Genomic DNA, 45,554 nt, shown 5'->3' with positions numbered 1-45,554 from the left:
GTCACCGACAGAATCAGGAGAACACAGTGACCCGAAGCGCCGCGCTTCCTCCCCGACCTGAAGGATGGGGCATCCACGCTGCAGGTGCTCGGTGACGCCCTTCGAGGCGAGCCGCTGCTCACCACCAAGCTCCAAGCAGTGGCGGGCCGTCGCCACCCGCTTCGACAAGCTCGCCAGCCGCTATCTCGCGGGCGTCACCCCTTGGCTGTCTGATGCTGTGGCTCCGCCACATGGAACTGTCAGACAGGCCCAAACCCACGGAACCTCGAACGCCCGGTCAACGGCGAGATCCTCTGATCAGCTGCCTGTTGCTCTGTTGGTGGGTTTCCTATCCGTTCCGTAAGTAAATTTTGTCATTCGGCACCCCGCAAATATCCATCGGCGGATACTTAGTGTGTGCGGCCCCTGGCAAGGCGTTAGGTAGGGAGTGGGAAGTGGGTCCTAGGACGACGCGGGCTTGGGCGGCGGCGGGCACGGTCGCCGTCGCCGCCCTCGTGAACATCACGACGGGAGTGCTCACCGATAAGTGGACGTCGGCTTGGTGGGCGTTCCTCGCCGTCCTGGTGGTCGTCGGCGGCGCTCTCCACGCCTGGCTCTCGGTCGGCGAGAGAGCGGCGGCGTCCCAGCGAGCTCAGGACGTGAAGGTCGGCGGCCGGGTTCGCCAGCGGATGGGCGGCTCCGGCGAGCAGAGCGTCATCGGCTCCGAAATCGAGGCCGACCTGATCCAAGAGCAGGGCTGAGCGTTGGCGCGCAAACCGCGGCCACGGGAACCCCAGCAGGTGGCGGACGGCAACAAGGTCGGCGGCGGGATCTACCAGAATCGCGGCGCTCCCATGTTCGTCGGCGACGGCATGCAGGTGCACCTCACGGATCAACGCTCCGGCCACGTCTCGCGTCGTGCGGTCTTGACCGGGCTGGGTTCGGTGGCGCTGGCCTCCGTCGGCGGCTGGGCCGGTTACCTGATCTTCGGCTCCGAAGAGGCCGAGAAGCCCGCGAAGGGCACGGCCGCCAAGGCGCCCTCCGATCGTGATGTGCTGACCGGCCACGCGGGGGCGGTGAACGCCGTCGCCTTCAGCCCCAACGGCAGGACGCTCGCCAGCGCCAGTGCCGACGGCACGATCCGATTCTGGGATCTATCGAGCAGGGTGACCACCGCGACCCTCACCGGCCACGGCGCGGATGTCACGTCCGTGGCGTTCAGCCCGGACTGGAAGACGCTAGCCAGTGCCAGCACAGACAGCACGATCCGGCTGTGGGACCTCGCGCGCGGCGTCACTAGGACGGTGCTCACCGACCACACCGGCCCGGTGAACTCCGTAGCCTTCTCGCCCGACAGCGGCTCCCTCGCCAGCGGCAGCACGGATCGGACCACCCGGTTGTGGCGCACGGCGAGCGGGAAATGCACGGCGGTGCTCCGGAAGAGCCCGGCGACGGTGAACTTCGTGACGTTCGGTCCTGACGGGTCCATGCTCCTGGCCGCGTATGCCGACAATACCGTGGGCTTCTGGGACACCGCGAACACCGGGGAGGGCCCCAGTGTGCTGAGGGTCAACGACATCAGTTCGGTCAACAGCCTGGCGATCTCGGCGCGGGTCGTCGCGGTCGGCGCGACGCCCGGCATCGTGCGGCTTTGGGGCGGCGACAAGAACGTCGGGCCGCCGCTGGAGACCGACAGCCCGGTGAACGCCCTGGCGTACCACCGCGACGGCAGGAGGCTGGCCGTCGGCACGAGCAGCGGAACCGTGCTGCTGTGGGACACGAAAACGTACAAGATCCTGGGCTCCCCCTTCACCGGGCACACCGGCGCCGTCACCTCCGTGGCATTCAGCCCCGACAGTAAGGTGCTCGCGAGCGCGAGCGAGGACCACTCTGTGCGTCTCTGGACGGTCTGACGCCCCTCCCCCATGAGCTGAGAGACGGGACGCGGGCCGCCTTACACCTAGTGCCGGTCCACTGGGGACTGTCGTGGGCAGATGACATGATCACCGTCATGACAGATACGGATGATCTTCTTCGGCGAGTGTCCGCGAAGGCGGACGCGGAACTGTTACCCGCCCCCGTGACGGCGCAGGAGCTGGCGCAGGCGGAGAAGCTGCTGGGATTCGCGCTGCCTCCGATGCTCGCCAGGCTCTACCGCGAGGTCGCCAACGGCTGCTTCGGTCCCGAATACCAGCTCTTCCCTCTCGTGGGCGATGGACGTACAGCCGTGGACGTCTACCACGAGGAACGCGCGGAGTCCGAGCCCGGGGACGCCCCGCAGTGGCCGGAAGGCGTCCTGCCGATCCTGGACTGGGGATGCGGCATGTACGCCGCCGTCGACTGCCGCAGCCCCGAGGGCACCGTGCTGGTCTTCGAGCCGAACGGGATCGAAGACGACTGGCCCCTCGCGTGGTACGTCGACTCGGCGAGCCTGGCCGACTGGCTGGAGACATGGCTCACCGGGACGGGCTGGTACGAGGAGGACGCCGAGCCGGCGGACCTGCGGCACTGGGAGCCGGCCCGGCAACGCCTGTCAGAGACGAGGTGACCGTCCCGCGCCTCGCCTCCGCCGAGACCGTGCGCCAGACGGCGGCCCGAGCCGCTCCCTGGGTTCTTCTGCGGAACGGCAACGATCGGTCGCGGCCGGGGGGTGGATGTCTGGCCGACGCTATGGGCTGAACCGGATTTCACCGGGATGAGCGGTGAGAGACTCGCCCGCCCGGTGCTCGGGCTCAGGATCATCCGGGAACGGGAGTCGAGAGAGCGGGAACCTGGATGAGCGAGTGGGTCGGTTCTGTCGTGGTGGCCTGCGCCGTACTGGCGGCTGGATGTGGTGAAGGCGCCGGGGTGGTCATGCGAGCGGATCAGGTCGGTACAGCGGAGGCCGCCGGTGTGTCCGAGGCGTGGACGCGGGAGAAGGTCGTGGGGCTGTTCCTGGATGCGGCGGGGGCGGGGTTGCGCGGCGGTGAGGTTCACGTGGAGCCGCAGGGCGCGACGGCGGCGATCGAGGTGTGCGTGCCGCTCAACCCGTTCGACACTCCCCGGGTGGCGGTCGATCGGCGCTTCTCCACCTTGACGAGGGAGGTCGGTCTGCCCGGTAAGGGGCGGATCGTGCAGCGCGGATGGGTGCTGCCGAGCGCGGGACGAGCCGGGAAGGTGATGAAGAAGGTCGGCGAGAGGCTGTCGGCGTGCCGGTACGACGGCACGGCCGCCACATCCCTGGAGCCGGGAAAGCGGGTGAAAGGGAGCTCCTTCGTCGCCGCCTATCCGCGCGATGACGACGGCTGGCGCGGCTACCGCGTCGAGCAGACGACGTCCGTTGATCGCGAGCGCGTCTCGGTCGGTACGGAGGTGCTGGTCCGGCGCGGGCCGGTCGTGCTGCGGCTGGACTACGTGAACTACGAGCCGAACACGGCGGAGCGGACCCTGCGCGCGTACAACATGGGCATCCTGCGCAAAGTCCTCGCCCATTGATCGGTGGCGCGGTCACTCGCGCGTGGTCGCCGCCGGCGGTCGTCCCCGAGGCTCGGTGAAGTATTTCGGCTTGGCGCGGTAAGTACAGGTGACCGCATACGCCAAGAAAGGCCGACATGCATGACAATCCTCCGCGAAGCAGTCGAGGCCGATGACGCGACCCTCATCGAGAGGTCGCTGAACGAGCCGGAGATCTTCGCCGTCCTGTTCGACCGGCATGCGCCGCTCCTGCACCGCTACGTGACCAGACGCCTGGGCCCGAGCGAGGCGGAAGACGTCGTGGCCGACACCTTTCTGGCCGCCTTCCAACGCCGGGACGATTATGACCGGGGCCGTCCCGACGCCCGCCCCTGGCTGTACGGCATCGCCTCCAACGTGATCGGCAAACGGCGGCGTACCGAGACGAGCCTCTACCGCGCCTACCTCCGCAGCGGCGTGCACCCGGCGGAGATAGCCGGTCCGCAGGTCGAGGACGGGATCAACACCCTGGCCGTCAACCGGCCGCTCGCGCGGGCCCTGCTCAGGCTCAACCGGGCCGATCGAGATGTGCTGCTGCTCGTCGCCTGGGCCGAACTGAGCTACCAGGAGGTCGCCGACGCGCTCGCCATCCCGCTGGGCACCGTCGGTTCACGACTCAATCGGGCCCGTACCCAGATCCGTCAAGCACTGGAAAAAGGAGAATGACGATGGACACGCTGAAGGCCATGTGGGAGACCGTTCCACCGGCCACCCCAGAGGATCTCGCCGGAGCGAGGTGGCGACTCCTGAACGGGATGCACACCCGGCGACGCTTCGTCACCGCACCCCGGTTGCTGATCGCGGCCGGTGTCGCGGTGGCCGCCGCCCTCACACCGCTGATCATCGGAACCGGGACCCCCGCGTACGCGGTGACCAAGAGCCCCGACGGCACGATCACGGTGACCGTCAACGAACTGCGCGACCCCGCCGGGCTGCAGGCCGAGCTGGGCGCGGCCGGGATCAAGGCCGACGTGTCGTTCATGGCCCCGGGTATGCGGTGCGAGACCGGTCGATTCGCCAGCGTGGACCCGGCCTACGGCGGTTCGGGCGCCACCGGGCCGGACGAGGGGCGATGGCGTTCGCTCAAGGCCACCCGGCCGATCTCCATGCGCGAGATCCGGATCGCCCCCGAGCACATCAACCCGGACGAGACGCTCGTGCTGGAGTACCGCGACAACGAGGACACACACCAGCCCTGGCGGCTCGGCGCCTGGCTGGCCCAGGCGGGCACCCCCGTGAAGCCGTGCACACCTGTCGCGGACCCCAGCTGAGGGGCCACCTGCCGAATACAGCGGGCGCCTGATGACCCTGATCTTGCTCCCGGCAGCGGTAAAGATCTGGATCTTGTAGGCTGCGGCACCGGTGCTCTATAAAGAGTAGTACTACTGCTCGTAGAGCCGATAGAGGCCCCGGTGCGCGCATGAACGGCGCCACGCCGCCGCGTCTTGCCACTCGGGGGTCGGTGGCCTGCTGCGCACCCTCAGCAGCCGGATCTGAAACCGAACAGTGTCTATCATCCACAACGCGGCCGGATGGAAGCAGCGAGTACGTCAGGATCGAAGATCACAGCACCCAAGGCGCACAAGCAGGAGGCGCGACAGCGGCGCCCCATCGGCTGGGCCCGTATCTCGCGCCTGTTCGCGGCACTGTCCGTGGCGTTCTACCTGCTTCCTCACGGTATCGACAGCGGCCGCCATGGTCAGGCGCCTCAGAACAGGTTGACGGCGCGGTTTCCCTGAGGCGAGCGTGGATCACCCCCGTGCTCACCCCTCGGGCGAGCTGTCTGCCTTCGGGCTGGTGAGGAGGTCGAGGGCGGTCGGGAAGAGCTCCGGGGGACAATGCTCGGGGGCGAGCAGGGTGAGCAGGCGCATGCCGATGTCCAGAGATTTCAGGATGGCGTCGGCCTGTTCCGGGGGAAGGTCGGCCAGCGCGCTGCCGGGTGGCGCCAGGGGGTGGCGCCGCATCTCCGTCGGGGGGAACAGCAGGGTCAGGAGCTCTTCGCGTATGCCCGGGTGGCGGGTGGCGTAGACCATGAATTCGACGGCCACTCGGGCGTACAGGTCCTGATCGCCGCCGCGGGCCGTCGCCGCCCAGTGCTCGCCGTACATCTTCACCAGGTCGTCGGCGGGGCGGTCGGCGCACATCAGGAGGTCCGCCTGGGCCTGCTCCTCCTCGCCCAGGCGGTGCCACATGACCGCCAGCACCAGCTCCTCCTTGCCGGCGAAGTTCGAGTAGACGGCCCCCTTGGTGAGGCCGGCCTCGGCGGCGACCTCGTCCAGTGAGGCGCCCTGAATGCCGCGCTCCGCGAACACCTTCTCCGCGGCCTCCAGCAGCCGGAGGCGATTGCGTGTCCGCTGCTCCTGCCTGGTGAGCCGTTCAACCACCGCTGCCGTGTCTCCTTCACGCCGTTGACATCCCCACCAGTATATGGATACTAATCGGTATTCGGATTCCATCCGGTATCTGAAAAAGAGGGAATGAGAATGCGTTGATGAACTCCGACAACGTCTACACACGGCGGAGCACTGTGAAAGGGGCGGCTGTCGTGGCCGGGCTGGCGCTCGGTAGCTCGCTGTCCGGCGCCTCCGCCGCGGCGTTACCGGGCAAGCCCTCCATCGACAAGGCCGACCAGCTGTTCGAGGCGGGTGGCTTCCGCGCCGCCGACGCCATGTACTGGGTCCTCGCCGGTGACCCGGACAACGTGCACGCACTGGCCCAGCACGCCTACGTCACGGTGCTGGCCAACCGGCTGCCGGCCGCGAAGAGCCTGCTGAAGCGGGTGCTCCGGCTCGATCCCCGGCACTCTCGCTCGCTGAGCAACCTGGCCGACGTGCTGTGGCGCCAGGACGCGTTCGACGAACTGGCCTCGATCCTCCCCTTGGTGGACAAGGGCGGTCCCTCGGCGACCGTGGGCCAGCTGAAGAGCTTCGCCCGGCGCCGGCCGTACCAGATCTCCGGTCCGCGATCCGTGAGGATCCCGTTCCTGGCCGTCGATCCGCTGCCCATGATCGAGGTGTCGTTGAACGGGGCGCCCCCTGAGGTGTTCTTCCTCGACACAGGCGGGAAGTTCGCTCTCAACCAGAAGTACGCGGAAGAACTCGACATCCCGATGTACGGCTACACCGCGGACCGGACCATGTACGGCGAGCACAAGGCCTACCAGGGACGCGTCGACCTCCTCACGCTCGGCGATGTCCGCATCAGGCACCTGCCCGTCCACACCATCCCGGAGGAGATCCGGCTCACCGCCCCTGACGGAAGGGTCACCAAGGGCGCGATCGGGACAAGCGTCCTGTCGCACTTCCTTTCCACGATCGACTATCCGGGCAAGGCGCTGGTCCTTCGCCGCAAACAGCACTTCTCCTCCGCGGACCTCCCCCGGGCGATGAGCACGCCCATGTGGTTCCTGGGCAGCCACTTCCTGCTGTCCCACGGCACCGTGAACGACCTGGACCCCATGGTCTTCTTCGTCGACACCGGAGGCGGCGACATCGGCTTCACCGCACCACGATCCACCTTCAAGGCGGCCAAGATGCCGATTCCTCCGGGAGACGGCCTCCATCCGGTGACCATGGACAAGGTGACGCTCGGCCCCGCCGTCCGCCGCGACCTTCCGGGCCTGATCGGAGCGTTCCCGCAGTGGTTCGAAGACGGTTTCGGATTCCACATCGGCGGCCTTCCCACCCATCAGTTCTTCAAGCCGTACGGCCTGACACTGGACTTCGACCGCATGCGCATCTTGATGAGCACCTGAGGCCGGACTGAAAGACCTGCACCTTGCCACCTATGACGCCCCCGACCTGTTCGTCGACGACATCCGGGCTTTCTTCGCCACCTGGACCCGATGGCCGGTCGTGATCATCTCGCGCGGCTCAAGCCCCTTCGCGGACCGTGTCCCTGGGGGCCTTGGCCGCCGGCGGCATGATGCTGGCCGCCGGCACCGTCGCGGGGGTTCCCTCGGAGAGCAGCTTCGTCAAGACCTACCTGCTCTCCGCGGTGCTCGGCCTGCTCGCCGTCGCCGCCGCCCTGGTGATCCCCGCCGCTGTCCGGGACGCCCAAATGGGGCACGCAGCTTCGGCCCCGACGACATAGCCCGCCGTCCCCCAAGGTGACACCCTGTGACGGCGGCCAAGGAAAGGAATATCCAGTGCGGGTCTACATCTCCATTGACATGGAAGGCGTGACGGGCATCGCCACCATGGACCAGGTCGTCCGCGGCGGTCATGGGTACGCGCGATCGCAACGGTTGATGACCGCCGAGGCCAACGCCGCCATCGAGGGCGCGTTCGAGGCCGGAGCCGACAGCGTCCTGATCAACGACAGCCACGGCACCATGGACAACCTGCTGCACGAGGAGCTCGATCCGCGCGCCCGGCTGATCTTCGGCACGCCCAAGCTGGACTGCATGGCCGAGGGCATCTCGGCCGAGCACGACGTGGCCATGTTCCTCGGCTACCACGCCGCCGCCGGCTCGCCCGGCGTGCTCGCCCACACCTACTCCTCACACTTCTACGAGGTACGGCTCAACGGCCGGCCGGTGTCGGAGGCCGAGGTCAACGCGTTGCAGGCCGCCGCGGTCGGCGTCCCGGTGGGGTTGCTCACCGGCGACGACGTCATCTGCGGCGTCGCGGAGAAGGTCTTCCCCGGCGTGCGTACGGTCGCCGTCAAGGTCGCGCACGGGCACACCGCCGCGGACAGCCTCTCGCCGTCCGAGGCCAGGCGGCTGATCCGGGAGGCCGCGGCGGAGACCGTACGGGGGGCCGGGGAACTGGCGCCGCTCCAGTTGCCCGAGGTGCTCGAGCTTGAGATCGACATGCCGAGCACGCCCGCGGCCGAGCTGGGGGCGCAGATCCCGGGCGTGCGCAGGATCGCCGACAAGACGCTCGCCGCCACCTTCCGCACGCCCGCGGAGCTGCTGGGCTGCGTGACGGTCTGCTACCACCTCGCCGCCGACGCCATGATCAGCCGCATGGCCCTGTACGGCCGCGTCTAGCCTCCACCCCGCACGGCGCCTACCACGGGGCGATCGTCAGCGGATGATCCCGAGGGCGCGCCGGGAATCGTGACACTCCGGATAGGTCGAATTCACCGCTGTCGGCCTATCCGGCGTTCATGGGCGTCCGCCGCGCCAGGACCTTGCGGTGGCTGATCCGCCAGCCCAGGTCGCCGCGCGTGATCACGTCCTCGTAGGTCACGCTTCCACAGGTGCCGTCGGCCATGATTCCGATGCCCTTGGAGATCGCGCACGCGTGGTCGTCGGCCGTCTCGGTGAGGACGATGTTGGTCACGTGATGCCCGACCGGATTACCCTCGCCCAGCGCGAGCGCCGCCGCGCGGATCGGGGCGAGCCCCTGGACCTCCCCGAAGCCGAAGTCGCTGATGTCATAGACGACGTCGGTGGTGAACAGCTCCTCCAGCCGTTCGAGTTCGCCGCCGTCGATGAGGTGACCGTGCATCGAGATCAGTTCGGTGACGGCGATGCGGTCGTCTGCGGTGAATGCCATGAGAATCCTCCAGAGGATGAAACGGGGACCTCCCCGGTTGCGTCCGCTACAGTAAGTGGGGATGTCCCCATTTACAACCCTGGAGCGGGTTCATGGCGCGTAGAGCGGATGCGGCGAGGAACGCCGAGTCGCTGATCTCGGCGGCGAGGGAGCTCTTCGACGAGCGGGGCACCGACGTGCCGCTGGACGACGTCGCGCGGCGGGCGGGGGTGGGCAATGCCACCCTCTACCGCAATTTCCCCACCCGCGGCGACCTGCTAGTCGCCGTCTACGCCGAAGAGGTGGCCGAGCTGTGCGAGCGGGGACAGGCGCTGCTGCACGAGCCCTCGGCGGCCGACGCGCTCTTCGACTGGCTGGATAGCTTCGTCGTCCATGTCGCGACCAAGCGCGCCCTCGCCATGGCCGCCACCGAAGGCGGACGGGCGGACCTGTTCGGTCGCTGGCACGCGTCGATGAACGCGGCCGCGTCGGGGCTGCTGCTTCGCGCCCGGCAGGAGGGCGCCGTCCGCGCCGATCTCGACGCGGCCGACCTGCTGGCCCTCGCCGGCGCGGCGGCCATGGCCGCCGCCGACCCCGGCCACGCGCAGCGCCTCCTGCGAGTCCTGAGGCACGGCCTCCAGCTCTAGTCGTGCGGTTCCCCGAGTTGTCGGCATATAGGTAGGGCCATACTCAGGTATTCCGGTCGCGGTGGGCGCAGACTCGACTCATGGGCGCAGGATTCTTCGCGGGCAGGCGGGTACAGGCGGCGCAGAGTCGGTTCGACGGCCTCATCGAGGAGTTCGACCGGAGCGGTGACGTACGGCTGCTGGCGCGTGCGGTGGAGGAGGCCCGGGAGATCGTCCGCCTGACTCCCGGCGAGGCGGTCGAGTATCCCGAACGCCTGACGCTCCTGGGGAGCGTGCTCAGCATGAGCTTCGACTACACCCAGCGGCGGGAACTGCTGGCGGAGGCCCTCATCGTGCTGCGTGAAGCGGCAGAGCGCGCCCGGCCGGGACACCCGGCGGCCGGAACGGCGAGAATGAGCCTGGCCGGCCTGCTGGCCGGCGAGTTCCGCGGTGGCGGGGCGTCGAAAAGCCTCGACGAGGCCATCACCCTGTACGAAGCGGCGCTCGCCGAGCAGTTGGACGCCGACGAACTCCCCATGGCGCTCGCCAATCAGTCCCAGGCTCTCCTGCTGCGCTTCCTGCGCGATGGAGATCTGGACGACCAGCGGGCGGGCGCCGCGAAGATTCGGCAGGCGGTGAGCCTGACCCCGCCCGACCACATGGTCTACGTCCTGCGCAACGCCCATCTCGTTTCAGCCCTCGTATTGCTCATCGACGAACCCGGCGCCCGCCAGGAGATCGAGCGGGCCCTCTCGGTGGTGCGCCGATATCTGCACGTACTGCCTACCCCGATGCGGAACGAGGTGCTGCTGTCCGTGGGCACGCTGCTCACGGAGGACATCGCGACACTCGGCACGGAGGGAGTGCCCATCGCGGAGCAGCTCGCCGCCGGCCGCGAGTTCGCCAATGCCCTGCGCGAAGGGAACGTGTACGGCCCGGAGCTGCGCGCCATGTTCCTCAACCTGGCCGGCGCCGCGCAGTACCTCGCCACCATCGAGACCGGCGACATCGGGAAACTGGACCAGGCGATCCTCGCCTTCCACGCCACGCTCGCCGAAATGCCACCCACCAGCCCTGCCAGACCGGCGCTGCTGGCCACGCTGGGCAGCGCGCTGGGGCAACGGATCGAATGGACCGGTGAGAGCGACCGCATCCCGGAGATGCTCGCCGTCCTGCGGGCCGCGGTCGACGCCTCGCCGGTCGAGTCGGATGACCACGGCCCCCTGCTGGCCAATCTCGGGAACGGCCTCAAGCTGAAGTACTCCTTCTTCGGGGGAGACGATCTCCTCGACGAGATCCTGGAAGTACTCGGCACGGCGGTCGCCCACACCAGGGAGGATCACCCCGGGCGACCCATGGTCCTCACCAATCTCGGCGTGGGCTTCTGCGAGCGGTACGAGAGGTGGGGGCGACTCTCCGACCTGGACAGTTCGGTGGACAGCCACCGCGCCGCCTGCGCCGCCGCCGACGAAGGCAGCGTCTACCGGCCGATCTGCCTCCTCAACCTCGGCTCGGTACTGGCGCAGAGGTTCATGGTGACCCGCGACCTGGCCGATCTGGACGAGGCGATCCGGCGGATGCGCGAGTCCGTGCGATCGACGCCGCCGGGGAATCCCGACCGGGGCGGCCGGCTGGCGAGCCTGGCCGCGGCGCTCAGGATGCGCTACCAGCACACCGACCAGGTGGCCTCGCTGGAGGAGTCAATATCCCTGCTCCGCGAAGCGCTGCGCGTCGTTCCGCCGGGCGCCACCCAGCGGACGCTGATCCTCGACAACCTCGGCGTGACACTCCTGCTGCAGGACACCGGCGAAGCGTTACAAGAAGCGGTGGAGGTCCTGCGCGGAACCCGCGACGTTGATCACGGGACCAGCAGTGAACGGCTGCGAACCGGCACGAACCTCGCCACCGCGATGTACGCCCGGATTCTCCACCAGCAGAACGACCGGCGGGAACTGCAGATCCAAAAGCTGACCCTGATCGGCATGACCGGACTCCTGGATCTGGACTCGCTGACCGAGCTGGCCCGGAGTTCGGTGGAAACCCTCGACCAGGAGAGTCTCGCGGAGCTCGACCAGGTGGTCGAGCTGCTGGTGCGGACCTTGCGCGCGACTCCGGAGGAGGTGGCGGAGCGCTCGGGCACGGTCGGGTTCCTGGGGCTGGTGCTCCGGACTCGCTCCCGGCTGGCCGAGAGTGACCAGCAGTTCGACCAGGCGGTCGAACTGCTGCGGATGGCGGTGGAAGGCTCGGCCGCCGACAGCCCTTCGCAGGCCGCGGCGCGCGAGATGCTGGCGGAGGCGCTGGCCGACCACTGGAAGCGGAGCGGCGAGGCGGCGAGCCGTGACGAGGCCGCCGAGCAGTTCCGTCAGGCCGTCGCGGTGGAGGCCGTCGCACCGGCGTGGCGAGTGGGCGCCGCCATCAGGTGGGCCGAGTTCGTCGCGGGGGCCTTCGGCCCCGCCGAGGCCGTGGAGGCGTACGCGATCGCGGTGGGGCTGCTCGACGTCACCGCCTGGCGCGGTCTGGGACGAGATGACCAAGAACGCGTCCTGGCCGAGTACCAGGGGCTGGCGAGCGACGCGGCGGCCTGCGCGATCGCCGCGGGCACCCCCGAACTCGCCGTGGAACTGCTGGAGCAGGGCAGGGGAGTGCTGCTCGCCCAGGTCATCGACGCCCGGCCCGACTGGGATCTGCTCGAACACGCGGCGCCAGAGCTCGCCGCCAGGCTCTCCGAGATCCAGGACGCCCTCGACCTGCCCGAGCCGGCCAAGGACGACACCGACTTCCTCGACCGGCGGCACGTCCTGGCTCGCCGGCGGGCCGAGACCCTGGCCGAGATCCGGGCGCTGGACGGTTTCTCGGACTTCTTGCTGCCGCCCGCGTTCGCCCGCCTCCGCACGGCCGCCCAGGACGGAACGGTGGTCATCATCAACATCAGCGCGTATCGGTGCGATGTGCTGGCCGTCACTCGGCACGGGGTTCAGGTCATCGCGTTGCCGGGCCTGTCGGCGGAGGCGGTGGCCGAGATCGCCGGGGAATTCGTCGCCGCCCATGAGGCTTTCACGCACGACGACGACCCCGACCCCGAGGTACTGGACGCCGTTCCCCGGACACTCCAGTGGCTGGACGAGCAACTGGGCACGGCCGTCCGGGCGCTGCCGGCCTCCTCCGAACCATGGCCCCGCCTCTGGTGGTGCCCCACCGGCGCCCTCGCGATGCTGCCGCTGCACGCGGTGACACTCGACGTGGCGGTGTCCTCCTACACCCCCACCTTGCGGGCGCTGCTGCAGGCGCGAACCGTCGCCGCCCCTCAGGGGCCTCCGCTGCTGGTCGCGATGCCCTACACCCCGGGCGAGGCCGATCTACCGGGAGCCGAGCTGGAACTGTACGCCGTCCGGGCCATGCTGCCGGGGGCCAGGACGATGGTCGGTCCGGAGGCCACCCGTGCGGAGGTTCTCGGCGCGCTGCCGTACAGTCCCTGGGTGCATTTCGCCTGTCATGCCGAGCAGAACCCGCAGGTGCCGTCCGAGGGGAGGCTGCTCCTGCACGACGGGCCGCTCACCGTCCGGCAGATCGCGGCCGCCCGCCTGAACCGGGCGGAGCTCGCCTTTCTCAGTGGCTGCGAGACCGCGCGGGGTGGCGACGCGCTCGCCGACGAGTGCATCTCGCTGGCCGCCACACTCCAGCTCGCCGGCTACCCGCACGTGATCGGGACGCTCTGGCCGATCTCCGACGCCGAGGCGCCACGGATCGTGGAGGAGTTCTACCGGGCCATGGCCGCGGGCGAGGGCCCCGCGCTGGCCCTGCACCTGGCGGTGCGCAGCCTCCGGGAGCGCGCCTCCTCACCGCTGCTGTGGGCACCGTTCACCCATATCGGGCCTTAGAGCTTCATCCGGGCGATGAGCGCCCCCGCCGCGAACGCGGGAACGGCGAGTCCCACGGTGAGCAGCGGTGACGCGGCTCCGCCGGCCGTCAGGTGGACGGTCACCGTACCCGCCAGCCAGCTCAGTGCGGCGCAGGCCAGTCCCGCGAAGACGCGTACCGCGCCGGCCGTGACCCTGCTCCGCTGCTCGGTCCGCCACAGCGTCAAGGTCGCCAGCAGAAGCGCCAGCGCCCCCAGCGAGGCGATCACCGCGGGTTTGACGGGCTCCGGCAGCGGAACCCGATATCCCAGCGCCTGTACGGCTGTCAGCACCATGATCATCGATCCGACCATCGCCGCCTGCAGCAGATTGACCCGGCCCTCTCGTTGCTGGAGCAGTTCCCGGCGTTCCTGGACCGCCTCCTGTGCCGTCTGCACCACCTCTGCCAGGGTGGTGCTCACCCGCTTCTGGGCGGATTCGGCGTAGAGCAGATCGTCCGCCAGTCGTCCGGCCAGCCAGTCGGCTAGTTCGAGATCGTCGGCGATCGGTCCCGGGGCGCCCGCGAAGCTGCCTGTCACGGCCCGCATGTTGGAGCCCGCGATCTGTACCGACCGCTCCATCTCCCCGAGGCGGCTCGCCACCTGAACCAGGGCGGCTGGGCCGGAGAGCAGGCGGGACAGCTCCTGCCGTACCTCGGCGAGTTCGTTGGTCTCTCCGGACAGGCGGTGCCGTCGTTCCAGAGTCTGGTCGGCAAGGTCCAAGAGCCTGCCGAAGTCCTCTTCGAACTTGTCTCGAATTCTGAGCTGATGTCGTACTTTTGCCGCGTGTAGCAGGTGGATCCCGAAAGGGGGGAACCGGGCGTCTCCGCGTGTCCACAGCCAGGCGTCGGAGTCCTCTTGGCGCCCGGTGACCGCGATCGCGGAGATCCGCCGGATCGTGCGGCCGTCGGTTCCCGGTTCCTCCCAGATGATCGTGTGCCCGTCGATATCGAGCCCGGACCGCCCTTCGGGGATGTCCACCGGTGGCTCCGCGACGCCGCTCCTGATCCGAGCCTCACCCAGCACCCAGCCCGAGCCATCCCCGACCACCGCACTCCACAGCGCGTCGAGCTCATCCCAGTCCCCGCCACCGGACGGTGGCTCATCCTCGGCCACCCCATCGGGCGGTGGCTCATCCCCGGCCTCACCGGCGGATGGCGCGAGCACCACCGACAGCGCCAGTACGTCATGCCTGAGGCGGAGGACCGCCTGGAAGATTCCGTGCTCAGTCTTCGCTCGCTGCCGTGCGCCCAGCACCTCGCCGGAGAGCTCGCCGTCCGGTAGTTCGAGCCCGCCCAGTCCGGGGATCGGATCCACCATGCCCAGGTGGTCGCCGCACCGCTGCCAGACCTCGCGTAACCGTTCCAGCCCCTCCGCTCGCCGTACGGCCACGAAGAGGTGGACGACCAGTGCCCGCTCATTCATCGGAGTCGGCATCGGCTCGGTCGGGCTCACCAAGGACGAGGACGAGACGGTTCAACCGCTCCCTGATCTCCGGCGGCGCCGCCACTGTGGGCGTGTCCCCCAACTTCGTCCTAATCCTCTTCGGCCCCATCAGGCGCACTCTCTCCGACGTGCTCGCCGCGCCCTCCTCCCGCCCGTCCCGCAGCGCTTCGTCCATCTCGTCCAGCACCCTGGCGATCGACTCCCACCGCCCCACGGTCAGCTTCCACCCGGAAACCTCTCCGAGGAGCTCCACCAGCACGGAACGATTCATCGGCCTGCTCCCTGCCACGACAACCAGAAAGGGGAGCTCCTTGTTCAAAGAGACTCCCCTGATCGCGACTCTATCCCAGCCGCCAGGACGCCGATCTACTGCCTGACCGCGCTCAGCGGGTCAAGCCGCTCGTTGAAGATGTCATCGTCGACGTCCTTCTCATCGATGACCTGGTAGGCGGGGGGCGCGGAGACGGAGACCTCGCTCGCCCACGCGGTGAAGCGGGTGTCGGAGGAGGCGGTGAGCCTGAGATTGTCATTGGTGGTGAAGGTCGTCGTGGTGGTCATTCGCTTGACCAGCCCCTTGGCGTCGAACCAGAGAACGTAGCCGACCTTGCCGCCGCGCTCGTTGGTGGTGGGCTTGATCGAGCCTTTCAGCACCCCACCGCGGAAAGAGGTGGCGCCGGCGATGATGCTCTTGAGCTTGCCGGGCTCGAAGATGTCGATGAGGGTGCCTTCAGAGGTCGGAACCTTCCAGGCGGGTGAGCGTACCCAGATCTTGCCGATGGGCAGGTTGTCCGCGACCCGCGCGTCGGCGACGTAGCTCGTTCTCTTCACGGTGATGGTCCTGACAGGCAGTTGCAGGGACTCGAAAAACGCGTACTCCTCCGCGTCGAAGCCCTTGAAGGAGTCCATGTCGTACTGCGACTCGCTGGTCATATCCGACGCCACCGGGCCACGCCCACCGAACTGGACCACCCCTGCGACCTTGACGGTGCCGGAGAAGTCACTCGCGACCGATACCCGCGTCACAGTCGCGATCTTGACCCCCTTGCCGGTGACGTACTGCGCCTTGAGCGCCTTGACCGGGTCGACCTTCGCCGCCGCCTGCGCGGGGGTGGTGGCGATCAGCGCTACGCCCGTGGTCAGGACGAGGCCGATGGCGATTAGCTTCATGCGATTTCCTTCACCGTGTGGGGAGGGGCGATTGTGTCAGCCCAAGATCACGATGTTGTCGCGTGCCGTTGGAACCACCTTGGGTGGGCAGGCCGTTATGACGATGGTTGTCTTTCACCTGATATCTGGGGGCATGATGAGCAATGGTGTTCGGCTGATCCGCAGCCATGACCTGGCGCAGACCGTTGAGTACGCCTACGCGGCGGTGGCCGAGGTGCCGGTGCGTGCCGTCTGGGTCGCGGGGGCCTGCCCCCTCGACGCCGAAGGCGGGACGGTCGCCGTGGGAGATTTCGCGGGGCAGACCCACCAAGTGATGCGCAACCTCGTCGTGGCGCTCGACAGCGCCGGGGCGTCGTTGACCGACATCGTCAAGACCACCGTGTACGTCGCCTCCTCCAACCAGGCCGACCTGGTCGAGGCGTGGACGGTCTACAAGAGCTACATGGGCGATCACGACGCGCCCAGCACACTGCTGGGGGTGGCCGTGCTCGGTTACGCCGACCAGCTCGTCGAGGTCGAGGCCACCGCTGTGATCACCAAGTCGTGACGCCGCTCGCCCGAGCGGGCAGGGCGGCCGACTACCTGGCCACCCCTGCTCCCCTGACGGCGAAGCCGGTTGAGGGGGCCGGTCGCCCGGCCCCCTCAGGTGCGGTCAGCCGGTGGAGGCGTTGGAGTTGCCCGCCAGCTTGGTGGAGGCCAGGTCATGGGCCAGGATCGCGGTCTCGACCTGGGCGACCGTCGAACTCGAACTCAGTCCGGGCAGCGTCGCCGTGTCCACCGCGTAGAGCGTGAACTCGTACTTGTGCGTCGAGCCGCCGGGGCACGGTCCGAAGTACTGCAGCGACTTGTTGCCCGAGTTCATCGCCTTCTGCTTGGCAGGCGACTGGCCGGGCACGTTGAAGCCGAGCCCGAGTCCTTCGGGTAGCGACAGCTTGCCGGCTGGAATGTCCCAGATGGTCCAGTGCTTGCCGCTGTTGGCCGTGTCGATGAAGGTGACGGCGTAGCTCTGCGTGCCGGTGGGCCCGTTCGACCAGGCCAGTGGCGGTGAGATGTCGTTGCCCGATACTCCGTCCTGTGCGCAGGTGTACTTCGCCGGGATGGTGCCGTTGTTGGCGAAAGCCGTACTCGTGAGTCCGAAGGGTGGTCCGGCGAACTTCAGGCGGATGATGTCGTTGTCGATGGTGGACGGCGTGCCGCCGTTCTTGTCGTTGTTGGTGGTGGTCAGCCAGAGGCCGCCGTCAGGCGTCTTGACGACCGTGCGCAGGCGGCTCCACCGGCCGTTGAAGAAGGCGCGAGGCGTGTCGGTGGTGTTGCCGTTGATCTTCATGACCCACAGGCGGGCGCCGCGGACGGCCGCCATGTAGATCCAGTCGTTGACGATCTCGATGCCGCTCGGCGAGGCGGCGGCGACGTCCCACTGCTGGACGGGGTTGACGTAGCGGGTGTCGCTGCAGCGGCCCTCGCAAGTCGGCCAGCCGTAGTTCTTGCCCGCCTGGATGATGTTCAGCTCGTCCCAGGTGCCGTCGCCGAACTCCGACGCCCACAGCCGGCCCTGGGAGTCCCAGGCCAGGCCCTGCGGGTTGCGGTGGCCGAGGCTGTAGACGCGCGGCGCGTTGGGGAACGGGTTGCCGGGAGCGCCCGCTCCGGTCGGCGTCACCCGGAGGATCTTGCCGTTGAGCGAGTTGAGGTCCTGGGCCCTGCTGGAGACCTGGCCGTCGCCGGTGGTGATGTAGAGCATGCCGTCGGGGCCGAACTTGATCCGGCCGCCGTTGTGGAACCTGTTCTTCACGATGCCGGTGACCAGCGCCTCTCGCGGGCCGATGGCGTTGTTCTCGTACTTGAAGCGCACGACCCGGTTGTCGCCGGCCGCGGTGTGCATGGCGTAGACGTAGTGGTCGGTGGCGAAGTTCGGCGACACCGCGAGACCCAGCAGGCCGCCCTCGCCGGTGGTGGTGACCGCCTCGGTGATCTTGCCGACCGTGGTCTTCTGGCCGGTCGCGGTGACGCGGACGATCTCGAAGCGGTCGCGCTCGGCGACCAGCGCGCTGCCGTCGGGCAGGAAGGCCACGCCCCAGGGCAGGTCGAGCTTGGCGACGTCACGGTCGTAGACGGGGTCGCCGCCGGTGGCCGTCGTGGTGGTCCTGACCTTCAGCTCGGCGCTCTTGGCCGAGGTGTTGCCGTTGGCGTCGAAGGACTCGACCTGGAAGGAGTAGTCAGTGTTGGGCGCCAGCCCGTCCGCGGTCGCGGTCAGGTCGGGGACCGTGGCGAACTTGGCTCCATTGCGGTAGACGTTGTAGCCGGTGACCTCGATGTTGTCGGTCGAGGCGTTCCACGCCAGCGTGATGCTGGTGGCGCTGACGTTGGTCGAACGCAGGTTGGCCGGCACGCTCGGCGCTTCCTGGTCGTCGCTCGGCGGGGTGGTGATCGGCACGTTGTTGCTGCCCTGGGAGGCGTTGCCCGCGGCGTCGTAGGCCAGCACGCTCAGCACGTAACCGGTGTTCGGCGTCAGGCCGGTGATCGTGGCCGTGGTCTGGTTGCCGCCGACCGTCTTGAGCACGTTGCCGCCGTTGTAGATCACGTAGCTGGAGACGCCCACGTTGTCGGTGGAGGCGTCCCAGGCCAGGTCCACGGCGGTGGGCCGGACCTCGCCGACCACGCGCAGATTGCCGGGCGGGGTCGGGGGCTCCGGGTCCGGCGGCACGGTGGTGCTGATCCGGTCCAGGTTCGGCCCTCCGTTCGCGGTGCTCGCGGTGGCGCGGATCTTGTTGGCGCCCGCGATCAGCGGGGCCGTGACCGGCTTCTCCACCCAGGTGCTCCAGGCGCCGGTGCCGGGGAAGTTCACGTTGGTGGCCGCTGCTCCGTTGACCGTGATGTCCATCGGACGGTCGACGGTGGTGCCGTTGGCGAAGCGGAACCGCACCTCGTAGTTGCCCGCGGTGGCCGCGTTGACGGTGAACTCCACGTAGGAGCCGACCGCGTTGTCGTAGTTGACGAAGCCGGTGCCGGTGTATCCGGCGTGGTTGGACTCCACGGCGCCCTGCGAGATCGTCGCGTTCTCGGCCTGCAGGTCACTGCTGGGCGCGGCCACCTCGACGTCGACGAAGTCGAGGTTGGGGTTGCCGTTGGCCGTGGTGGAGGTGAGCCGGATCTTGTTGGCGCCCGCGGTGACCGGGGCCGTGAGTGTGGAGGTGACCCAGGTGGTCCACGCGCCGGTGCCTTCGAAGAGCCGGCCGGCCGAGACCACGGTGCCGTTGACCGAGATATCGGACGGCCGGTTCACGGTGGTGCCGTTGGCGTAACGGATGCCGATGGTGGCCTGTCCGGCGTTGGCGGCGTTGACGGTGAACTCCACGTAGGAGCCGGCCGCGTTGTCGCCGTTGACGAAGCCGGTGCCGGAGTAGCCCGCGTGGTTTGAGTCCACCGAGCCCTGGGAGATGGTCGCGTTCTCGGCCTCGTACCTGCTCGGGGCCGCTTGGGCGGGCACCGCCGCCACCATGCTCGCCAGTAACGCGGCGACGAGCGCGCCGGCTAGGGAGCGCGCTCGGGTGAGAGGTCGCATGGATCCTCCTTGCTGGGGGGTTAGTTAGTAATATTTCCTAACTTGCGGTTGATGGGATCACTCCGCACGCGAGCTGTCAAGCGACCTGACTTGACGGGCGAGACATCCGACCACCGATGCGTGGCGGGATGCCTGACGCAGTGAAGCCCGGCCCGCACGAGCGGACCGGGCTCCACAGTGGCTCAGTGCTTGACGCCTGTCGTTCTTCCAGTCCCAGCCGGAGCCGGTGTAAACGACGCCGGAGACGTTGTCGATCGTCTCGGCGCCGCTGACCTGGGCACGCTCAGATCGGTCAGCGCCTGGTTGCGCCAGATCTTCAACGCCATCGGCCGGCCCGCGGGGACGAGGTTGTAGACCGTCCAGAAGCTGTTCCTGTCGGTGACCCTGACGCCGTCGATCTCCCTGATGACGTCGCCGGTACGCAGCCCCTTCTGCCCCGCATAGGAGTCGTCGGACACCGTCTTCAGGAAGAGGCCGTCGTAGTCGGTGAGCCCCACCGACGACTTCACCTCATCGCTGTGGATCTCGGTGACCGTGGCGCCCATGACGGGCTCGGCGAGGCTGCTGAGCGTCATGCCCTAAGCCCTGTCGCGGAAGGTAACGCCTGCCGGACGGCGCGCTGGCCCGCTCGATCGTCCTGAACGGCGCCGCGGCGCTGCCCGCGGCCGCGGCGTCGCCGTCGACGGCGACGTGGAAGGTGGTGTCGGCGGCGAGCGCCATGGTGGGGGAGAGGGCGGCCAGTCCGCCTGCGGCCACGGTGGCCGCAAGCAGGAACCGCCAGGGCTTGCCGGAATTCACGTGCCCTCCAACAATCTGCGGGCGCCGGGCGTGATGGTGCGCGCCAGGCCCTTTCTCTGTGAATGACGAGTCGGAGGCGCACGGTTCAGACGACGGCGACGACCTCCGCGTAATGGCAGGCGGCCGGGTGGCCGTGGCCGCGGTCGACCAGGTCGGGCGCCTGCTCGACGCACACCGTCCGCTCGGCCTCGGTGAGCTGCGCGAACTTCGGGCAGCGAGTGCGGAACCGGCAGCCGCTCGGCGGACTGACCGGGTTCGGCACGTCCCCGCCGATGACGATCCGCTCGCGAGCCCTGACCCGTTCCAGCCGCGGGTCGGGCAGCGGGATGGCCGAGATCAGCGCCTGGGTGTACGGGTGGGCGGGCCGGTCGAACAGCTCGTCCCGGTCGCCGACCTCGACGATCCGGCCGAGGTACATCACCGCGACCCGGTGCGCGATGTGCCGGACCACGGACAGGTCGTGGGCGACGAACAGGTAGGCGAGCCCCAGCTCCTCCTGGAGGTCCTCCAGCAGGTTCACCACGCCCGCCTGGATCGACACGTCGAGCGCCGACACCGGTTCGTCGAGCACCAGCAGGTCGGGCCGCATCGCCAGCGCCCGGGCGATGCCGACGCGCTGCCGCTGGCCGCCGGAGAACTCGTGCGGGTACCGGTTGCCGTGTTCGGGATTGAGGCCGACGGTGCCGAGCAGCTCCCGCACCCGGTCCGGCCCGTCCTGGCCGTACGTGCCGTGGATGCGCAGCGGTTCGGCGATCGCGTTGCTGACGGTCATCCGCGGGTCGAGGGAGGCGTACGGGTCCTGGAACACGATCTGCATGCGCTGCCGCAGCCGGCGCAACTCCGCGGACCCGGTGGCGGCGAGGTCCTGGCCGTCGAACAGCACCCGCCCGGAGGTCGGCGGCTGCAGGTGGAGGACCGCCCGTCCGGTGGTCGACTTGCCGCAGCCCGACTCGCCGACCAGGCCGAGGGTCTCGCCCCGGTGCAGCTCGAACGACACCCCGCAGACGGCGTGCACGTCGCCGGTCGTCCGCCGGAACAGCCCCTTGCCGCGTACCGGATAGTGCTTGACCATGTCCTGCACGGACAGCAGCGGCTGCCGGCTCATCGTGCACCTCCAGCGTTGTCGACCGAGGTCTGGGCGAAGACGTCCTCGGGCCGCCGGCCTTCCAGGTCGGCGGAGAAGTGGCAGGCGGCCAGGTGATCCGCGGTGGAAGCGGCGAGCAGCTCGGGCTCGGCCGTCTCGCAGTTCTCCTGCCGCATCGGGCAGCGCGGCGCGAACGGGCATCCCGGCGGCAGTTCGAGCAGCGACGGCGGCGAGCCGGTGATCGGGATCAGCCGGTCACCCCGGCGCGCGTTGTCGAGCCGCGGAAGGCTACCGATCAGACCGAGCGTGTACGGCATCCGCGGTTCGTAGTAGATGTCGTCGACGCTCCCGAGTTCCACCGGCCGGCCGGCGTACATGACGAGCACCCGGTCGGCCGTCCCGGCGACGACGCCGAGATCGTGGGTGATCAGCACCATGGCGGCGTCGGTCGCGGCCCGCGCGGTCTCCAGCGCCCGCAGCACCTGCGCCTGGACGGTGACGTCGAGCGCGGTGGTCGGCTCGTCGGCGATGATGACGTCGGGGTCGTTGGCCATCGCGGTGGCGATGACGACCCGCTGGCGCATGCCGCCGGAGAACTCGTGCGGGTAGTCGCGGGCACGCTCCCTGGGCCGCGGGATCTGCATCATCGCCAGCAGCTCGACGGCGCGTTCGCGGGCTGCCGCGGCGCTGACGTCGTTGTGCGCCCTGACCGCCTCGGCGATCTGGTCACCCACCGGGTAGACCGGGTTGAGCGAGGTCATCGGGTCCTGGAAGACCATCGCGATCCGGCCGCCGCGGATGCTCCGCATCTCCTTGTCCGGCGCCCCGATCAGCTCCCGGCCACGGAACCGGACCGACCCGCCGACCTTCGCCGAGCCCGGCAGCAGGCCCATCACCGCCATCGAAGTGACCGACTTGCCCGAGCCGGACTCGCCGACGATGCCGAGCACCTCGCCCTGCCGCAGGTCATAGCTGACGCCGCGGACCGCCCGGACCAGGCCGTCCTCGGTCGGGAACGACACGGTGAGGTCCTCGACCTCTAGCACGGTCTCGCGTCCGGTCATGCGCGTACCTTCCGCTGGGTCGGGTCGAAGGCGTCGCGCAGCCCGTCGCCGATGAAGTTGATGGTCAGGGCGATCACCACGATGAACACGCCGGGGAAGTAGAACAGCCAGGGCCGGGTGCTGACCGCGGTGCCGGCCTCGCTGACCAGCAGGCCGAGCGAGGTGTCCGGCGGCTGGACACCCAGGCCGAGGAACGACAGGGCCGTCTCGACCAGGATGGCGGCGGCCACCAGGATCGTGACGTTGACGATGATCGGCCCGAGCGCGTTGGGGATCACGTGCCGGAAGATGATCCAGCGGTCGGTGGCGCCGAGCGCGCGGCTCGCCTCGATGTACTCCTTCTCCCGCAGCGACAGCACGACGCCACGCACCACGCGGGCCACGTACGCCCACTGGAGGGCGGCGATGACGAGCGCGACGAACCACCACGAGCCCGAGGTCGCGCGGGTCAGCACGGCGGCGACCGCCAGCAACGGCAGGGTGAGGACCAGGTCGACGAACCGCATCATCACGCTGTCGGTGATGCCGCGGTAGTAGCCGGAGAACGCGCCCCACAAGGTGCCCACCAGCCCGGCCAGGAACGCGATGAGCAGGGCGATCTCGATCGACCGCTGGGTGCCGCGGAGCACCTGGGCGAACGTGTCGTGGCCGAGGTTGTCGGTGCCGAAGGGATGCTCGAACGAGGGCGGGACCGACGGCGCCGAGGTGATGTCGGCGTAGTCGTAGCGCCAGAGCGCGCCGCCGACGAAGGCCAGCAGGATGACGCCCACGAACAGCACCAGGCTGATCACCGCCGCCTTGTGCCGGAGGAAACGGCGCAGCACCAGCTCGGCCTGGCTGCGCTGCCGCACCACCACGGCGGCCGGCCGGTTCGAGGTACGGCGGATCGCCACCTCGGTGTCGTCACTCATAGCGGATCCTCGGGTCGAGAAGGGCGTACAGCAGGTCGGCGATCAGGTTGAACACGATGACCGCCACCGCGACCACCAGCAGCCAGGCGAGCACCGCGTAGGCGTCGCGCTGGTTGACCGAGGTGACGAGGAAGTCGCCGAGTCCCCGCCACTGGAAGACCGTCTCGATGATCACGGCGCCGGAGACCAGCGACGCGAAGTCGAGCGCGGTGATCGTGGTCATGGGGATGAGCGCCGTGCGCAGCGCGTGCCGTACGACGACCCGTCGCCGGGAGAGGCCCTTGGCGCGGGCGAACAGGACGTAGTCGCTGTTCAGCACGTCGAGCATCGAGGCGCGCTGGAACCGGCTCCAGGCGCCGAACGAGATCAGCGCCAGCGAGATCGTCGGCAGCACCATGTGGCCCGCCGTATCGGCCAGCTGGGCCCAGGCGCCGCCGTCGACGACGACCGATCTCTCCCCGATCGTGTACACCACCCGGTCTCCGACCAGGTTGTTGAGCGAGATCCCGCCCTGCTTGAGCAGTACGGCGAACCAGAACGACGGCATCGACAGGAACAGGAACGCGGCGAACGTGAACCCGTAGTCGGTGCTCGAGTACTGCTTCACCGCGCTGAGCACGCCCACCACCACGGCCAGCACGAGGGCCAGCAGGACGGCCACGGCGATCAGCCGGACGGTGACGCCGAACCTGGTGACGATCTCGTGGCCGATGTCCAGGTTGGTCCGCACCGAAGGGCCGAAGTCCCCGCGGACCACACCGCTGATCCAGGTTATGTAGCGCTGCAACATCGGTTCGTCCAGGTGTAGCCGCTGCTCCTCGACCGCGATCACCTGCGGCGACGGGGGCGGGTTCCGGCCCTTGAGGTTGGCGAGCGGATCGCCGGACAGCGTCACGAGCAGGAAGACGACGAAGGTCGACGCCACGATCACCGGTATGGAGACCAGGAGGCGGCGGAACGAATAGGCGAGCACGATCAGGTCACCGGCTCTCTCTGGCCGCGTCGACGACCCCCGGCGCGCCGCACCCGAGTGGGAGCGGCGTTTGCCTGGTGCGTATGATCTTCATGGTCGACCTCCGCGTCGCCGTGCCGGACTGGTAACCCAGTGCATCCGCTCGACCCCGGCGGGCACTTCGTCGAATCGGAGTAACATCGCCGCCGAGTTCGTCGGATCGGATGAACTCTCGGAGGGCTGGGCAGCGCAGGATGCCCGCATGTCGACGACACTGGTTATTCGCGGTGGCACAGTCCATGACGGCAGCGGTGGCCCCGGCCGCATTGCCGACGTCCTTGTCGACGGCGACCGGATCGTCGCCGTCGGCCCCGACGCGGGCGGCCACGACGCCCCCGTGCTCGACGCCACCGGCCTGGCGGTCGCGCCCGGCTTCGTGAACGTGCTGAGCCACGCGTACTTCTCTCTGGAGAGGGACGGCCGCGGCCTGTCCGACCTCTACCAGGGCGTCACCACCCAGGTCTTCGGCGAGGGAGTCTCGATCGGCCCCTTCACCCCTGAGGTCAAGGCGCAGCTCGAGCATGGCTTCGAGCCCGGCGACCCGCCGCTGGTGTGGGACCGGCTGTCGGAGTTCCTCGCCCACCTGGAGAGCAAGGGCGTCGCCCAGAATGTCGTGAGTTTCGTCGGCGCGCACAACCTGCGCATGATCGGGGCGGGCTCGGACGACCGGCCGATGACCGCGGCCGAGCTCGACCACGTCCGCGGCATCCTCGACGAGGAGATGGCCGACGGCGCCCTCGGGCTGGGGTCGGCGCTCATCTACCCGCCGGGGTGCTTCGCCTCGACCGACGAGCTGGTCGCGCTGTGCGAGGTCGTCGCCCGGCACGACGGCATGTACATCTCGCACATGCGCAGCGAGGGCGACCACTTCCTCGACGCCGTCGACGAACTGATCGAGATCGGCCGCCGGGCCGGGCTGCACGCGGAGATCTACCACCTCAAGGCCGCCGGACGGCACAACTGGCCGAAGATGACGCGGGCCGTCGAGCGCGTCGAGGCCGCCCGAGCCGCGGGCCAGCCGGTGACCGCCGACGTCTACCCCTATCTCGCCGGGCAGACCCAGCTCGCCTCCGCGATCCCGCCGGACTTCCACGACGGCGGCTACGAGGCGCTCGCGGCCAGACTGGCCGACCCGGCCCAGCGAGCCCGCATCCGCGAGGGCGTCGAGAGTCCGTCGGAGCGCTGGGAGAACCTCTACCTCGCCTCGGGCGGCGCGGACGGCGTGATGCTGCTCCCCGACCCGAAGGGGCCGGCGGCACGGTACCGCGGCCTCAGCCTCCGGCAGGCGGCGGAGGAACACGGCACCGACCCGGTGGAGATGCTGCTCAAGCTGGTCGAGCAGGAGCCGGCGCTGCACGCCATGTACTTCATGATGGACGAGGAGGTGCTGCGGACCGCGCTGCGCAACCCGTGGGTCTCCGTCTGCTCCGACTCTCCGACCTACGCCGCCGAACCGCCGGACACCGACGCCCCCATCCATCCGCGGGCCTACGGATCGTTCGCCCGCATCCTCGGCAGGTACGTCCGCGAGCAGCCGCTGCTCACTCTCGGCGAGGCCGTGCGCCGGATGACCAGCCTGCCCGCGGGCAACCTCGGCCTGCGGGATCGCGGCGTGCTCGCCCCCGGCAACTTCGCCGACATCGTCGTGTTCGACCCCGCCACGGTCGGCGACCTCGCCACGTACGAGAACCCGCACCAGTACGCCCGCGGCATGCGGCACGTGGTGGTCAACGGGAAGACGGCGCTCGCCGACGGCGTGCCCACCGGGCTGCTGTCCGGCCGAGCGCTGCGGCGCGGACGCTGAGACGACAGGAGACTCGCATGAAGCAGCAAGTGGAGCGGGCCCTCGCCGCGATCGGCGGGCGAGCCTGGGTGCACGCCGTCGACCTCGACAGCGGCAAGGAGGCCGGGTACGGCGAGGACGGGCTCGTGGTCCTCGCCAGCGTCTTCAAGATCCCGGTGCTGGTCGAGCTGTTCCGCCGCTTCGGCGACGGGCGCCTCGACCCGGCCGCGCGGATCGACGTCCCCGCCGAGGGGCGGTCGGCGGGCCCCACCGGACTGTCCGTGATGGCCGACCCGATCGAGCTTTCGCTGCGTGACCTGGCCTACTGGATGATGAGTGTCAGCGACAACGCCGCCACCGACATCCTCGTCAACCTGCTCGGCACCGAGTCGATCAACGCCACCCTGCGCGAGCTGGGCCTGACCAGGACCCGGGTCGACGGCACCTGCGACGACCTCTACCGGATGATCGACGAGGACGTGCCCGGGGACGGGAACGACCCCGAGGCGTGGCGCGCCGCCCGGGCGGTGGATCCGGAGCGCACGCTGCAGTCCGGCACGCCCCGCGAGACCACCCGGCTGCTCGCCGCCATCTGGAACGACGAGGCGGCGAGCCCGGAGCAGTGCGCCGAGATGCGCCGCATCCTCAGCCTGCAGGCCTGGCCGCACCGGTTGCGTGCCGGGTTCACCGAACCCGGCACGCAGGTGAGCGCCAAAACCGGCACCCTCCGCTTCTGGCGCAACGAGTCCGGCGTCGTCGAGTTCGACGGCCGGCGGTACGCCGTCGCGGTCTTCGTGCGGACCGAGGACCACCGGTACCGCCTGCCCGCCGTCGACGCCTGCGTCGGCACGCTCGGCAGGCTGGCCGTCGACCACCTGCGGTCGGCGGAGACCCGCCTGAGGCCGCCGGACACCGCCAGGGCGGCGACACCCGAGCAGATCCGCGACCACGCGCGCGAGCTCGGCGCCGACATCTGGCTGCACGCCCGGGACCTGGCCAGCGGGAAGACGGTCGGCGTCGGCGAGAACACCCCGGTGGTCACCGCCTCGGTCTTCAAGGTGCCGGTGGCCCTCGAACTGGCCCGCCAGTCGGCGGCCGGCGAGGTCGACCTCACCGAGCGGATCACCGTGCCGGACGAGGGCAGAGTGCCGTCGCCGTACGGTCTGGCCGCGCACCGGGACCGCGTCGTCGTGTCGTACCGCGATCTCGCCCAGCTGATGATGGTGATCAGCGACAACGTGGCCACCGACCTCGTCCTCGACCGGGTGGGCAAGGACCGGGTGGCGGAGCTGCTCGCCGAGTTCGGTCTCACCGGGACGGCCGTACCGCAGAACTGCGCGGAGATCCTGGCCACCGTGGAGGAGGACCTCGGCACCGCCTACAGCGATGACGAGCGCGAGCTGTCCGAAGTGCCGCCGGAGCGCCTCCGGGCGTTGCGGGCGCTGGTTCCGGCGGAGACCTGCCGGACGACGCCCGAGGAGATCACCCGGTTGCTGGCCGCGATCTGGCGGGACGAGGCGGCTGCACCGGAGGCCTGCGCCCTGGTCCGCGGCTGGATGGGCGCCCAGATCTGGCCGCACCGTCTGACCAGCGGATTCCCCGGGGACGACATCGTGGTCAGCGGCAAGACCGGCACCTTGCCGCTGGTCCGCAACGAGGTCGGCGTGGTCGAGTTCCCCGACGGCGGCAGGTACGCCGTGGGGGTCTTCACCCGAGCCGACGACCCCACACCCAACGCCCCGCACCTCGACGCGCTGATCGGCTGGGCGGCCTCCGAGGCCGTCGCGCTGCTGCGCGACGAGCGCCCCTGATCCTTCTCACCTCTGGAGCCGACCATGGCCTTCCGCACCACATCCTCACTTGCTCTGACGACAAGCGCCCTGGCGCTGCTGCTCGCCGCCTGCGCGGGCGGAGGCGGAGGCGGAGCCGGCGGCGGCGGCGGCGGTACGACGTCGTCCGGCGACGGCCGCGTCACGGGTGACGTGAACACGGTGAACACCGCGAAGGTCGGCAAGGGCGGGACGGTGACCTACACGATCACCTACCCGATCGCGAACTGGAACGTGCTGAGCACCAGCGGCGCGACGTACTCGGTGATCGACATCTCCAGCGTGCTGCTGCCGGGCGCGTTCCTGATCCAGCCCGACGGGTCGGTGGTTCGCAACGAGACGTTCGTGACGAGCGCGGAGAAGGTCGGCGACTCCCCGCAGACGATCAAGTACACGATCGACCCGAAGGCGGTCTGGTCCGACGGACAGCCGATCTCGGCGGACGACTTCGCCTACACCTGGCGGGCCCTCGACCCCCGACAGTGCCCGAGGTGCCAGGCCGGCAACACCGCCGGCTACGACCGGATCAAGTCCGTCACGGGTTCGGACGAGGGCCGGACCGTCACCGTCGTGTTCGACAAGCCGTACGTGGACTGGAAGGCGTTGTTCACGCCGTTCCTGCCGGCCCATGTCGCGAAGACCTACGGGCCGACCGACACCGCCGCGGGTCTGGAGAAGAGCTTCAACGAGGGCTTCTCCACCACGGTCCCGAAGTTCTCGGCGGGCCCGTTCAAGATCGAGGAGTTCACCGCCGACGGTTCGGTGGTGATGGTCCGCAACGAGAAGTGGTTCGGCAAGCAGCCGAACCTGGACAAGCTCGTATTCCGGCTCATCACGGACGTCTCCCAGCAGCCGACCTCGCTCGCCAACGACGAGGTCGACGTGATCTACCCGAACCCGCAGGTCGACATCGTCCAGCAGGTCGACGAACTGCCCGGGGTCCGCTTCCAGGTCACTCCGGGCGCGTCGGTCCACCAGATCTGGCTGAACCACAACGCCCCGGCCCTGAAGGACACTGCCCTGCGCAAGGCGATCTTCCAGGCGGTGAACGTCCAGGAGCTGATCGACAAGACGATCGGGCAGTTCGACGACACCGCGAAACCCCTGCGGAACCACATGTTCCTCAGCGGCGCGCCCGGTTACACCGACGCGGTGAGCGAGTACGAGTACGGCATCGGCGACCCGGGGAAGGCGAAGAAGACCCTGGAGGACGCCAAGTACACCGGTGTCGGCTCGAAGCTCGTCGCGCCGGACGGCAAGGCCGTTCCCGCGCTGCGCTTCGCGGTGCAGGCGGGCGACAAGCTGCGCGCCAGCGAGGCCCAGCTGGTCAAGGCGGCGCTCGCGCCAATGGGTGTCGACGTGCAGATCGCCACGGTGGCCAACACGGCCGAGGCCGTAGAGGAAGGGAACTGGGCGATGACGGTCGGCACGGTGTCGCAGTCGCCGTTCACGGCGACCAGCAACATCCCGTACTACCTGAGCTGCCCCGAGGGCGTGGCCTTCTGCCGGTTCAACCTCAACAACTACCGCAACCCCAAGGTCGACACGCTGCTCGACGAGGCCCTGTCGGCCACCAGCGCCGAGGCGGCGACGAAGAAGCTGCAGGAGGCCGAGAAGCTGGTGGCGTCGGACTACTCGGTCCTGCCGCTCTACCAGAACAGGTCCTTCCTCGCCTACGACGCGAAGCTCGGCAACATCCGCGAGAACAGCCTGTCCTTCCCGACCTACAACACCGAACTGTGGGGCCTGCTGGGCGAGTCCTGACCGAGCGGTTGGTCCTCTACCCTCAGGGAAGATGACCTCTTTCGTCGAATCCCCCGAGCCCCTTCCCGAGATCCCACTCGTCGGCGGCGACGTCACCGCGGGGGTCGTGCGTGTCGGCGACACCGTGCGCCGTTCGGTCGGCCCCAACGCGCCGCTCGTCCACGCGCTGCTGCGCCACCTGGAGGAGATCGGGTTCGGGGGCGCTCCGCGGTTCCTCGGCATCGACGCGGCCGGGCGGGAGGTGCTGACCTTCGTCCACGGCGAGGTCGCCGGACGACCGAGGCCCGCCTGGATCGCCGACGAGCAGCGGCTGGCCTCCGTCGGCCGCCTCGTCCGCGACTACGACGACGCCGCCGCGGGTTTCGCGATGCCCGAAGGGGTACGGCCCGCCTCCGGCTTCTCGGAGCCGCCGGGCATGCCACCCGCCCCTTCCTACCCGGCCGAGGTGGTCGGGCACATGGATTACACGCCGGACAACATCGTGTTCCGGGACGGCCAGGCGGTCGCGCTGATCGATTTCGACATCGCCCAGCCGGTCGCCAGGGTGGACGAGGTGTTGAACGCGATGCTGTACTGGGCGCCGCTGGGCGACCCCGTCGACGCCGACCCGCTGCTGCGGGAGGTGAACGTGCCGCGCCGCTGCCGGATCCTCGCCGACGCCTACGGGATGTCGGCCGTTGACCGCTCCCGGCTCGTCGAGGCAGCCGTGCTGAGGGCGCGGCGGTCGTGGTTCTCGATGAAGCGGATCGCCGAGGAGCGGGGCGGCGGCTGGGCGAGAATGTGGGATGAGGGCATCGGCGACCAGATCAAGCGGCGCGAGGCCTGGCTGGACCGCAACGGCACGACCATCGACGCGGCACTGAACGCACCATAACGTCCGGCGGGGTTGCCGACTGTGCATCACAGGTTGATCTCTCGCGTCTCATCCGATCACACTTCAGGTAACGGCTAGCGATGTTCTAGCCACCACCAGCCGTCTCCAAGGTGGGTGACCGGGTAGATCGCCATGCCGAACCCGTCGTAGGGGCCAGGCGGGGGGTCACCCGGGAAGTGGGCGTAGCCTACGGCGTCGTCGGGAATGCCGATCCGATCCGGAAGGAACAGCACTGGGCGATCGCCGACCGAGTCCCAGATCTTCACCCGACAGTTGGCCGATACGAAACACAGGTGCTGCGGCAGCTTGGGCCCGTAGTAGCCGTCGCGTTCCGACTGGGCGAACCGCCCCTGCTCGACGAGCGTGACCACGGCGTCGAAAGCGGGCCGTTCCAAATGGAAGCGGGCCCAGATCCGGAGGTCGGGCGAGAGCCTTACGGCCGGTCCCGCGATTACCAGGATCAGCGCGAGGAGCAGGATCTTCCATCTGCGTCCCCGCGCAAGGCTGATCAACGCCACCGAGTAGACGGCGAGAGCCACTATCCACATGGCCAGCTCGGCAACGGGCGCCAGAATCCAAAGTTCGGTGTAGACCCACCCGAGGTGCAGGCTCACGGCCACAACCAGGCACGTTACCCCCGCCAAGACCGGCAGCCAGAGCCCAGCCGACCGCAGACCTCCAGCCCGTCCCCCGCCGGCGTCTGTTGTCGCAGCCATGCCCTGAAGCCTACGCATGGCCCGTGCAGAAAGATCACCACATTCGGTGCAGGAACTGTGCGGATCGCCGGCCGAGCCGCTCAGCCGGTGACCGTGGCCAAGCGCAGCCCCCACCCCTCGCCGTCAAGCTCCACCCACCCGATCACCGAGCGGCCGCCGAGCCGCCTGGATCACCCGAGGAAAGCCGGGTGCCTACGGCTGGGGCGGTGTCGGTGATCTGGGCGGAAGCCCGTTCAGGGGGGTGAGCGCGTCGGCCCAGCGGGTGGTGTCGGTGATCTGCGTGAAGTTCGCGATCAGGCCGTCGCGGAGGGTGAGGTCGTGGGCGAACGCGGCCTCGAACGCGCGCCCGGTGGCCCGGGCCGTGCCGCGGTAGTGGCCGAGCACCACACACCTGTCCGGGGCCGCCCACAGGTACTCGGTGGGAAAGGGTGCGGTCTGGTAGGCGCCGAAGATGACCGCCCAGCAGTCGCGCAGCGCATCGTGCGTGCCGCGGTGCCGTCCGCCTACACCGAGCGGCATGCCGCGGCTGACGTCGAGGACGAGTTCGGGGTGGAGGGTGGCCAGTAACGCCGGGGCGTCGGCGGCGGCGAAGGCAGCGTAGAGGGACTCGACGGTTTTAGAGATCACTCTCTAAAACTATCGCGAGCGCCGCCGTCTCCGCCAGCCGTACCGCCCGGTGCGGGATGGGCTCTCCCTTCGTCAGGTGCCGTCGCACCGCCGCGAGGGGGATGTCCACCAGGGCGAACACGATGCGTTCCAGGTCGTCGTGGCCGCAGCGGGTGGCCAGTTGCTCCATCGCCTGGACCGAGGCGGTGTTGAGTCGCGACAGTTCCTCGCCCAGCTCCTGCGGCCAGGTCAGGCGCAGGTCGTCGATGTGGTGGCGGAGCAGCAGCCTGGCCTCGTCGGGATGCTCGGTCGACCAGCGCACCGTATGGGCGGCCGAGCGGCGTACGGCTTCGGCCGGGTCGGGCGACCGTACCGCCTCCAGGAATCCCTCCTGGAAGCGGCGGACCGTTCTGATCCACAGGTGGGCGAGCAGCAGATCGCGCGAGCCGTACCGGTGGTAGATGGAGCCGCTGGGCGCGCCGAGGTGGGCGGCGACGGCGGTGACCGTCACCGCGCCCTGCCCGTCCTCGGCCGCCACCGCGGCGGCCGCGTCGAGTATCTGGTCCGCGTCGAACTTCGCCGGTCTGCCCACGCCAGCACCGTAGCGACTCCAGCGCGGCGGCAGGATTTGCAGCCGGTTCCAACCCAGATCACAGCGCTGATCGTTATCACCGTGTCATGGGAAAACTCCGCATGCTCCTGGGCACGTTACTTCTCGCCGGAACGCTCAGCGCGCTCCCGGCTCCCGCGAACGCGAGCGGCGAGCCGACCACGGTCGACAGCGTGCGACTCGGCACACCGGAATCGATTCGCGCCTACTGGACCCCGGAACGCATGGCGCGAGCCATACCGAAGGACATCCTCCACGGTACGGCCCAGGGCGCGCCCGATCAGGCGGTTGAGGCGGTCGGCCGAGAGGTGACCGTGGCCGGTGCCGCGCCCGCCCGGCCGCCGGCGTCCTCCTCGATCGGCTCGCTGGCGTTCTTCGCCACCCCGACGGTCGGCAAGATCTTCGGCGTCGACTCGGAAGGTCGCGATTTCCGCTGCTCGGCCAGCGCGGTGCCGGGTCCGGCGCGCAATGTCATCGCCACCGCCGGCCACTGCGTCCACGACGGTCCCGGCCTCGGCTGGGCCCGGCAGATGATCTACATGCCGTACTACAACAACCAGCCCGACCCGTGGTACGGCTCGTGGACGGTCGCCTGGATGCACGTCTACAAGGGCTGGAGCCAGGAAGGCAAGTACAGCTACGACTACGCCTTCGCCAGCGTCCTGCCGCGCGGCGACGGCGCCGTGCTCGGAGACGTCACGGGATTCAACGGCATGTCGTTCAACCGCAACACCAGCTACAGCGGTTCTCTCTGGGGCTATCCGGCCATCCCGCCGAGTGAGGGCGGCTGGCAGTACAACTGCAGCGACACCGTCATGGTCACCTTCGGCCTCGACCCCCGCGTGGACGACTGCCCGCAGATCGCGCAGCACGGCGCGAGCGGCGGACCGTGGATGTACGACTACCGCAACGACCGCATGTGGGGCCACGTCACGACGGTGACCAGCAGGGGCCACATCGGGGAAACAGTCTTCGGTCCCTTCTTCGGCGACAGCGCCAAACGGCTCTGGGAGATCGCCGGGGAGCGCGGAGCCAACCAGGCTGAGGCACTGTCCTCGCCAGGGGCCCGGAAATGGTGTCGCTGGGCATGTGGCTGATGCGTATGGTGCAGGCGTGAATCCTGCTGATTTCTACACAGGTATCGTCGCTGAGTTATACGGGCCGTTGAAGTCCGTCGCCCAAGATCCAGAGCTCTACGCGGCCTTTGTCCAGGAGGCTGGGTTCCCGGCTCTGGAGTTGGGGTGCGGGGACGGTGATCCGTTGCTCGACCTGCGTCGGCGCGGCCTGGATGTCGAGGGTGTCGACTCCTCGGCGGACATGCTGGACCGGTGCCGTCGCCGGGCGCGGAGGCAGGGCGTCGAGGTCGTCGTCCACCACCAGCGCATGGAGGCGCTCGATCTGCCACGCCGCTACCGTGCGATCTTCCTTGCCGGGCCGACTTTCAACCTGCTTCCCGACGACTCCACCGCTCTGGCCGCCCTCCACGGCATCCGCGACCACCTCGCCGAGGGCGGCACCGCCCTGGTGCCGCTGTTCGTCCCCTCGCCCACGCCTGCCGAACAGATCGGCCGAGTACGCACCGCTGTGGCGGACGACGGCGCCGAGTTGCGTGTCTCGGTACTGTCCGAGGAGCGCAGCGAGTCCGCGCGGACGCAGACGACGGTGTTGCGCTACGAGCGGCACCGCGACGGCGAGAGCACCATCGTGGACCGCCCCTGGGTACTGCACTGGTACACCCGGTCAGGATTCGAGGACCTCGCCGCCGCCGCCGGTCTGACCGCGGTGCCGAGCCTGGACACGCCAGACGCCTCCGACCTGCGATTCCACCTACAAGCCGCCGGGTGAGCCGCATCCGGCGCCATGTCCTGCCGGCGAGCCCCATCAACGCTATGCTCTGATACTAAAATAATTTAGTGTGAGAGTGGGGTGTTCATGTCATTGCGCATGGCCCTGTTGACGTTGATCGCCGGTGCGCCGCGCAGCGGGTACGACATCGGCCAGGAGTTCGAGGGCGTGCTCAAATTCGTCTGGCACGCCAAGCCCACCCAGGTCTACCCCGAGCTGAAGCGGCTGGCCGAGGCTGGGCTGATCCGCGAGCACGGTGAGGAGGCCCGCGGGCGGCGCCCGTACGAGATCACTGAGGAGGGTCTGGCCAAGCTGCGAGAGTGGCTGACGACCTCCTCGGCCGACCACTCCCAGCGCAACGAGTCCGTGCTGCGTGCCTTCGGGCTCTGGGTGGTCGCCCCCGAGGAGGCGCAGGCCTACCTGCGCGAAGAACGGGAGTACCACCGGGCGCGACTCAAAGGGCTGCGCGCGATGAAGGAGCAACTCGACACCTCCCAGCCCGCCGACAGGGCGGCGCTGCTCGGCGTCGAGGCGGGGATCCTGCGGCTGGAGGCAATGGTCGTGTGGGCGGACTGGGCCATCGACACCGTGGCGGCCTGGCCACAACAGGAGGACCACCATGCATCGTGACCTGCGACTGGCTGACGGTCGGCGACTGAGCTACACCGGCTTCGGCGGCCCGGACGGGCTGCCATGCCTGCTGGTGCATGGCTTCTCCTCCTCGCGCCTGCTAGCCGGCTGGGCCTTTTCCCGGGAACTGCTGGACCGCCACGGTGTGCGGTTCATCGCCGTGGACCGGCCGGGGTACGGCAGGTCCTCACCCAACCCCGGAGCCGGGTTCCTCTCCTGGGCCGGTGACGCTGTGGCGCTGGCCGAAGACCTTGGGCTGGAGCGGCTGGCCGTACTCGGCGTCTCCATGGGAGCAGGACCCGCGCTGGCGCTCGCCTCGGCACGCCCAGACCTCGTCACCAGCACCACCATCCTCAGCGGCATGGCGCCACTCGGCGCGCGAGAGCGAATGAACCCTGCCGCCCGCGCCGACGCCCTGTACTGGCGGCTCGCCAGAGTGGCCCCGTGGCTGTTGCGCCGCCTGTGCGATCTGTCCGCGAAGGCGATGACGCGTGCCGACAGAGCCGAACGCCTCATAGCCGGGGCTGAGCGGGCAATGCCGGACGCCGACCTGCGGATCTTCCGCAAGCTGATCCAGGAGGAGCCCGCGCGGGCCGCATTCGCAGCCGACGCCCGCGAGAGCGGAAGACAAGGGGGCGGAGGCATGCTCGACGATCTTCTGACCTACCTGCGGCCATGGGGGTTCGATCCCGCCACGGTACGTGGACCCGTGCGGTGGTGGCATGGGGTCGACGATCCGAAGGTGCCGGTCGCGCTGGCACGGCGGCTGACGGAGAGGCTCACTGACGGGGCGGCACGGTTCGTCCCTGGCGGTCACTTTGCGCCGTTCGCGCACCTCGATGAGATTCTCGCCCCTATCGGTGCTGAAGCCTGAGTTCAAGGTCGGCTGGTCTTGTCGTTCAAGCCGATGCGTCATCCTTCGTGTCGTTGATCCAGGCCCGCCGGTTCGCGGGCGAACAAGGCGCGGACCCGTCCCGGTGCCAGACCCACCTCCGCACGCACGGCCCGGGACAGGTGGGCCTGGTCGGCGAACCCCACGGTCGTGGCCAGTGCCGCGAGGTCTCGGGCGCCCGCCTCCAGGTGGGCGAGTGCCTGGCTGACCCGGACACGGGTGCGGAAGCGGCTGAGCGGCATGCCGCAGTGGGCGGTGAAGGAGCGGCTGAGGTGGGCGGGGGAGACGCCGAGCGTGCGGGCGAGCCGTACCAGGCTGGTGGCGTCGGGGTGGGCCGACAGCAGGGCCGTTCTGGCGTCGTCGGCCAGGGCCGCGGATCGTCTCGCGCGGAGGGCGCGTCGGGGGGAGGCGGCGCTGATCAGGGTGAGGATGCGGACCAGGTGGTCGGTCATGGACGGGAGGTCGCGGGCGGCGCGGAACAGGAGGCGGTGGGTGAGTTCGAGACGGCCGTCCACGGGTACGGCGACCGCGGGCGGCGGGACGCCGTCGGTGATCTCGTGCCAGAGGCGCTCGCCGACTGTGATGACGGTGCAGACGTCGTCCCCGGCGGGGTGGGCGACCCGGTGCTCTCTGCCGGGCACGAGAAGGTAGCCGAGGGTGGGGTCGGGGCTGAGGCGCTCGCCGTCGCTGCTGACGCGGAAACGGCCGCGCCTGACCAGGACCACCTCGTGCGTCTCGATGGGCCGCGGCGGTGACCAGCCGGGGGTCATCGCGGTACAGGAGCTGATCCGGATCGTGAAGTCCGGCGCCCACGCCGCGATCTCGGCCCTGTCCATCAGGGGGCATCATATTCGTTCAAGACCCGGCCACGGGCGGGGTGCGACCGTGCGGCCATGACGACGACCGTGATGACCGCCACGGCCAGGCGGGGTGCGCTGGTGGTGCTGCTGGCGGGGCAGTTGATGACGAGCATGGACAGCAGCCTGATCTCCGTGGCGCTTCCGGCGATCCGGGAGGGATTCGGCGCGGGCGGCGCGACCGTGCAGCTCATCGCCTCGGGGTACGCGCTCACGCTCGGCGTGCTGATCGTCACCGGTGCCCGGCTGGGTGACGTACTCGGGCAGCGGCGGGCGTTCCTCATCGGGCTGGCGGTGTTCACCACGATGTCGGCGCTGTGCGCGGTCGCGCCCACGGCCGGGGTGCTGGTGGCGATCCGTACGGCGCAGGCCGCGGCGGCGGCGCTGATGATGCCGCAGGTGTTCGCGCTGATCCAACTGGAGTTCGACGGGCAGGCCCGCAGGCGGGCGATCGGCCTGTACTCGATGACGATCGGCCTCGCCGCCACTCTCGGACAGCTCGCAGGCGGGCTGGTCGTGTCGGCGGTGGGCTGGCGGGCGGTGTTCCTGATCAACGTGCCCATCGGGGTGGGGACGTTGCTGGCCGGATGGCGGGCGCTGCCGGAGACCAGACGACGGGCCGCCAGGCTCGATCCCGTGGGCGTCGCCCTGCTGACCGGCGGGATGCTGGGGGTGATCGCCCCGCTGCTGCTGGGACGCGAGTACGGCTGGCGGCCCTGGACGTGGGTGGTGCTCGGCGCGGGGCTCGCCCTGCTGGCGGTGTTCGCCGGGCACGAGCGGCGGGCTTCGGCGCCGCTGCTGGAGTTCAGGGCCGTACGGCGGGCGTGGGCGGGGCTGGCGGCGTGCTTCGTGCTGGCGGGATCGTACGCCGCGCTGCTGTTCGCGCTGACCCTGCACCTTCAGGGGGAGCGGGGGATGGATCCGCTGCAGGCGGGGCTGGCGTTCCTGCCGTTCACGGTGGCGTTCGGGGCGATGAGTCTGATCGGGCCCAGGCTGACCTGGCGGCAGTTGCCGTCGGCCGGCATCGCGCTCTTTGCCTTATCGGTCGCGGGGATCGCCGTACTGCTCCCGTTGGGGCAACGGTGGTTGTGGGTGTTGCTCGTGCTCGCGGGAATCGGGCACGGGGCCGGCTACGCGCCGCTGATGGCCAGGCTGACCAGGGTGGTGGGGGCCGAGGGGGCGAGCGCGCTGGCGGCGCTGAACTCGACGGGACCGATGCTGGCCTCCGCGACGGCTGTGGCCCTGCTGGGCGGGTTCTACCTGGAGTGGGGGCTCACCACCGCGCTCACGGGGATCGCGGCGGCGCTGGCCGCAGGGATCTGGCTGGGAGCTGAACGACAGCGGTGAACAAAGCCGCGCAGGACGAGCGCCTTGATCTCAAGCCCTGTACCGTTCGGGGATGCTGCGGTGTGGGGAGTGCGGCCACTGGGAGCCTGCGGGTGCGCCTGACTGCGGGCGGTGCGCCGGGATCGTGGACGAGATCGTCGATCTCGGGTGGCGGGAGTTCATCGCGCGGGAGTACGGCACGCTGACGGCCCTGGACGAGCGCGACGTCGCGGAGATGGTGGTCGACGAGCCCAACAGGCACCCGTGGCGGGTGGTGGACGCCGCCTACGACCGGCTCGCCTGTCCCGAGTGCGGCGGCAGACTGAGCCGAGGCCCAGCAAGATGTGCCGCCTGCGACCTGGCCAACGGGTTCCGGTACGTCGCCATCGAGGTCGACCGGCCCGGCGTCCCGCCCGGCAACGAGCACGCACTGCGGGTCAACGTGTCCGTGGTGCGCAGGCCGTACGGAGTTTCGTGGCAGGAGGTACTGATGCGGCGGCTCTCCCTCCCGCTGCTTCTCGCCGGGCACCTGCCCACGACGAGACAGGCCCAGGCTGCCCGGGCCCTGCTCAACAATGGGGGCACGGCTGAGGATGTGGCGGAGCACATCTATCGCGAGTGGCGCTGACAACGCGGTCTCGCCACTCTCCGCGTTTCCGCGGCTCGCGGTAATGTCGGATTCCTTGAGCGGCAATGTCGCTTTCGGCCCTGGTCTATCGTGCGCGAAGTCGGAGGTGATCACGGTGCATCCGGTCTCATGACAGCCCCAGCCCGGGGCGTCACGGAGCCGAAAGGTGACCGTATGAGCAAGACCGACAAGACCCGCCCCTGGTGGGTGCGGATGGCCGACGCGCCGATGGTGACCTGCCTGCCCGTACATGATCATCGGTTCGGGCTTTGTACGCTGCCGGACGAGATCACCGCCGACAGCGCGTCCCTGAGCTGCCGCACGAGCGGCTGCTACTGGGGTGCCACCGCCTACTACCTGTTCGGTTGCGGCAGCAGCGATGGGTGTCGGGAGTGCACCGGCTACCACTTCCGGCGCGAAGAGCGCCGCCGCAGCCGTCACGAGGCGCGCCGCGAACTGCGCGCCTATCACGGCGAAGACTGAACCCTGGCACGTGCACCAGCACGACGACGAGGCGTTCTATGTGCTGCCGGGGACGGTTCATCTGTACTGCGGCGACCAGACATGGCACGCTGGAGCCGGAGCCTTCGTTCTGCTGCCCCGCCACCTGCCCCCGGGCGCCACCTCATGATCTCCTGACGTACCGCACCGGATCGGATCCGGCGCATCGCGGGCCTGCCCGACCGCCTGGTTGCTCCGGCAGGTGCGCAGCCACCTCCCCGCCGTGACCTAAGCAAGGAGAGCCAGATGAAGTCCGCAGCCGCGTTAGTCGCCATGGCCTCGGCGGCGATGATCCTGTCGGCCGGTACACCGGCGAGCGCCACAACCCCGGCCGCTGAGGGAGCGCAGGTGCGAACCGCTGGTGCGCCGGTGACCTGGGGCCCGTACTACTCGCCCGGCGGCAAGCGCGCCAAGGCGTCCGGCAAGATCACCCCGAGCGGCGAGAACCACGAGGTGATCCCCTCCGCCGCCACGCTGACCGTGTCCGGCAAGGTATCCGACCTGTCCCGGTCCTCATCCTGCGGGTGGGCGGTGTTCAACATCGCCACGGTCAACGCCGCCGGCAACCGGGTGACCTGGAAGCCGCGTCACGTACGCACCTGCACCTACCGCACGCCGAAGACGTTCTCCTTCACATACCACCGGGTCTACCAGGTCGAGCTGAAGGTGTGCGCCGAGGGCCGGGCGTCCAAGCCGTCGATCCAGTGCATCGCGGGCAACCCCGCCTGGAAGTCCCTCTACATCTCCCCGAACTGACCCTCGGGGCTCGGCACCCTGCTGGAACCCCCGTCGGCGCGACCTGCCGGTGCGGCCTCCACCAGGGAAGCTCACCTGCTGGCTGCGGACTGCTCGGGGGTGATGCGGTCCCAGGCGTCTATCGGCAGCATGATGACCGACGCGGGGAACAGGCCGTGCTCCTCGTGGTCGATGTGATGCCGCAGCCTGCCCAGCGCGTCCAGTACGGCCGACCAGTCCGGGTTCTCCCGGTCGATCGCGCCGAGTACCCCGTGGATGTCGTCATGTTCGGCGCAGAGCCGGTCCACTTCTTCGGCCAGCGACCCTTCGGCGCGCAGTTCGGCGAAGAGCCCGCTCTCCTCGGTGGCGGTGTGCGGCAGCAGCTGGGCGAGCAGTTCGTCGAGGAGCGTCGCGGCCTCACCGTACTCGCCTCCGTCGATCGCCCGGCGCAGCGCCATGGCGGTCTCCCCGATCTCCCCGTGCTCCTCCGTCAGCCGCCCGATCAGGGGAAACTCCCGGCAGCCGCAGTAATTGCACATCATGCCCGCCTCACCTCGTGGGAGTTCAGGATGCCTGCCGGCGATTTCCCCTGGTAGGGGCAGTGGTCGGTGAGGGGCGGGACTTTCGTCCTTCGCCTTGTCGCGCCGTACCAGCCAGCCGCTCGTCCGCGCCGGGCTACGCATGGTCGCGCCTATGTGCTGCGAAGGGGGAGGGAGGGATCACCGCCATTGGACCTCTCTCGGGCCTAGTGTCGGCTGGGAGCGCTGCCGCCACTCCCTGGGGTATCCGATCGATACCTCCTGGAAGGGCACGCCGTCGTGCCAGGTCGTCCGGGGGATGTGCAGGTGGCCGTACACAACCGCGCCGGCCCGGAAGCGGCGATGCCAGTCGGCGGTGCGCTGTGTGCCACACCACTGCGCGAATTCCGGGTAGCGGAGAATTCGGGTGGGTTCCGAGATCAGCGGAAGTGGTTCACCAGCACGGTGGGCAGCCCGTCCGGCACCTCCAGAAGCCGCTGCTCGGTTGACCGCAGGCGGGCTTCGCACCAAGCCTGCCTGCTGGGGTAGGGGTCGGGATGCAACAGCATCTCGTCGGTGCACACGATCCCGGCCTCGTAGGCCTGTTCCAGCGCGTCCTCCTGGCTCAGTCCGGGGGCCCGGAAGCTGTAGTCGTAGAGGAGGAACAGCGGCACGACCGCCGCCGGACCACCCACGCCCTCCCACAGTGGGTACGGGTCCTCAGGGGTCAGCACGCCTATCGTCCGGCACAGCTCCACGAGGTGGAGGTAGCGGTACTCGCCGCGAAGCTGGATCGGGTCACGCGGGTGCGTCCACAGCTCGTGGTTGCCCGGCGTCCATATGACCTTGGCGAAGCGGCTCGCGAGCGTGCGCAGCGCCCATTCGATGTCGGCGATCAGCTCCCCGACGTCACCGGCCACCACCAGCCAGTCCTCGTCGGACCCGGGCCGGAGGCCGTCGACGATCTTCCGGTTGTCCGGGTGTGCGACGTGCAGATCACTGATGGCGAGCAGCTTCATGACGCCGACGTCCTGTTCCGGGATCGCGGACCGGCAAAAGGTGTGGGGGCGAGCTTCGGCTTCGCGCTCAAGCCGGCTGTCCCTTCTTTCAGCACTCGAGCAGAGTCTCACAATCCCGCCGCACGCCCAATGTGCTCCGACCGCCCAAGCGAAGCCGGACCTCAGCCGCCGGTCAGCCAGGCGCGCAAGGTCTGGGGTGAGACCTCGTCCTCGATGCCGAGCTTCCTGCGGATGCGCGAGATGTGCGTCTTGAGGGTGTGTTCGGAGATGACGAGGTGGCGCGCGCACCGGTCGCGGAAGGTCGACCCCTCGGGCATCTCGGTGACGACCCGCAGGAAGTACGCGAAGAAGACGTCGATCTCGCGCCAGGTGAGGCCGTAGCCGTTGAGCAGCACCTCGACCGAGCGGATCGGCGTCCCCGCGGCCAGGGCCTTCTCGACGCGTTCGCGGATCTCCGGGTTGGAGCAGGTCAGCAGTGGGTCGCCGTCCACGGGCCCGGTCTCCGCGCCGGTCCGTGGAGCCTTCGACCACGGGTCGCGTGCCAGCGGGTCGGCGGTCCCGATGCCCTGCCAGTAGAGGCGCGTCATCCCGGAGTGGATGAGCCATCCGGTCACCTGCGACCGCAGGCGCTCGGCCTCCTCGTGCGCCCCGGAGCGCTCCAGCGCCATGGCCCGGTAGGCGGTCACGGAGCGGGCGTGGTGGGTGAAGCCGGCGTCGTCGAAGATGTTCTCAGCCCGGCGCAGCGCCCGCAGGGCGGCTTCGGGCTCGCTGTCGAGCAGGAGCAGTCCCCGGACCAGTTCGGCTCCGCCGCGGTCGACGACCAGGTCGCTCGCCTCCAGTTGCTCCGGCGCCGTCTCGTCGAGCGTCTGGGCGCCGTGATCGGAGCGCAGCAGCATGACGATGTGGTCGACGGTGGCGATCCGGCCGGCTTTGCCGTACGCCTCGATCGCGCCTTTGACGTCGCCCTGCGAGCGCAGCAGGTTGCCGCGCCACTGATGGGCCCACTGGCACTGGATGGAGTTGCGGTGGGCTCCGGCCTTGAGCACCGCGTCGAAGGCGGTCCATGCGCCGTAGTCGTTGCCGGTGAGGTGCAGGGCCATCCCCTGGATGATCGCGGCCCACCCGTTGTCCTCGCCGAGCGTCGCGATCTCGCTCTCGTCGAGCAGCCGGGCGGCGCTCTGCGGGTGGCCGCGCAGCAGCCGGGCCAGGGCGAGGTTCCGTTTGGCGCGGGCGTGCAGGCCGCGGCGCGGGTCGGCGCCCTCGATGTGGTGGACCGCGGCCAGCGCCTGCTCCCCGGCGGCGATCGCGGCGTCGGCGGGCCCGGCCTCGCAGCGCATCCAGCACAGGTGGGCGGCGAGGCTGGTACGGGCGGCGGCCGAGTAGCTGTCGTCCCGCATGGCCTTCTCGGTCGCCCGAATCGACTCGGCGTAGGAGAAGTCGGCGTAGCCGACCTGGTGGATCTCGCTCGTCGTCCAGGCGACCCCGTCGACGTCACCGACCGATTCGAAGCGGAACCGGGCCTGGCTCAGGGCCACCAGCGCGCCGTCGAAGTCGAGGCGCAGGCGGCGCAGGCGTCCCTCCAGGGCGGACAGCCAGGGGTACTCGTAGACCTGGCTGCCGGACAGGGCGAGGGTCCAGCTCTCCAGGTCGGCCGTCTCGACCTGGTCGATGGCGCCGAACCCGATCGAGCTCAGCAACCGGGCCGCCTCGCCGGGCCGTCCGGCCTTGAGGAAGTGCCCGACGGCCTGGCTGGGTTCACCGCAGGAGACGAGGGCCTCGGCCGCCCGCCCCTGGACCTGGGCCACCTCTTCGGCGGAGCTCTCGCTGTGCAGCCGGTGCAGGAGGAACTCCCGGAACATCGGGTGGAAGCGCACCCGGTGCCCGCGCCGGGGGACGGGCCGGGTGAAGAAATCGTCTCGCGCCATCTGTGAGATCGTGTTCCACGCGCTGCTCGGTCCGTCGATCGCGCGGCAGGTCTCCGCCGAGAGCGTCTCCAGCACCGCGAGGCGGCTGAGCCGGTCGATGTCGATCGGGCCGTGGTGGGCGAGGGCGTCGGTGAAGTACTCGATGAAGTCCCAGTGGCTGCCCGACAGGCGGGTCACCAGTTCGTGGGGCGGCAGGTCCCGGGGGCTGGTGGCGAGGACCAGGCCGGCCGGCCAGCCCTGGGAGCGTCGCGTCACCTCGCTCACGACCTCGTTGCGCACGTCGTATCCCTGCTGCCGCAGGAACTGCCGGACTTCGGCCGGGGTGAAGGCGAGGTCGGCGGAGGTGATCAGGTCGATGGCCCGGTTGGCTCTGAGCCGGCCGATGGGGGCGTTGGGCTGGCGGCTCGTGGCGAGGGCGACGGTCACCCCGGACTGGAATTCGAGCCAGTTGAGCAGGGCCACGGCGGTTCCCGCGTCGTCGACGCGGTCGAAGTCGTCGATGACGATCGCCGCGGGCCTGTCCGGGGCTCGCCCTTCCCGGTGCCTGGCGAGCAGGTGGTCGAGCCGGGTCAGCAGCGAGCGGGAATCGGCGCCCGCGGTGGGCAGCCGCAGCACCGCCGCGCTCCCGGCGCGGGCCGCCGCGTACTGGGCCAGCAGGGTCGTCTTCCCGTAGCCGGGGCCCGCGTGGATGATCGTCAGCGGTCGGGCGTCCGGCGACAGCAGACGGTCGACGAGCCGACCGCGCTCGATCACCCCTGACACCGGCGTCATGTGAGCCCCCTGTTCTTCCCACTCCTGACCTCTGGACGATACCCAAGCCCGGCGGGAGGGTTCGGAGCCGCGAGGTGCGCCCGGACCAGGCGGGTCCCGGCCGTGAGGCGTCGGCGCCTAGGGCAACACCCCCGCGGGCGACTTCAGGTGCCAGTCGGTGACGTGCTGGTAGGCGTTGGCGGTTTCGAGGACGGTCTGGTCCTGGTGGGGTCGTCCGATGAGTTGGAGGCCGATGGGCAGTCCCGCGCTGGTGAAGCCGCAGGGCAGCGAGATGGCGGGTGCTCCGAGCAGGTTCGGCAGCCTGGTGAACCGGTTGTGCGCCGCGAGTTTGTGATGCGGCCCGTGGGCCTGCGGCGCGAGCTGGTCGAAGCGGTGCGGGACGGTCGGGGAGGTGAGGGTGGCGATGGCGTCGACGTGGGTGAGGGCGTGGTGGAACTGTTGGGCGAAGACGGTGCGTAGGCGTTGGGCGCGTAGGTAGTCGCGGGCGGTGACGGAGCTGGCCAGTGCCATGCGGTCGCGTACGGAGGGTCCGATGGTGTCCTGGTGGGTTCGGACATGTTCCTCGTGGACCGAGTACGACTCGCCGAGGACGATCGCGGAATGTGCCGCGAGCGGCCCGTCCAGTGACGGCATCGTGACGGGGACGAGGACCGCGCCCGCGGCGTTGAGCTGTTCGACGGCGGCGGTGAAGGCGCTTTGGAACTCGGGGTCGACGCCGTCGAAGAAGAAGGTGTCCGGGATGCCGATGCGCCGGCCGGTGAGATCCGCTGTGGCGATGGCGGGGATGTCGAGGGGTGCCATTGCGGCGGTGCCGCGGTCGCGAGTGTCGGGTCCTTCGATGGCGCTGGTCACCAGTGCTGCGTCGAGGACATCGCGGGTCAGGGGGCCGACATGATCGAGGGTCCAGCTCAGAGGAAGAACACCGAAACGGCTGACGCGGCCGTAGGTGGGTTTGAAGCCGACGATGCCACAGCCGGAGGCCGGGCCTCGGATGGAGCCGCCGGTGTCGGTGCCGATGGAGGCGTAGTTCATCAACGCGGACACGCTGGCGGCGCTGCCGGAACTGGAGCCGACGGTTACCCGATCCAGATCCCAAGGGTTGCGCGTGCGCCCAAAGGGATAGACGGTCCCCGGTCCCATCGCGAACTCATAGGTCTGGGCCTTGCCGACAACAACGGCACCGGCCTCGGCGAGGCGTTCTACTACGGC

The 45,554-nt window shown here is 69.5% G+C and carries 41 protein-coding genes and 2 pseudogenes; 25 read left to right on the top strand and 18 right to left on the bottom strand.

Translation table 11 applies throughout. From position 1 onward, the window contains the following. Positions 1 to 434: 434 nt before the first annotated feature. From ABZ911_RS38510 to ABZ911_RS38485, 6 genes are all read left to right on the top strand, one after another. Positions 435 to 740 (top strand): hypothetical protein, encoded by a 306-nt coding sequence (locus ABZ911_RS38510; protein ID WP_358067998.1) that lies wholly within the window; start codon positions 435 to 437, stop codon positions 738 to 740. 39 nt (positions 741 to 779) lie between these two features. Continuing rightward, a complete protein-coding gene (locus ABZ911_RS38505) occupies positions 780 to 1,892 on the top strand; it encodes a WD40 repeat domain-containing protein (protein WP_358067995.1) in 1,113 nt (370 codons plus the stop codon). Between the two features lie 128 nt (positions 1,893 to 2,020). Next, the gene (locus ABZ911_RS38500) at positions 2,021 to 2,527 is read left to right on the top strand and encodes an SMI1/KNR4 family protein (RefSeq protein ID WP_358067992.1); all 507 of its coding nucleotides are present in this window, start codon (positions 2,021 to 2,023) and stop codon (positions 2,525 to 2,527) included. Positions 2,528 to 2,754: 227 nt separating this feature from the next. Continuing rightward, positions 2,755 to 3,453, top strand: a complete 699-nt coding sequence (locus ABZ911_RS38495; protein ID WP_358067989.1) for a hypothetical protein — start codon at positions 2,755 to 2,757, stop codon at positions 3,451 to 3,453. 120 nt (positions 3,454 to 3,573) lie between these two features. Beyond that, on the top strand, positions 3,574 to 4,137 hold the full coding sequence (locus tag ABZ911_RS38490; protein WP_358067986.1) for an RNA polymerase sigma factor: 564 nt from the start codon (positions 3,574 to 3,576) through the stop codon (positions 4,135 to 4,137). A gap of 2 nt (positions 4,138 to 4,139) precedes the next feature. Continuing rightward, entirely contained in the window at positions 4,140 to 4,742 is a 603-nt protein-coding gene (locus tag ABZ911_RS38485) for a hypothetical protein (RefSeq protein WP_358067983.1), read from the top strand. A gap of 492 nt (positions 4,743 to 5,234) precedes the next feature. Here the strand turns inward: ABZ911_RS38485 and ABZ911_RS38480 are convergent, their stop codons facing one another. Then, positions 5,235 to 5,855, bottom strand: a complete 621-nt coding sequence (locus tag ABZ911_RS38480) for a helix-turn-helix domain-containing protein (RefSeq protein WP_358067980.1) — start codon at positions 5,853 to 5,855, stop codon at positions 5,235 to 5,237. A gap of 107 nt (positions 5,856 to 5,962) precedes the next feature. Between ABZ911_RS38480 and ABZ911_RS38475 the strand changes: the two genes are divergently transcribed. The 3 genes from ABZ911_RS38475 to ABZ911_RS38465 all read left to right on the top strand — a co-directional run bounded on the left by ABZ911_RS38475 (position 5,963) and on the right by ABZ911_RS38465 (position 8,464). Beyond that, positions 5,963 to 7,225, top strand: coding sequence for an aspartyl protease family protein (locus ABZ911_RS38475; RefSeq protein ID WP_358067977.1), 1,263 nt, complete (start codon positions 5,963 to 5,965; stop codon positions 7,223 to 7,225). Between the two features lie 137 nt (positions 7,226 to 7,362). After that, positions 7,363 to 7,563: a hypothetical protein gene (locus ABZ911_RS38470; RefSeq protein ID WP_358067974.1), complete on the top strand. Its 201-nt coding sequence runs from the start codon at positions 7,363 to 7,365 to the stop codon at positions 7,561 to 7,563. Positions 7,564 to 7,618: 55 nt separating this feature from the next. Next, positions 7,619 to 8,464, top strand: a complete 846-nt coding sequence (locus tag ABZ911_RS38465) for a M55 family metallopeptidase (RefSeq protein WP_358067971.1) — start codon at positions 7,619 to 7,621, stop codon at positions 8,462 to 8,464. A gap of 106 nt (positions 8,465 to 8,570) precedes the next feature. Here ABZ911_RS38465 and ABZ911_RS38460 read toward each other — a convergent pair whose 3' ends face one another. Beyond that, on the bottom strand, positions 8,571 to 8,975 hold the full coding sequence (locus tag ABZ911_RS38460) for a nuclear transport factor 2 family protein (RefSeq protein ID WP_358067968.1): 405 nt from the start codon (positions 8,973 to 8,975) through the stop codon (positions 8,571 to 8,573). A 92-nt stretch (positions 8,976 to 9,067) separates the two neighbouring features. Here ABZ911_RS38460 and ABZ911_RS38455 point away from each other — a divergent pair, with 92 nt between their 5' ends. Both ABZ911_RS38455 and ABZ911_RS38450 read left to right on the top strand, forming a co-directional pair. Beyond that, a complete protein-coding gene (locus tag ABZ911_RS38455; protein ID WP_358067965.1) occupies positions 9,068 to 9,601 on the top strand; it encodes a helix-turn-helix domain-containing protein in 534 nt (177 codons plus the stop codon). 80 nt (positions 9,602 to 9,681) lie between these two features. Then, positions 9,682 to 13,458 carry a CHAT domain-containing protein gene (locus ABZ911_RS38450; RefSeq protein WP_358067962.1) on the top strand — a complete coding sequence of 1,259 codons (3,777 nt, stop codon included), beginning with the start codon at positions 9,682 to 9,684 and terminating at the stop codon, positions 13,456 to 13,458. Here ABZ911_RS38450 and ABZ911_RS38445 read toward each other — a convergent pair. From ABZ911_RS38445 to ABZ911_RS38435, 3 genes are read right to left on the bottom strand one after another with little or no spacing between them, the layout of a single operon-like run. Beyond that, the gene (locus ABZ911_RS38445) at positions 13,455 to 14,900 is read right to left on the bottom strand and encodes a CATRA conflict system CASPASE/TPR repeat-associated protein (protein WP_358067959.1); all 1,446 of its coding nucleotides are present in this window, start codon (positions 14,898 to 14,900) and stop codon (positions 13,455 to 13,457) included. The genes ABZ911_RS38450 and ABZ911_RS38445 overlap by 4 nt on opposite strands. Then, a complete protein-coding gene (locus tag ABZ911_RS38440) occupies positions 14,893 to 15,240 on the bottom strand; it encodes a CATRA system-associated protein (RefSeq protein ID WP_358067956.1) in 348 nt (115 codons plus the stop codon). The genes ABZ911_RS38445 and ABZ911_RS38440 overlap by 8 nt, the downstream gene beginning before the upstream one ends. Before the next feature lie 47 nt (positions 15,241 to 15,287). Continuing rightward, a complete protein-coding gene (locus ABZ911_RS38435) occupies positions 15,288 to 16,088 on the bottom strand; it encodes a hypothetical protein (RefSeq protein WP_358067953.1) in 801 nt (266 codons plus the stop codon). Positions 16,089 to 16,224: 136 nt separating this feature from the next. On the opposite strand from ABZ911_RS38435, the gene ABZ911_RS38430 reads away from it, so the two are divergent. Further along, positions 16,225 to 16,635 (top strand): RidA family protein, encoded by a 411-nt coding sequence (locus ABZ911_RS38430; RefSeq protein WP_358067950.1) that lies wholly within the window; start codon positions 16,225 to 16,227, stop codon positions 16,633 to 16,635. Between the two features lie 105 nt (positions 16,636 to 16,740). On the opposite strand, the gene ABZ911_RS38425 is transcribed toward ABZ911_RS38430, so the two are convergent. From ABZ911_RS38425 to ABZ911_RS38405, 5 genes and pseudogenes are all read right to left on the bottom strand, one after another. Beyond that, positions 16,741 to 19,647 (bottom strand): YbhB/YbcL family Raf kinase inhibitor-like protein, encoded by a 2,907-nt coding sequence (locus ABZ911_RS38425; RefSeq protein ID WP_358067947.1) that lies wholly within the window; start codon positions 19,645 to 19,647, stop codon positions 16,741 to 16,743. A gap of 182 nt (positions 19,648 to 19,829) precedes the next feature. Next, positions 19,830 to 20,222 carry a PDZ domain-containing protein gene (locus ABZ911_RS38420; protein ID WP_358067944.1) on the bottom strand — a complete coding sequence of 131 codons (393 nt, stop codon included), beginning with the start codon at positions 20,220 to 20,222 and terminating at the stop codon, positions 19,830 to 19,832. Between the two features lie 308 nt (positions 20,223 to 20,530). After that, positions 20,531 to 22,593 (bottom strand): annotated as a pseudogene (locus ABZ911_RS38415) (ABC transporter ATP-binding protein). Further along, positions 22,590 to 23,504 (bottom strand): ABC transporter permease, encoded by a 915-nt coding sequence (locus tag ABZ911_RS38410; protein ID WP_358067941.1) that lies wholly within the window; start codon positions 23,502 to 23,504, stop codon positions 22,590 to 22,592. Before ABZ911_RS38410 ends, ABZ911_RS38415 begins: the two are co-directional and overlap by 4 nt. Next, positions 23,497 to 24,477: an ABC transporter permease gene (locus ABZ911_RS38405; protein WP_358067938.1), complete on the bottom strand. Its 981-nt coding sequence runs from the start codon at positions 24,475 to 24,477 to the stop codon at positions 23,497 to 23,499. Before ABZ911_RS38405 ends, ABZ911_RS38410 begins: the two co-directional genes overlap by 8 nt. 241 nt (positions 24,478 to 24,718) lie before the next feature. Between ABZ911_RS38405 and ABZ911_RS38400 the strand changes: the two genes are divergently transcribed. From ABZ911_RS38400 to ABZ911_RS38385, 4 genes are read left to right on the top strand one after another with little or no spacing between them, the layout of a single operon-like run. Beyond that, a complete protein-coding gene (locus tag ABZ911_RS38400) occupies positions 24,719 to 26,320 on the top strand; it encodes a D-aminoacylase (protein ID WP_358067935.1) in 1,602 nt (533 codons plus the stop codon). Between the two features lie 17 nt (positions 26,321 to 26,337). Continuing rightward, a complete protein-coding gene (locus ABZ911_RS38395; protein WP_358067932.1) occupies positions 26,338 to 28,110 on the top strand; it encodes a serine hydrolase in 1,773 nt (590 codons plus the stop codon). Between the two features lie 24 nt (positions 28,111 to 28,134). Next, positions 28,135 to 29,892: an ABC transporter family substrate-binding protein gene (locus ABZ911_RS38390; protein WP_358067929.1), complete on the top strand. Its 1,758-nt coding sequence runs from the start codon at positions 28,135 to 28,137 to the stop codon at positions 29,890 to 29,892. Between the two features lie 31 nt (positions 29,893 to 29,923). Further along, entirely contained in the window at positions 29,924 to 30,766 is an 843-nt protein-coding gene (locus ABZ911_RS38385) for an aminoglycoside phosphotransferase family protein (RefSeq protein WP_358067926.1), read from the top strand. Positions 30,767 to 30,840: 74 nt separating this feature from the next. Here ABZ911_RS38385 and ABZ911_RS38380 read toward each other — a convergent pair whose 3' ends face one another. The 3 genes from ABZ911_RS38380 to ABZ911_RS38370 all read right to left on the bottom strand — a co-directional run bounded on the left by ABZ911_RS38380 (position 30,841) and on the right by ABZ911_RS38370 (position 32,680). Beyond that, positions 30,841 to 31,380, bottom strand: a complete 540-nt coding sequence (locus tag ABZ911_RS38380; RefSeq protein ID WP_358067923.1) for a hypothetical protein — start codon at positions 31,378 to 31,380, stop codon at positions 30,841 to 30,843. Between the two features lie 294 nt (positions 31,381 to 31,674). Further along, positions 31,675 to 32,109, bottom strand: a complete 435-nt coding sequence (locus ABZ911_RS38375) for a nuclear transport factor 2 family protein (protein ID WP_358067920.1) — start codon at positions 32,107 to 32,109, stop codon at positions 31,675 to 31,677. Then, positions 32,099 to 32,680 (bottom strand): TetR/AcrR family transcriptional regulator, encoded by a 582-nt coding sequence (locus ABZ911_RS38370; RefSeq protein WP_358067917.1) that lies wholly within the window; start codon positions 32,678 to 32,680, stop codon positions 32,099 to 32,101. Before ABZ911_RS38370 ends, ABZ911_RS38375 begins: the two co-directional genes overlap by 11 nt. Before the next feature lie 86 nt (positions 32,681 to 32,766). On the opposite strand from ABZ911_RS38370, the gene ABZ911_RS38365 reads away from it, so the two are divergent. From ABZ911_RS38365 to ABZ911_RS38350, 4 genes are all read left to right on the top strand, one after another. Next, a complete protein-coding gene (locus tag ABZ911_RS38365; protein ID WP_358067914.1) occupies positions 32,767 to 33,795 on the top strand; it encodes a hypothetical protein in 1,029 nt (342 codons plus the stop codon). Continuing rightward, a complete protein-coding gene (locus ABZ911_RS38360) occupies positions 33,788 to 34,543 on the top strand; it encodes a class I SAM-dependent methyltransferase (protein ID WP_358067911.1) in 756 nt (251 codons plus the stop codon). Before ABZ911_RS38365 ends, ABZ911_RS38360 begins: the two co-directional genes overlap by 8 nt. Positions 34,544 to 34,630: 87 nt before the next feature. Beyond that, positions 34,631 to 35,173 (top strand): PadR family transcriptional regulator, encoded by a 543-nt coding sequence (locus ABZ911_RS38355; protein WP_358067908.1) that lies wholly within the window; start codon positions 34,631 to 34,633, stop codon positions 35,171 to 35,173. Continuing rightward, positions 35,163 to 36,047 (top strand): alpha/beta fold hydrolase, encoded by an 885-nt coding sequence (locus ABZ911_RS38350; RefSeq protein WP_358067905.1) that lies wholly within the window; start codon positions 35,163 to 35,165, stop codon positions 36,045 to 36,047. The genes ABZ911_RS38355 and ABZ911_RS38350 overlap by 11 nt, the downstream gene beginning before the upstream one ends. 38 nt (positions 36,048 to 36,085) lie before the next feature. On the opposite strand, the gene ABZ911_RS38345 is transcribed toward ABZ911_RS38350, so the two are convergent. Beyond that, positions 36,086 to 36,901 carry a helix-turn-helix transcriptional regulator gene (locus ABZ911_RS38345; RefSeq protein WP_358067902.1) on the bottom strand — a complete coding sequence of 272 codons (816 nt, stop codon included), beginning with the start codon at positions 36,899 to 36,901 and terminating at the stop codon, positions 36,086 to 36,088. A gap of 57 nt (positions 36,902 to 36,958) precedes the next feature. Here ABZ911_RS38345 and ABZ911_RS38340 point away from each other — a divergent pair, with 57 nt between their 5' ends. From ABZ911_RS38340 to ABZ911_RS38320, 5 genes are all read left to right on the top strand, one after another. Then, complete coding sequence (locus tag ABZ911_RS38340) at positions 36,959 to 38,269, top strand: MFS transporter (RefSeq protein ID WP_358067900.1); 1,311 nt, start codon at positions 36,959 to 36,961, stop codon at positions 38,267 to 38,269. Between the two features lie 124 nt (positions 38,270 to 38,393). After that, on the top strand, positions 38,394 to 38,876 hold the full coding sequence (locus tag ABZ911_RS38335) for a hypothetical protein (protein WP_358067897.1): 483 nt from the start codon (positions 38,394 to 38,396) through the stop codon (positions 38,874 to 38,876). A gap of 174 nt (positions 38,877 to 39,050) precedes the next feature. Next, the gene (locus tag ABZ911_RS38330; RefSeq protein WP_358068001.1) at positions 39,051 to 39,359 is read left to right on the top strand and encodes a hypothetical protein; all 309 of its coding nucleotides are present in this window, start codon (positions 39,051 to 39,053) and stop codon (positions 39,357 to 39,359) included. Then, positions 39,256 to 39,507 (top strand): cupin domain-containing protein, encoded by a 252-nt coding sequence (locus ABZ911_RS38325; RefSeq protein ID WP_358067894.1) that lies wholly within the window; start codon positions 39,256 to 39,258, stop codon positions 39,505 to 39,507. The genes ABZ911_RS38330 and ABZ911_RS38325 overlap by 104 nt, the downstream gene beginning before the upstream one ends. A 116-nt stretch (positions 39,508 to 39,623) precedes the next feature. Continuing rightward, complete coding sequence (locus tag ABZ911_RS38320; RefSeq protein WP_358067891.1) at positions 39,624 to 40,133, top strand: hypothetical protein; 510 nt, start codon at positions 39,624 to 39,626, stop codon at positions 40,131 to 40,133. Between the two features lie 71 nt (positions 40,134 to 40,204). On the opposite strand, the gene ABZ911_RS38315 is transcribed toward ABZ911_RS38320, so the two are convergent. From ABZ911_RS38315 to ABZ911_RS38300, 4 genes and pseudogenes are all read right to left on the bottom strand, one after another. After that, complete coding sequence (locus ABZ911_RS38315; RefSeq protein ID WP_358067888.1) at positions 40,205 to 40,654, bottom strand: hemerythrin domain-containing protein; 450 nt, start codon at positions 40,652 to 40,654, stop codon at positions 40,205 to 40,207. A 177-nt stretch (positions 40,655 to 40,831) separates the two neighbouring features. Beyond that, a pseudogene (locus ABZ911_RS38310) lies at positions 40,832 to 41,649 on the bottom strand (metallophosphoesterase). A 161-nt stretch (positions 41,650 to 41,810) separates the two neighbouring features. After that, positions 41,811 to 44,345: a hypothetical protein gene (locus ABZ911_RS38305; protein ID WP_358067885.1), complete on the bottom strand. Its 2,535-nt coding sequence runs from the start codon at positions 44,343 to 44,345 to the stop codon at positions 41,811 to 41,813. 117 nt (positions 44,346 to 44,462) lie between these two features. Continuing rightward, on the bottom strand, positions 44,463 to 45,554 hold a 1,092-nt coding region (locus ABZ911_RS38300), incomplete at its 5' end, for an amidase (RefSeq protein ID WP_358067882.1).

The sequence above is a fragment of the Nonomuraea sp. NPDC046570 genome, from assembly GCF_040645915.1.
Taxonomy (GTDB): Bacteria; Actinomycetota; Actinomycetes; order Streptosporangiales; family Streptosporangiaceae; genus Nonomuraea.
The sequence above is the reverse complement of the archived record's forward strand: the minus strand, read 5'-3'. Positions and strand labels throughout refer to the sequence as shown.

Bases quoted from the DNA above. Each gene is read 5' to 3' on its own strand.
- ABZ911_RS38495 (WP_358067989.1), top strand. From the start codon at position 2,755: ATGAGCGAGTGGGTCGGTTCTGTCGTGGTGGCCTGCGCCGTACTGGCG.
- ABZ911_RS38490 (WP_358067986.1), top strand. From the start codon at position 3,574: ATGACAATCCTCCGCGAAGCAGTCGAGGCCGATGACGCGACCCTCATC.
- ABZ911_RS38485 (WP_358067983.1), top strand. From the start codon at position 4,140: ATGGACACGCTGAAGGCCATGTGGGAGACCGTTCCACCGGCCACCCCA.
- ABZ911_RS38475 (WP_358067977.1), top strand. From the start codon at position 5,963: ATGAACTCCGACAACGTCTACACACGGCGGAGCACTGTGAAAGGGGCG.
- ABZ911_RS38460 (WP_358067968.1), bottom strand. From the start codon at position 8,975: ATGGCATTCACCGCAGACGACCGCATCGCCGTCACCGAACTGATCTCG.
- ABZ911_RS38455 (WP_358067965.1), top strand. From the start codon at position 9,068: ATGGCGCGTAGAGCGGATGCGGCGAGGAACGCCGAGTCGCTGATCTCG.
- ABZ911_RS38450 (WP_358067962.1), top strand. From the start codon at position 9,682: ATGGGCGCAGGATTCTTCGCGGGCAGGCGGGTACAGGCGGCGCAGAGT.
- ABZ911_RS38445 (WP_358067959.1), bottom strand. From the start codon at position 14,900: ATGAATGAGCGGGCACTGGTCGTCCACCTCTTCGTGGCCGTACGGCGA.
- ABZ911_RS38435 (WP_358067953.1), bottom strand. From the start codon at position 16,088: ATGAAGCTAATCGCCATCGGCCTCGTCCTGACCACGGGCGTAGCGCTG.
- ABZ911_RS38430 (WP_358067950.1), top strand. From the start codon at position 16,225: ATGAGCAATGGTGTTCGGCTGATCCGCAGCCATGACCTGGCGCAGACC.
- ABZ911_RS38425 (WP_358067947.1), bottom strand. From the start codon at position 19,647: ATGCGACCTCTCACCCGAGCGCGCTCCCTAGCCGGCGCGCTCGTCGCC.
- ABZ911_RS38420 (WP_358067944.1), bottom strand. From the start codon at position 20,222: ATGACGCTCAGCAGCCTCGCCGAGCCCGTCATGGGCGCCACGGTCACC.
- ABZ911_RS38410 (WP_358067941.1), bottom strand. From the start codon at position 23,504: ATGAGTGACGACACCGAGGTGGCGATCCGCCGTACCTCGAACCGGCCG.
- ABZ911_RS38400 (WP_358067935.1), top strand. From the start codon at position 24,719: ATGTCGACGACACTGGTTATTCGCGGTGGCACAGTCCATGACGGCAGC.
- ABZ911_RS38395 (WP_358067932.1), top strand. From the start codon at position 26,338: ATGAAGCAGCAAGTGGAGCGGGCCCTCGCCGCGATCGGCGGGCGAGCC.
- ABZ911_RS38390 (WP_358067929.1), top strand. From the start codon at position 28,135: ATGGCCTTCCGCACCACATCCTCACTTGCTCTGACGACAAGCGCCCTG.
- ABZ911_RS38385 (WP_358067926.1), top strand. From the start codon at position 29,924: ATGACCTCTTTCGTCGAATCCCCCGAGCCCCTTCCCGAGATCCCACTC.
- ABZ911_RS38365 (WP_358067914.1), top strand. From the start codon at position 32,767: ATGGGAAAACTCCGCATGCTCCTGGGCACGTTACTTCTCGCCGGAACG.
- ABZ911_RS38355 (WP_358067908.1), top strand. From the start codon at position 34,631: ATGTCATTGCGCATGGCCCTGTTGACGTTGATCGCCGGTGCGCCGCGC.
- ABZ911_RS38350 (WP_358067905.1), top strand. From the start codon at position 35,163: ATGCATCGTGACCTGCGACTGGCTGACGGTCGGCGACTGAGCTACACC.
- ABZ911_RS38345 (WP_358067902.1), bottom strand. From the start codon at position 36,901: ATGGACAGGGCCGAGATCGCGGCGTGGGCGCCGGACTTCACGATCCGG.
- ABZ911_RS38340 (WP_358067900.1), top strand. From the start codon at position 36,959: ATGACGACGACCGTGATGACCGCCACGGCCAGGCGGGGTGCGCTGGTG.
- ABZ911_RS38330 (WP_358068001.1), top strand. From the start codon at position 39,051: ATGAGCAAGACCGACAAGACCCGCCCCTGGTGGGTGCGGATGGCCGAC.
- ABZ911_RS38325 (WP_358067894.1), top strand. From the start codon at position 39,256: ATGGGTGTCGGGAGTGCACCGGCTACCACTTCCGGCGCGAAGAGCGCC.
- ABZ911_RS38320 (WP_358067891.1), top strand. From the start codon at position 39,624: ATGAAGTCCGCAGCCGCGTTAGTCGCCATGGCCTCGGCGGCGATGATC.
- ABZ911_RS38315 (WP_358067888.1), bottom strand. From the start codon at position 40,654: ATGATGTGCAATTACTGCGGCTGCCGGGAGTTTCCCCTGATCGGGCGG.
- ABZ911_RS38305 (WP_358067885.1), bottom strand. From the start codon at position 44,345: ATGACGCCGGTGTCAGGGGTGATCGAGCGCGGTCGGCTCGTCGACCGT.